Origin of the sequence: Rhodococcus sp. 14-2483-1-1, assembly GCF_002259335.1 — a bacterium.
GTDB lineage: Bacteria > Actinomycetota > Actinomycetes > Mycobacteriales > Mycobacteriaceae > Rhodococcoides.
The window spans coordinates 343009-393045 of the sequence record NZ_NPFX01000002.1 but is presented as its reverse complement, the minus strand read 5'-3'; the positions used below and the strand labels follow the sequence as shown (position 1 = coordinate 393045).

The following is a 50037-nucleotide window of genomic DNA, read 5'->3' as shown; positions in this document are numbered from 1 at the left end:
CCTGCAGGTCGAGCATCCCGTCACCGAGGAAACCTCCGGCATCGACCTGGTGCTGCAACAGTTCCGCATCGCCAACGGCGAAGAACTCTCGATCACCGAAGACCCGGAACCGCGGGGGCATTCGTTCGAGTTCCGCATCAACGGCGAAGACGCCGGCCGTGGGTTCCTCCCCGCACCCGGACCGGTCACCACCTTCACCGCCCCCTCCGGCCCCGGAGTGCGCGTCGACTCCGGTGTCGAATCCGGCTCGGTGATCGGTGGTCAGTTCGATTCGATGCTCGCCAAACTCATCGTCACCGGAGCCACCCGCGAGGAAGCGCTCGCGCGTTCGCGTCGGGCGCTCGCGGAGTTCACCGTCGAAGGCTTGGCGACGGTGATTCCGTTCCATGCCGCGGTGGTCTCCGATCCGGCGTTCATCGGCGACGGGGAGTCGTTCTCGGTGCACACCCGGTGGATCGAAACCGAATGGGACAACCAGGTTCCCCCGTTCACCGCCGGGCAGCCGATCGACGAGGATGAGGTCCTGCCGCGGCAGTCCGTCGTCGTCGAGGTCGGTGGCCGCCGTGTCGAGGTCTCGTTGCCCGGGGAACTGTCCCTCGGCGGCAACGGCGGTGGCGGCAGTGCCGGTGCGGTGCGGCGTAAGCCGAAAGCCCGTACCCGAGGCGGTGCCGGAGCAGGAGCGGCGTCCGGTGACTCCGTGACCGCACCGATGCAGGGCACCGTGGTCAAGGTCGCCGTCACCGAAGGCCAGACCGTCGAAGCAGGGGACCTCATCGCCGTCCTGGAAGCGATGAAGATGGAAAACCCCGTCACCGCCCACAAAGGCGGCACCATCACCGGCCTGAGCGTCACCGCAGGCGACGCCATCACCCAAGGCACCGTCCTCACAGAAATCAAGTAGGGAGTATCCGATGACTGCCCTCGCTGAATCGTTCGACGGTGATACCTCTCCGGCGCATTCGACCGAGCTCGAAATCGTGTCGACGGTGCTGCGCATGGCGTCGGCCGCGCGGGTTCGTCTGGCGGAGGCACTGGACGCACAGGGGCTGAGCTGGGCGAGGTACGAGGTGCTGGAACTGGTGTGCAGGCGAGGGCCGACGTCGTACAGCACATTGTCGCGAGAGCTGGTGCGGCACAGAACAAGTATCACCGCGACCACCGCGAGCCTGGTGGACGCGGGGCTGCTGGTGCGAAGCGTCAATCCGCGGAATCGGCAGCAGTACTTGGTCGAGGCCACCGACTCGGGCCACCGTGCGGTGACGCGCGCCGAGCGTGCGCTCGAGCGCGCCCGGTCGCGGATGGCGGTCGATGCGGACTCTGCCCAGACGCTCGAGGTTCTGCGGGGGATAGAGAAGCAGTGGAACGGTCGGCACTGATCGGCGGCTGACTGCAACGGCGCGCATGGTGTGATTCGAGTACCCCTGGGGTGATACCCCCAGGGGTACTTGCATACCCCCTTGGGTATATGCGATGGTGGGCACGTTCGATCGCTCGGGGTTTCCTCTGCCCCGATCGATACCCCCACCCGTATAGGAGAACCATGTCGCTGCGCGATGCCGAAACTCTTCGTCCACCTGATGACCTGCCCGCGAGCAGGCCAGGCCTACTCGGCCGTGCGGGTGCTTCGATGGTGACCCATCGCCGTTGGGTGTTCGGCGTGTGGCTCATCGCGTTGATCGGCCTCGGTTCGTTTGCGCCTTCGGTGTTCTCGTCTCTCGCCGGGGCGGGATGGCAGGCGAACGGATCCGAATCCGTACTGGTTCGAGAGCTGGCCCAGCAGCACTTCGGCGGCAATTCCTCGGCGGCGGTGCAGGTGGTCGTCCACTCCGACGCGGCACCCGTCACCGATCCCGCCGTCCAGGATGTGATTGCCGACGTGTCCGACGTGTTCGCCGGTGACTCCAGATTCGGGGACGTTGTTGCGCCGCAACCGGGTATGACGATCAGCCCGGACGGCCGCACCGGCATCGTCATCGCCGGTGCGAACGGAACGACCGACGAGATGGTCAAAGCCGTCGACGATGTGAAGGAGCGGTTGACCGCGCTCTCGGGCGACGGAATCGAGGTGTATCCCACTGGCTCCTCGGCCCTGTGGTCGGACTTCAACAAGGCAAACCACGATGCGATGATCCAAGCCGAACTGTTCTCGTGGCCGGTCACATTGGCGATCATGGTGCTTGCCTTCGGATCACTCGTCGCCGCGGGATTGCCGCTGCTGCTCACGGTCGCCGGGCTCGTCGCATCCGCCGGTGGTCTCGTTCTGCTCAACGGTGTCACGCCGATCTCGGTGTGGGCCATGAACTTCGCGATGATGTTCGCCCTTGCTCTCGGAATCGACTACGCGCTGTTCATCGTCGCTCGATTCCGCGATGCGTTGCGAAACGCCGACCCTCGGGCGGCAGTGGCCGAAACCATGGACACCGCGGGCAAAGCCGTCGTGTTGTCCGGTCTGACAGTGTTGGTGAGTCTGTCCGCAGTACTACTGGTCCCCGCGCCCGCGGTGCGCACCATGGCTGTCGGGATCATGCTGGCCGTCGCCTTCGTGTTGCTGGCCACGATGACACTGCTGCCTGCGGCATTGGGGGCGCTCGGACCCAAGGTCAACGCCGCATCGTTGCCGTACGCCAAGCGTCAGGAGCATCGATCCCCGAAGTTCGCAGCATGGGGTGAGTTGCTGCACAAGCACCCGTGGCCGTTCGCCGCTGTCTCCGTGGGAATTCTGATCGCCCTGGCACTCCCGGTGCTCGGTTTGAAGGTCGCGATGCCGTCCATCGCCGTGGTGCCGGAGGATGCACCGGTGCGGCAGGGCTACGAGCTGGTGCAGGCCCAGTTCGGCCCGGGTGCACCGGGTTCGCTGCAGATCGTCGTGCCCGAAGCGGATGCTGTCGGCACCGCTGAGGCGGCAGCTCGAGTCGAGGGGATCTCGATGGTGACTCCACCGCAGGGTGCGACCGATGGATCGGGATTTGCACTGTTGCAGGCAATTCCGTCGGTCGATCCGTCCGACGAGGCGATGGGCTCGATTCTCGACGATCTGCGCGCCGCTCTGCCCGACTCCGCGCTCGTCGGAGGAGCGCCCGCGGAGAACCTCGACTTGCAGCAGGCCTTGAACGACTACCTGCCGATCGTCGTCGGGATCATCCTGGTCCTCGGATTCGTGCTGCTTCTGGTGGCACTGCAGGCCCCGCTGATCGCGCTGCTCGGCACGCTGGTGAGCCTGCTGTCCACTGCCGCAGCCTTCGGCGTCGCCAAGTTGATCTTCCAGGACGGCCACGGCGCATCACTGCTCGGTTTCACCCCGCAAGGATTCCTGGACGGCTGGGGTCCGGTGTTCTTCTTCGCGATGATCTTCGCCATCGCCATGGACTACACCGTTTTTCTGCTGGCCACCGCCAAGGAGCACTACGAGCGCACCGGTGATTCCAAGGTGGCCCAGGTCGACGGCTTGGCTCACTCGGGACGAGTCATCTTTGCCGCCGCAGCGGTGATGGTGGCAGTGTTCTTCACATTCGCACTGTCGGATCCGCTGCCCCCGAAGGAGATGGGCATCATCCTCGGCGTTGCGGTACTGCTCGACGCGTTCCTGGTTCGACTCGTGCTGCTTCCGGTATTGCTACGGCTGACCGGACACGGCGCGTGGTGGTCGCCGGCATGGCTGCGTGCCGTGTTGCCCTCCATCCGCTTTTCTCACTGAATCAACAGCTCCCACCGAACAACAGCTTTCGAGGAGACACCATGAACATCGCACTGTCCACCACGCTGACCGACACCGATTTCGACACCGCGATCGACAGCACGAAAAAGGCGCTGTCGGAACAGGGTTTCGGAGTCCTCACCGAGATCGATATGCAGGCGACTCTCAAAGCGAAGCTCGGCGAGGACATGGAGCGCTACATGATTCTCGGTGCATGCAACCCCGGGCTGGCGCACCGTGCGGTCGGTGTCATGAAGCAGATCGGGTTGCTGCTGCCGTGCAACGTGATCGTGCGTGACGACACGTCGGCACCGGGATCGGTGATCGTCGAGGCGATGAACCCGGCCATCATGGTCGAGTTCACCGGCGAGCCGGAATTGGCCTCGGTCGCCGCGGAAGCGACGACCAGGCTGAAGGCGGCCATCGTTGCTCTGGGCGGGCGTGGATCCAACCCTGCCTGATGCCCCCGGGGGTACCATCGAGTTCGACACCACCACCATCGAGGGGATCGACATGATCGGCGACGAAGACAGCATTGCACTGGTACTCAACCGACTCAAGCGCGCACACGGTCAGCTTGCCGGTGTCATCGGGATGATCGAGAACGGTCGCGATTGCAAGGACGTCGTCACCCAGCTCGCTGCTGTCTCGCGTGCGCTGGACAAAGCTGGATTCAAGATCGTGGCGACAGGTCTGCGTGAGTGCATGACGGGTGAGGGTGCAGACGGTAAGGAGCCGATGTCCGAGGCTGAACTCGAAAAGCTGTTTCTGGCGTTGGCCTGATGAGGTGAACACTTGGGGTTCAGGCCGGCAGATTCGGCCGAATACTTGACTTGGTCCAGAAAACCGGAGGATACTGGCCGCGTGATGCCGATTTCGCCGCATGCGGAGCAGTTGCGCACTGCCGATATGCGCGTGACCCGTCCCCGGGTCGCGGTACTCGAGGTCGTCGAAACCAACCCGCACGCAGACACCGACACCATTCTCGGGCTCGTGCGATCCATGCTGCCCGAGGTGTCGCGGCAGACGGTCTACGACGTCCTCAATGCATTGACGGTTGCGCGCCTGGTTCGGCGGATCGAGCCGGCGGGTTCGCCCGCGCGGTACGAATCGCGCGTCGGCGACAATCACCATCACGCCGTATGCCGCTCGTGCGGCGTCATCGCCGATGTGGATTGCGCAGTAGGCGAGACGCCGTGTCTCACGGCATCGGACTCCGTCGGTTTCACTATCGACGAGGCAGAGGTCATCTACTGGGGCCTCTGCGCACAGTGTTCGGCAGCTCGTGAGCAGCCGTCGGTTCCCGTTCAGTTCCCTCCCCGGTCTCGAACACAGCAGAGTTCGTGACCACCGATCACAGCCCGATCGTCATACCTTGGAAGGAAGCACGTGTCTGAAGATCACGTAACACGCGAAAAAGAGATGAACGAGGATCAGCCGCAGGAAGGTGGCGGTGGCAAGTGTCCGGTCATGCACGACTCGATGCCGAGGCCCGTCGAAGGCGGAAGCAATCGTGAGTGGTGGCCGAAGTCGCTGAATCTGAAGATCCTCAAGAAGAACCCGGCAGTCGGCGACCCCATGGGGCCCGACTACGAATACGCAGCCGAGTTCAACTCTCTCGATCTCGCCGAGGTCAAGCGTGACATCGAGGCCCTGATGACGAATTCGCAGCCGTGGTGGCCTGCCGACTTCGGTCATTACGGCCCCTTCTTCATTCGCATGGCATGGCATGCAGCGGGCACGTACCGCAAGCAGGACGGACGCGGCGGTGCCGGAGCCGGCATGCAGCGCTTCGCGCCGCTGAACAGCTGGCCCGACAACGCGAGCCTGGACAAGGCCCGGCGCCTCATCTGGCCGGTCAAGCAGAAGTACGGCCGCAAGCTGTCCTGGGCCGACCTGATCGTGCTCACCGGCAACGTTGCAATCGAATCCATGGGTCTGCCGACCTACGGCTTCGCCGGCGGACGCGTCGACGCCTGGGAGCCGGACGAGGACGTCTACTGGGGCCCGGAGCAGACCTGGCTGGGCGACGAGCGCTACGACGGTGATCGCACGAGCCTCGAAAACCCGCTTGCCGCAGTGCAGATGGGCCTGATCTACGTCAACCCGGAAGGCCCCAACGGCAACCCGGATCCGGTGCAGTCCGCACTGGACATTCGCGAGACCTTCGGCCGGATGGCCATGAACGACATCGAGACCGCGGCACTCGCCGTCGGCGGACACACGTTCGGTAAGACACACGGCGCAGCGGACCCCGACGAGCACATCGGTGCCGAGCCCGAGGGTGCCCCCATCGAGCAGATGGGCCTCGGCTGGAAGAACAGCTACCAGAGTGGTGTCGGCGCAGACGCGATCACCAGTGGCCTCGAGGTCATCTGGACCCCCACGCCCACCCAGTGGGACAACTCGTTCCTCGAGACCCTGTACGGGTTCGAGTGGGAGCTCTACAAGAGCCCGGCCGGTGCACACCAGTGGCGCCCGAAGAACGGCGAGGGCGCGGATCTCGTTCCCGACCCCGCCGATCCCTCCAAGCGTCGCCACCCGTCGATGCTCACCTCCGACATCGCGATGCGCGTCGACCCGATCTACGAGCAGATCACCCGGCGGTGGCTCGACCATCCCGAGGAGCTCGCAGAGGAATTCCAGAAGGCATGGTTCAAGCTCACCCACCGCGACATGGGCCCGGTCTCGCGTTACCTCGGCCCCGAGGTTCCCGCGGAGCCCCTGCTCTGGCAGGACCCGATCCCGGCCGTCGACCACGAGCTGATCGGTGACGCACAGATCGCCGAACTGAAGCAGGCCATCCTCGGATCCGAACTGACTCAGGAGCAGCTGATCTCGGCTGCATGGGCGGCGGCGTCGTCGTTCCGCGTCAGTGACAAGCGCGGCGGTGCCAACGGTGGCCGTCTGCGTCTGCAGCCGCAGGCCGGCTGGGAGGTCAACGAGCCCGACGAGCTCGCGCAGGTCATCCGCGTCCTCGAAGGAATCCAGCAGTCGTTCTCCGGAACGGTGTCCTTCGCAGACCTCGTGGTGCTCGGTGGCGTCGCAGCCGTCGAGCAGGCCGCCAAGAACGCAGGCGTCGACATCACGGTTCCCTTCACTCCGGGCCGCATGGATGCCACGCAGGAGAAGACGGACGTCGACTCGTTCTCCGATCTGGAGCCCAAGGTCGACGGTTTCCGTAACTTCCTGGGCAAGGGACAGAAGCTGCCGGCCGAGTTCAACCTGGTCGATCGCGCAAACCTGCTCTCGCTCAGTGCACCCGAGATGACCGTGCTCGTCGGTGGTCTGCGCGTGCTCGGCGCGAACTACAAGCAGTCGACACACGGCGTCCTGACCGACAAGGTCGGCACGCTCACCAACGACTTCTTCGTCAACCTCCTCGACATGGGCACCGAGTGGGTTCCCACCGCCGAGGACGGCATCTACGAGGCCAAGGATGCCGCCACCGGTGAGAAGAAGTGGACCGGAACTCGCAACGATCTGGTGTTCGGCTCGAACTCCGAATTGCGCGCTCTCGCAGAGGTGTACGCCTGCGACGACGCCAAGGAGAAGTTCGTCCGGGACTTCGTCGCGGCCTGGGACAAGGTCATGATGCTCGATCGCTTCGAACTGAGCTGAATCGGGTAGTTCACACAACACCCCGCGAACCTGTGGTTCGCGGGGTGTTGTGCTGTGGCAGAAACCTTTTCGATCAGCGCTGCGACATCGCTTTCGCGGCCGCCTTGATGGCCCGTCGAATTCGGGGATAGGTACCGCACCGGCAGACGTTCTCGATGGTGTCGATGTCCTCGTCCGTCGGGTCGGGGATGCGCTTCAGCAGTGCGACGGCAGCCATGATCTGGCCCGGCTGACAGTAACCGCACTGGGAGACGTCCTCGTCGATCCACGCCTGCTGCACCGGATGGAGAACGTCGCCGTCCGCGAGTCCTTCGATGGTCGTGACCTCTTTGTCGGCGGCATCGGAGACCGGTGTGACACAGGGGAGTACCTCCTCCCCGTCGAGATGGCTCGTGCAGGCATGGCACACGCCGATGCCACACCCGTACTTGGGGCCGCGGACACCGAGTTCGTCCCGCAGGGCCCAGAGCAACGGCATGTCGTCGGGTAGGTCGACCGACACCGCGACCCCGTTGACGACGAACTTCTGTTCAGCCATGGATCCTCATTTCGGGAACGGATCGAAGTCGACGTCGAACAGGATCGGGAAGCTGGTGGGGGTGGTATCGGTGGCGCGTGCGTACGCGTTGGCCACTGCGGCCGCCGCAGCGGGCACCCCCAATTCTCCTGCTCCACCAGGGTTCTCGGTGGTGGGCGGCATGATCACCACTGACACATCCGGTGGTGAATCGCGTTGGCGGGCGTAGTGGAACTGCGAGTAACTACCTTCGAGCGGCAGCCCCTGCTCGTAGTGCAGTCCGGCCCTGAGGGTGGTCGAGATGCCGTCCATCAGACAGCCGATCATCTGGGCCTCGAGGCTGCGGGGGTTGACCACGCGGCCGACGTCCACGACTATGACGGCTTTTCTCACGCGGGGCGCTCGCGGGTCCTGCGCGTCGATCTCGACGAGATATCCTGCACTGGAACCGAACTCGGCATGGAACCCGATGCCCTGCGCCCGGCCGGGGCCGAGGTCTGCACCCCAGTTGCCCTCCACGGCCAGCGTGTTCAGTACATCACGGTGGCGGTCGCTCGCCACCGCCCCGATGCGTAGCTCCAGCGGATCGGTATCGAGGGCGTCGGCGATGCGATCCACCATGATCTCGGCCGCGGTACGTACCGTTCCGGAGAACACCGATCGCCAACTGCCGGTGGGCATCTCCACCGGTACCTCGACGAGGGTCCTGATGCTGCTATCGGTGAACGAGTACGGGTCGCGGGTGCTGTGGAACAGCGTCTGGGAAATCAGCGGGGACGGTGCAAGTGCGTCGGTGACGAGGTCACCGAAACCGCCGTCGAAATCGGTGCACACTGCGGCCACGCGCTGCTCCCAGGAGATCACCGCGCCGCGGGCAAGGACCGCGTCGAACTTGGTGTGTACCGCGGGCCGGGCTCGGCCGTGCCGCATGTCGTCCACCCGCGACCACATCAGGCGCACCGGTTTGCCCATTGCTCGGGAGATGACGGCGGCCTCGAGTGGGCCGTCCAAGTAGAGCCTTCGGCCGAACGAGCCGCCGCCGTTCATCACGTGGGTGGTGACCCGATTCAACGGAATGCCCAGTGTCAGAGCAATTTTCTGCCCGGCGTAGTTGGGTAGCTGCATCGATGCCCAGATGTCCGCGCGATCGGCCCGCACGTCGGCGACTGCCGAATTGGTTTCCATCGCGGCATGCGAAACGGGAGCGAAGTCGAAATCGACGTTCAGTTTCGTTTCGCCCGGCAGCTCGGGCCGACCCACTCCGCCGAAACCCGTGAACGCCGGGGTGCTCCGCCGAAGCCTGTCCTGGATGGAATCAGTGGACTCGTCGTCGATCGTTCCGGCGTTCCACGTGACCACCGCGGCGTCCTTCGCGGCGAGCGCGTATCCGAAGGTGCGCGCCATGATGGCGACCCCGGTGGATACGACAGCAACATCGATGACCCCTGGCATCGCTCGTAACGCCGCCTCGTCCACCGAGGCGACGGTTCCGTTGATCGTCGGTGGGCGTCGGACGACGACAGGCATGGCGTCGGGCACGTCGAGATCGAGCGTGTAGGTGAGCCGACCGGTGACGATCGCGCGAGCATCCTGGCGCGTGGTCGGTGTGCCGACGACCGTCAGATCTTCCTCCGACTTCGGGTCCACCGCCTCGAAGCGCAGTTCCGGGGCCGCGGCAGCGGCTGCCAGCTCGCCGAAGTGCGCCGCCCGTCCGTCCGGTGCCATGACGACACCGTCGACGATCCTCAGCGTGCCGACATCGGCACCCCACCGATCGGCGGCAGCGCGCAGCAGCCGCGCTCGTGCCGTCGCAGCGATGGATCGAACGGGCTCCCAGAGAGACTGGATGGAGTTGGAGCCGCCCGTGTAGTGGTTTCCGATCAGTTCCTGCCGGCCACGTGAGAGTGACACGACGGTCTTGTCGAGAGACGTGTCCAGCTCTTCCGCTATCAGCATCGCCACCGAGGTGGTCAGTCCCTGTCCGATCTCGGCACGGGGCAACGCGCAGTGCACGGAGCCGTCCCCGCGCACCTCGAGGATCACCAGGTTCGAGTCGGCGGGAATCGCGGTGAGGACCTGATCGGGGTCACCGTCGGTGCCGGCCGGTTCCGCGGACGCGGTGGTGCGTGTTACCAGCATCAACGTGGAGCCGGCCACTACAGCGGTGAAGAAGGAACGACGCGATACGGTGCGCCGTCCGGGTGTCGCGTGCGTCACATCGTCCTTTCGGTCGGGCCCGACTTTACAGTCGCCGATCCGACCAACGCCGCACGTCGAGGTTCGGCCGTTCGCCAGCCCGAGAATTCCCTCGGCCATTTGTCACTCGTCACGACGGCGCTACCTCGGCCGCCGTTATCGATTCGTTATATTTTGTTGCTCTATCGTGATATTGCCCCCAGATCCGCTGACATGTCCGAACGGCAGCATCGGTGACATGGAATCAGACAACGCGGCGGTCGGACCCGCACAGGACACACGTGACAACACTGCGACGAGTGGCCAGGGCTTCGGATCCTTCCTGGAAATGTTTCAGAGCGCGTCGACGACGAACTCCGAGCGCGAGCGCTGAATCGCGCAATGCGGAAGTGACCTCTGCGCCGAGTTAGCGTGACGGTATGCAGTCACCGATCACCCGCTACCTCGAATCCGTCCTCGACGATTGCCGACACCTCGACGGCGGGGCAATCGCGGAGGGTAACGCCGAACTCGAGCGAGCAGACCCCGAGACCTTCGCGGTGGCCCTTGCGACCGTCGGTGGATCGGTCTATGCCGCAGGTGATTGCGATACCGAATTCTCCATCCAGTCCATCTCCAAGGCCCTGGCGTATGCGTTGGCCGTCGAGGACAACGGACTCGAACGAATGCTGGAGGCCACCGACGTCGAACCCTCCGGCGATTCGTTCAACGAGATCTCGCTCGAACGCGCCACGGGTCGACCGCGCAATCCGCTGATCAATGCAGGAGCACTCGCTGTGCACTCGATGATTCGGGGGAGCTCGGCGCAGGAGCGCGCCGATCGCATCAGGGACTTGCACAGCCGGTGCGCCGGAAGGCAATTGAGCACCAACACGTCGGTCTACGAAGCCGAGATCGAATCGGACGACCGCAACACCGCGATCGCCTACCTTCTGAAATCCGTCGGAATTCTCGCAGCCGATCCGGCCGAGGTGGTCGACGGCTACGCCCGTCAATGTTCGGTGGACGTCAACTGTGTGGATCTGGCCACCATTGCGTCGGTGATGGCCAACGGGGGAGTCGATCCCATCACCGGGGAACGGTTGATCGACGGTGCGGTCAATCGTCACGTGCTGTCGGTGATGTCCACCTGCGGGATGTACGACGGATCGGGGAGTTGGGTTGCGGCGGTGGGTATTCCGGCCAAGAGTGGGGTGGCCGGTGCGATCGTCGGTGTGCTGCCCGGGCAGGTCGGGTTGGCTGTGCTGTCGCCCAAGTTGAACGAACACGGAAACAGTGTGCGGGGAGTCGCCGTGTTGGAGCGCCTCTCTCGGGATCTCGAATTGCACATGATGCATGTGGCACCGAGTGGTACGTCGGCCATTCGTGAGGTGACGGGTGAGGACGCCACGATCGTGCACCTGCAAGGTGACCTACGTTTCGCCGGAGCCGAGTCTGTCCTGGCCACCTTGGCCGAGGGCATCGACGCCCATCACCGAATCACCCTCGATCTGAACCATGTTCGCGCGATGGACGACGTGGCGCGTCGGCTTCTCGAGGACGCAGCCGCCGGTCTGCGCGAAGACGGCCACGACGTCGACATCGATGATCCGCACGGACTGATGGCAGTACTCGAACTCGACTGATCGATGGGCGGTGCCGTCAGAGCCGTCCGCGGAGAATCATGTTCCAGTAGCTCAGTGGCAGGCCGTAACGGTCGAACAGCCAGGCCGATCGTCGCGCTTTCAGCGGATCCAGAAACGACGGTAGCGATGGCGTGAGTGCCCCGGTTCGGTCGAATTCGGCCGCAACGAGACGGTGGGCGTCGATCGTCACCGGTGCCACGGTGTATCCGTCGTACGAGGACATTTCTCGTCCGTCTCTGGCGGCGAGCAGGTTGTCGATCAGAACGGTTATCTGCTTTCTCAGCCCACCACCGGACGAATCGGTGTCGATTCCGGCACCGTCACCGGCGGCCCAGATCTCGCTGTGTTCGCGGTGTCGCAGTGTGCGGGGGTCGATGTCGACGAGACCGTGCTGTCCGTCTCCGGTCAGTTTCGACGACTCGACCCATGGCTGTCCGCGAAACGGGGGCACCAGGTGCAGCATCCGGTAGTCGATGATCTGCTGTGTGCCATGGTGATCGGTGACGGTGATCTGCCGAGTTTCAGGGGATAGGGCGGTCACTGCTGTGCGGTGCAATATCCGGACGCCGAGATCGCGGAGATGATCGAGCAACACCGAATCGAGCCCAGGCACATCGAGTAGACCCTCGCGGTCGATCACCAGGGTGATGTCGATGTCGGCGAGTTGCCCAGTCGCCCGCCAGTGGGCGGCGGCCAGGAACAGTGGTTTGAGCGTGGTGCCGGTGCAGCCCACGGGTGGCTGCGGCACTGTGAACACCGCCGTGGCGCGCTCGGAGGAGTTGCCGACCTCGGGTGACGGGAAGTGGGAGATCAGGTGCCAGGTCTTCTCTGCTAGCCCCAGGTAATTGCTCGTCACCGCGTCCGAGTCGGCGGCCGCGGTGATTCCGGGCAGAGCCTCGTGGTCGGGTACCAGGCCGGTCCCGATGATCAGGTCGCGATACCCGTATCGCCGACCCGACGCGGTCGTGACCACCTTCTCGTGTGGGTCGACGAGGGCTACCGTGTCCTGGATCCAGGTGCTGCCCTTCGGCATCACCGAGCGTTGGGTTCGTTCGGCATCGCGGAGTCGGGCTTGGCCGCCCCCGACATACGACAGCAGCGGCTGATAGGTGTGCACGGACTGGGGTTCGATGACCGCTACATCGCTGTTGCCGAGACGAAGTGCGCGTGCGGCCGCGCTGACGCCCGCGTTGCCGCCGCCGAGAACGAGAACGTCGTGGCGGCCGTCGACGCCGGCCGAGGTCAAGCCGACATCTCTCTGTATGCGAGTGCAGCATCGAGAGTGGTGTGAAATGCGGTGCGGCCGCGTGCGTTTGCGGCCAGCGCCCGGGTCGACTCGATCGATCCGACCACAGCCAGTCGAGTGCCCCACCGGCTCAGGTGCATCGACGTGGCATCGAGAATTGCCGCCGTGCCTGCCGGCACCGCGTCGACCGCGGTCAGATCGAGCACCAACCGAGAACCTTCGACCGATGCATCACCGAGTGTCTCGGCCAGCACGCCGAGATCCTGACGACCGAATTCTCCGGCGACGCGAACGACGGTGGCACCGCCCAGTTCGGTGACGGTGATACCGGCTCCAGCAGTCGGCGCGGGAAACACCTGCCGAAGCGACGGTACGACGACGGCGGGAACAGGGTCGATGGAGGGTAGAACCGACAAGAGAATCTCCTCGATGAAGGACGCGGGCAGCGATGCCGACGCAGACGGTGTGGGCCCGATACGGGCGAACGGCGGCGTTTGCTTCACCGCAGGTTGTAGTCGGACTACCCGATTCGTGCGGTTTCAAGCGGCTTGTTTGCGGCCGGTGCAATCGGGCATACAGTTGCCACCTTCGAGTGGAGTCCACGCTCGGCACACAGCCCGAGAGGGCACGTCTTGCGATGACGATCTCCGAGAGGACACCTCGATGACGACGGCGGAATTCGATACGTTCAGATCCACCCGCGCGGTTCACGCGGATCCTGGAGTCTATGAGCCGCAGGACGATTCATGGCTCCTCTGCGAGATGGCGTCGCGGGCCGGGGTGCTGCGGGGTGCCCGTGTGCTCGACATGTGTACCGGTAGCGGTGCCGTCGCGCTCGCTGCGGCGTCGTTGGGCGCACGCGAAGTGCTGGCGTTCGACATCTCGCCGCTCGCGGTGGCGTGCGCTCGTCGCAACGCAGCCGCCCTCGATGTCGACGTCGACGTCCGCCTCGGGTCGTTCGCGGACGCGTCGGTGCTCGAGCCGTTCGACGTGGTTCTGTGCAATCCGCCGTACGTGCCCTCGGAGGCGGTGCCCGAGGGTGTCGGTCCGCACCGAGCGTGGGACGGCGGCCACGACGGCCGAGTGGTGCTGGATCCGCTGTGCGATGCCGCTCACGACCTGCTCGTTCCCGGCGGGACCCTGATGGTGGTGCAGTCGGAGTACTCCGACCCTGCACGAACCGAGGCGATGCTGCGCCGTGCGGACATGACGGTGTCCGTGGCGGCACGTCGATCGATCTCGTTCGGCCCGGTCATGACGGAGAGGGCTGCCTGGCTTCAGGAGGTCGGACTGCTCGAAGCATCCCGCGACATCGAGGATCTGGTGGTCATTCGTGCCGACCGACGATGAGGGCAGTGCCATCGGGGGCAACGATGGTCCCGTGGCGTCCACCACGAAACGCACCACCGTCCGCATCGTCAGGGGTGGGCCGATCGTCATCGACGGCCCTGTCGAGATCGAGTTGGACGACGGCACACGAGTGTGTTCCGACCGATTCGCGGTGGCGGTCTGCACGTGCCGACGGAGCAAGAACTATCCGTTGTGCGACACCAGCCATCGCGCCAAGAAGCGGCAGGCTCAGTCGAGCGAGGACCGACCGGCGGACCAGCGCGACATCACGTGATCTGCGAGCTCGTTCTCCACGAAATCCAGTGCACGCATTCCGAACACCACATCGGCCTCGAGTTCGGGCTCGTCGCGGAGTAAATTGCCGACGACATCGTGCCGAAGCACCTGCTCGTGCACCGCATCCGCCTCGACGTGCTCGGCGTAGAACGCAATGCATGCCTGGGGCGCCTTCAACCTCTTCAGACCGTGTACGTACCGCTGTGAGCCCGGCGACGACGTGATCTCGGTTGCGGCAAGGTGTCCGACCGTGGCACCACGCAGTCCTCGGTGCAGGGCGAAGAGCGACATCAGGTTCACCCACGCCAGAGTCTGAGCGGGAACACGGTCGACGTATCCGAGGTACGACGCGTCGAGCTCGGCGGCCACCATGGAGTCGGCCCACAGTTTCTGGTGGACGCGATCACCCTTCCCGCCGCCGTACTCGTCGAATTCGACTGCCACATAAGAGGCTTTGGCCTGACCGGTCAACCGGGGGATGGCCCAGGCGTGCGGATCGGCTTCCTTGAGATGGTAGATCGACCGATGCACGAAATACTCGCGCATCTGCTCCCACGAACCCTCGTCGCGCAGAAACCACGACGGGCCGGTTCCCGAGGTCGCCTCGACGGAGAGGGAGTCCATCTCTGCGGCTGCATCGTGCCCGGGTTCGACGTGAGCCCGGACGTACTCGAGAAAAGCGGATTCGAGTGTTGCTCGCAGGCGAAGGAGATCGGGGTCCCACTCCCATGCGTCGGCGACACCGTCGAATCCGCGATAGTGCAATTCGTAGCAGATCAGCAGGGCGAGTTGTACGTCTCGCGACGTGGAGTCGACGTCTGTCGGTGTCGGCAAGATTCCGACCGTTCCCGGCTCACCTGTGGTCAAGCACCGTACGACGGCTTCCGAAATCGGCCCGCACGGAACCGGCAGGACGGGGGAGCGTGCGGCGGTCGGGCGGGCGGACAGAAGCTCGGTCATACCTGAGGCTACCCACCGCGGGGCGGTATCAATCGCAGTCGGCGCAGGTGTTTGTGAGCCGTCACAACCGGCAATCCGTCGTGCACGACATCGAACTTCGGTGTCGAATCCACCGGAAGGACCTCATGCGCGCAGTCACCTGGCAGGGCAAGAGAAAAGTCAGCGTGGACACGGTTCCCGATCCGCGGATAGAGCAGCCGACGGACGCGATCGTCAAAATCACGACCACCAACATCTGCGGCTCGGATCTGCATCTGTACGAAACGCTCGGTGCATTCATGGACGAAGGCGACATCCTCGGCCACGAGCCGATGGGCATCGTCGAGGAAGTCGGCTCGCAGACAGGCGATCTGGCAGTCGGTGACCGCGTCGTCATCCCGTTCCAGATCTCCTGCGGACACTGCTACATGTGCAATTCGAGTCTGTACACCCAGTGCGAGACCACCCAGGTTCGCGAGCAGGGAATGGGCGCAGCATTGTTCGGCTTCTCCAAGCTCTACGGGCAGGTGCCCGGCGGACAGGCCGAGTACCTTCGTGTCCCGCAGGCGCAGTTCACACACATCAAAGTTCCCGAGGGACCGCCGGATTCACGATTCGTCTACTTGTCGGACGTGTTGCCCACCGCGTGGCAGTCCGTCGAATACGCTGCGATCCCCGAGGGCGGATCGGTGACGGTGCTCGGTCTCGGGCCCATCGGAGACATGGCCGCTCGCATCGCGCAGCACAAGGGTGCCCGAGTGATCGCGGTCGACCTCGTTCCCGAACGGCTTGCCCGCGCAGCTGCGCGAGGAATCGAAACGGTGAACCTCGCCGAACACAGCGGCGGCGTCGGCGACGTGATCCGGGAGATGACCCACGGCAGGGGAACCGACTCCGTCATCGACGCCGTGGGCATGGAAGCGCACGGATCTCCGGTCGGCAAGATGGCGCAGCAGATCGTCGGGATGCTCCCGGACGCCGTTGCCGCTCCGATGATGCAGAAAGCCGGTGTGGATCGGCTCGGTGCGTTGTACTCGGCCATCGACATCGTTCGCCGCGGCGGAACCATTTCGATCATCGGCGTGTACGGCGGTATGGCCGATCCGCTACCGCTGATGACCATGTTCGACAAGCAGATTCAGCTGCGAATGGGGCAAGCGAACATCAAGAAGTGGGTCGACCACATCATGCCGTTGCTCGGTGACGACGATCCTCTCGGCGTCGATTCGTTCGCAACGCACGAGTTGTCGCTCGACGATGCCCCGCACGCGTACGAGATCTTTCAGAAGAAGCAGGACGGTGCCATCAAGGTTCTGCTGAAGCCGTAGGGCTTCGAATACAGCGATGCGGCCCGGAAAATCACGGGCCGCATCGGTATTCGCAGAAGGATCAGTCGACTGAGATGACGTCCTTGGCGATTGCTGCCACGCGCGTCTGTCCTGCGGACACGACTCCGTGGCGGTTCTTGTGTGCCTCTTCGTACGTCACGACGGTGCGAACGTCGGTCGGGTTGCTGAGGTCTTTGATGGCGGCGACGGCGTCCGAGACGTTGAGATCGTCGTAGTCCGCGATCGGCAGCTCGTCGGCGTCGAGGGTTCCGCTGGCCGAGCGAGCAGTGTGGATCGCGTCGGCGACAGCATCGACGCCTTCGCTGCGGGTCACGTCCTCGGCAGCCTCTAGTGCTGCGTCGCGGCTCGCGGTGAGTGTCTTGACTGCGACGTCACCGGCATGTGCACCGCGGCCCAGCAGTGCGCTGAGGCGGTCCGGGGTGGCGCGAGCTGCATCCAGTGCGCGGTCGAGGCCTCGTGCCGACCAGGTTGCCGGTGCGTTGACGATCTTGACCGCGGTACCTGCGGCGGCCTGGAACGGGGTGCGGCGCAGTGCTGCGGGTCCGCCTAGAGCGTCCTCGGCAAGTACCGTCTCGAGCCACTCGACCGTGGCGGTGTGAGCGGTGGCCAGCCTGGTGGCCAGTGCAACCACCGACGGCTCGTTCGCAGCCGTTGCCAGTGCCTTGATGTACTTCGCTCGGCCCAGCAGCTGCTGCTCGAGTGCGAGATCGCCCAGCAGTGCTTCGTCGAACGGCTGAGCCTGTTCGGCGACTGCCTTGACGGCAGCGAGTGTGCGTCCCAAGAACGGTGACACGAGATCGGGCAAGCCGCCGAGACCACGAAGGGCTTCCTCGATGGCTGCGGCGCGATCCCGGCCGTTCGCGGCATTCTGGGTCAGTTCTCGACGAACCGCCTCGGTGCGCGCCTGAACGACGCGAGTTTCCGCGATCTGGATTTCCGTGTTCGTCAGCTGCAGCGCGACGCGCAACTGGGCGATCAGCGTGGATGTGCTCATGGTGCTCCCCTTTCGGTTGGTGATCGATTTCCTGTGGCCGATGCCTGCGGGTCGCAGCGTGATGCTCGGCCCTGCACCGGTCATTACCCGTGGGTAGGTTCGGTCAAACAGGAGTCGCGGATGTGTGAACAGGGACACGTGCGGACGGATGCGCGGGATGATCGCGACGTACGCCGGTTTCGATCGCGCACCGAGTGGACATCCGTAATCGATGAACACCGAGCTCTACACAGCAACCGTTTCCGCCACCGCGACCGGAGTCACGTCCGACGACGGTGTCCTGTCACTCGGTGTGCGCGAACCCCAACAACTCGGTGGTCCCGGGGAACGCACCAACCCCGAGCAACTGATGGCCGCGGCCCTGTCGAGTTGCCTGGTCGAATCGTTGCGCATCGCCCTCGGAACAGTGGGCGGCAGTGTCGACGACCTGGCTGTCAAAGGCAAGGTCGTTCTGACCGACTCCGACGCATCCGGGTACGACGCAAAGTTCTCTCTGGCGGTGTCGCTGCCGGGCACGGACAATCCCAAGGCGATCCTGGCGCAGGCGACGTCGATCTGCCCGTTTCTCAAGGTGATCGACGGAGTGGACGTAGTCCTCGAATGACGCCGCGTCGGCATTCTGTGGCACATTTCCAGCCGTGACGACAATTCGTACGCGGGCGACTCGAAGCCTCGGCGCAATCAGAGCAGGGTTCGCCCGTGAGGACACCACTCTGATTGCAGGTGGACTCACGTTCTACGCCGTCATCGCCGTTGTGCCGCTGCTACTGCTCGCGATTCGCGCCACAGCTCTGCTGGTATCGGCGGAGTGGGTACGGTCCGGGTTCGATGCGGTGTCGGCATTGCTGCCCGACGCGCTCGGTGCCCGGGCTGCGGTCGACGGATTGGCTACCGCCGGCATCGAACTCGGTCCGCTCGGGGTCCTGATCTCGATCTTTCCCGCGACGTTCTACGGGGAAGGCCTACGCCGGGCGATCGTGCGGTTCGCTCCGACTCGAGAATCGTTCACCGGTTGGCGTGGTCGACTGGCGATGGTGCCGTTCTTCGCCGCAGCGCCGGTGCTGCTGGCCGGCGTGCTGAGCGTTGCGCGGCTGCTCGAGGCAACGACCGGTGACGGCGGGATCGGTGCTATGACGCTGCGCGTGTTCCTCGGGTTCAATTGTCTGTGGCTGATTCTGTCGGTTCCCCTTGCGTGGACCTACCGAGTGATTGCTCCGCGGGCGGTGGGTTGGCGGGCGCTGGCCGTGGGATCGTTGGTCACCTCGTCCATCGTCACCGGGTTCGTGCACGGTTTCATTCTGTTCCTGGCGATTCCGGTGGATCTCGGCGCGCCGTTCGGCGGCCTCACCGCGATCGGTGGGGGCGTGGCAATCATGCTGTGGATGTTCGTGTTCCACATATTGGCGCTCGCAGGCTGGTTGGTCACCGCGGAGTTCGATCTGCCCGGCGATACAGCCCGAACATCAACTGGGTGAAGCCGAGAACGGCCAGTGCGCACGTCACGGAAATACCGATTGTCGCCGATGTACCGGCACTCGCCGGAGCGGCACCGGCAACGGTGGCCGTGACCGCGGCAGCGATCACTCGGGAAGGACGCTCCCATACCGTCAGAAATCCGACGTCGGGTATACCGGCACCGACTGCCCGGGCCCGGGCCATCTCGTGGAGGAGTGTCGTCACCCCGACCGCGACGACGAGAGGCATCGGGGCTCCCAGCGCCAAGCCGCTCGCAAGCAGCAACAGATCGCTGCAGCGATCTGCGACCGTGTCGAGGAGATAACCCCACTGTGATTGGGATCGACCGATCATCGCGACGCCGCCGTCGATACTGTCGAGCAGGCCCGAGAAAGCAATGAGCACAGCGGCGAGCAGGGGGGCCGAGGTGCCTGGCCGAGACAGAGCGACCGCCGCCCCTGCCACGACGACGGCGGTGCAGGTGACGGCATGGGCGGACACGGAGGCACGAACCAGCGGGGCGCTCAGCGTGTAGACCACTCGGAGCCACCATCTGACCAACACCGACGAAGACGGATCGATGCCGTTGTGCAGCGTCGACCACGTCGACAGGTATTCGTCGCGAGTCGCCGGACGAACCGGGGAATCCCGCTGACTGGACACACTGCGCTGACTGACCATCGACGATCCTTGCTCGGCACCCGATACGAGGGACCCGACGAGCATCCGAACTGGAGGGTGTACGTCGAGACTTCCACCCCGAGTACCCGTCGCCGGCGTTCTCAATCGGTGTCGGAGTTGCTCTCTCGTCTGCGGGCCTTCAACCGAGAAACCTTGACGCCCGCAGCGACGAGCACGATCAGCCATCCCGAAATCAGCACCCCGCCACCGACAAACGCCGCGCGGCGCAACGGGTGGGTGTCGGCATAGACGTACCCGACTGTGCCCCATAGCAATGCAACGAAAGCGATGATCGCCATCATGCAGATCATCGAATACAGCGTTCTGTTCATCTTCATCCGACCTTGCTCTTCACTTCGTCCCGACGAGCCTCGACTCGTACTTTCCATCGACCTTCATTGAATCGTTCGCTCCGACACGGCATTACCTGTCACCAGGCCAGGTTCGGCTGCCGCTCGCCGATCGACAACCCGAATTCGACACCTGTGCGGTGCGTGCGGCCGAACAACGCGTCGGCCACGTCCTCCGGTGTGCGCTCCAGGGCCGCTGCCCACCGCGCCGCACGTGCATTCGAGCGCGAAGTGCTGAATTCGACCACTCCCGTACCCCCGACGTCCACTGTCATCCGATCGGCCCCGGTGGCGAGCAGTCGACGCAGAGCCTGATCGCCGAACAGCACCTGGCCGCGCACCTGCACAACGGCGTGGCTGCGGCCGGTACCGCTCGGTTGCCCCTGCTTCACCCGAGGATCGACGTCCCCCCACGGCCTTCGCAATTCGGCTGCGTCGGTGCCGTGAATCCACACGACGCAATCTCGTTCGCGCAGAACGGATCCGACGGTGTTCAGCAGCGACGCCGAGGTGTGTCCTGCGGAATCCACGACCACGACGATCTCGGGCACGGCGTAGAGCAGACCGTGGGTGCGCGCCGCCGGGTCGGTGATCCGCGAGGCCAACATCATGGCCTCCAGGTTCTTGCGTTCGCGGTCTCCGCCCGTCCGCTCGGCCCATTCCGGCCCGTCGTGCCAGGCGACTGCGCGCGGCAGGTGTACGAGGACGGCACCGGCATCGTAGGCGCGGTGCGCGAAGTCCCAGTCCTCGCCGCCGTATCCGACGATGCTCTCGTCGAATCCGCCGATCTCCGTGAAGAGGTCACGGCTGCACGACATGACGGCGCTGATGATGTACCGGTACGAGCGTCGATCGGCGTCGAGCAAGTCGCGTGAGTGCGCGTATCCGTCTCGGAGCCAGAGCGGTTCCGTCAACTCCGGCGGTCCGGCCGCTCGCCCCCCGAACCACTCCGCTACATCCTGTGCGGCCCAACCTGCCAGATCGGCGTGGCGTCGCCGCCCCACGGCGAGGGCGTCGGGCAGGGCCGCGAGCAGCTGGGCCGATTCCGTGATGTACCCGGGCTCGGGAACGGTGTCCGCGTCGAGAAAACACAGAATCTCACCGTGGGCGGCCGACGCGCCGAGATTGCGAGCCGCTGCCGCACGAAACCCGAGATCGGCCTGTCGTACGACGGTGATATCGAGCGCGGAACGAAAGGCATCGACGTCGGGCGCTACGGGGGACCCGTCGTCGGCCACGATCACCTGGATGCGAGAGGCCGGATACGTCTGTGCGGTGAGCGCGGTCAGAACCAACTCCAACCGGCGTTTTTGCTCGAAGTACGGGATCACCACCGACACCGACGGGTGCCGGTCGACGGGTGGCACCAGGTCCCACCGATTGCCCGGTACCACCCAGCGGTCATCGGGCAGCTCCTGCGCATCCAGCGCGCTCTGTTCGCGAAACAGTGCGGAGTACAGCGTCGCTGCCTGGTGGAGTGTCGGATAGGGAACTACGCCGGGTTGCTGCCAGGTCTTTTCGGGATGATCCAGCGCCTCGATCATGGCGGCAGCGAGGCCGTCGACGGAGTTCTCGTGGATCCAGAGTGTCCCCGGAGAATTGGCCTCGATCTCGTCCACGTACCGACCGTGGGGGACCAGCGGCCTGCGGCCTGCCGCGATCCAGGAGTTGATGGAACCGGATGCCGACAGGTGCCGGTGGAACGCGACGGGTATCGCGATCGACCGAAGGAGTTCGTCGAGGTCGGCGTCGGGAACGAACCCGGTGGAGTCGAACGAACGGCCGAGTCGAGCAGCGGCACAGGTGAGTTCGTCGATCATGGTCTCGTGGCCCGGCGACGCGGATCCGATCGACAGCAAGTCGACAGCAGTGTCGAGAGATCTCATGGCCTGCAGTACTTCCTCGTGCCCCTTGCCCGGGTACACGAACCCCAGTACGCCGACGACGTTGCGCATGGCGTCGCGCGGTCCGGGTTCTGCTGTAGCACTGTGGATCGGTAGCGGAATGACGCGAGTGTCGATTCGGTCGTGCGCTACGTCGTCGAGCAGCAGCTGCTCGTGCATGCTGGAGACGACGACTGCAGACACGCAGTCCATCACCCGCCGATAGCATGTCGTTCGCGCTTCGAACGCGGTTCCATCCGAGGCCTGCGGGATGTCGTGCAGTGTGACGGTGATCGGAGCTCGGTGCCGCTCCACCGTGGAGACGAACACGTCTGCGGCCTCACCCGCGGTTCGGCCGAACAGCCGGTCGGTGAAATGCACGTGTATCGGAATGTCGACGGGCAGATCTTCGAAGCTCGAGATCACCGGACTGGCTGTCGCAGAGGCCAGTTCGCGCGCGCAACGAGTTACTCCGTGCTCAGGAGGGCCGATGACCAGATGGTGCACTGGCTGGGTCACGGCACCAGCTCCAGGATGCGAATCAGTTCCGAGTGCCGCTGCAGCGCCGCATCGACGAATTCTGGATGAGCTGCATACCAACGCAGATGGGCACGGTGCACCGAACTCGATGAATGCGGCGTGCCGTCGACCGTCCACTCGGGCCGGGGATCGCCGTCGAGACCGAGTGCGTCGAGTACTCGTCGCTCGACCGGTGCCCGGACGCCACCGAGCAATTCACGGCCCGGATCCGCGGCGGTGCAGCCGGTGCCGAGCTGGTCCAGAATCCGCTGTGCCAGCGCAATCAACACCACATTGGTCGCATGATTGATCGTGTGGGTGGCAGCGCGCCCGGCATCGGCGAACAAATCGGCCGCGGCGATGTCGGTATCTCGCCTCTCGCGCCGACGCAACTCGTCGAGGCTCGACTCGGCTGCGTGTCGGAGACCGTCGTCCGAGACGGAGCGGTCCCAGTCGTCGTCTTCGCCGAGTCCGCTCTCAACGGCAAGTATCGTGCGCAGGTCGTGGTACGGCACCAGGCTCGGAACGGCGGCAGGATCGCTCGGATGTCGAACGATCACCTGAAAGGGATGCAGCCCTGCATATCTGAGCACCGGCCACCGCACGACGGTGGCGTCGGGCGGCAGGCTCTCGGCAAGATCGGGTACTCCGAGCGGTAGCGAACGATAGCCGGCCCGAACCGGCTGTGTGAGAAGGACCGACGCCTGGCGCACGAGCCGGTCGACATAGGGCAGGTCCGAGGACTCGAGCTCGTGAACGGGTGGTACGCGCACCGTCCGCAGCGGCATGGCCGGATCGGAATCGAGGAGAATACGCAGTGCCTCGGCCTGACAATTTCCCCAGACCAGAAGGAGCGGCCGGTCATCGTGTTCAGGGGCGTCACGGCCCTGTTGTCGTTCGGCTACTTCGTAGAATTCGCCGTAGTGGCGGGTGCGCCCGTCCATGCTTGCCCCGACGTCGTGTGCTCGTTCGTAGTGGACCATTTCCTCGTCAACGTAGCCCCGGAAGACCTGCTGCGCCAACCCCGATTGAACCCGGAAGAAAGTGGGTACTGGACACGTATCGCGTGTCGGGACCAGGCACGATTGCCCTGCCTGTACCCGAAGGATGTCATGATTCGTGTTGCCTCGGTTCCGTCCTCGCACGTCTACGTTCAGCACCTGCAGCCGGTGCTCGGCGACGGTGCGGTATCCACCCTCGAGTCCGTCACGTTGCTACCCGACCCTCCACCCGTCCGCGTGGATGTGCCCGGGCAGTGGTGGCCGCCGCGGCTGCTCGATGCACAGTGGCTCGCTGAGCAGACCGACGTCCAGTTCGACGTTCTGCACGTGCATTTCGGGTTCGAGTCCTTCGGTCCCGAGGAGCTCGCTCGCACCGTCGAACACCTACGTGCCCACCGTCAGGCGTTGGTTCTGACCGTCCACGATCTGCACAATCCCCATGTCGCCGACAACACCGATCATCTGCGGCAACTGGACGTCCTGGTTCGCGGGGCCGATGCGGTGATCACCCTGACCGAGGGCGCGGCCGCCTGGATCCACGACCGGTGGGGGGTGCGCGCGGGCGTGGTGGAGCATCCTCACGTGGTGCCGCTCGAGCGAATGAACCGCGCCCGCCCCCGGTCGGACTCGTTCGTCATCGGTGTCCACGCCAAGAACCTACGATCCAACATGGACCCGCTGGCGGTGATGGACGCGGTGATCGAGGCCGCGAGATCGCTGCCCGACGCGACGGTTCGGTTGGATATCGACCAGGATGTCTTCGAGTCCACGAGCCACTGGTACAGCCCCACGGTCGGCGCAAAGCTGTTGGATTACAACACGTTTCCCGACGTCGATGTGCGGGTGCACCAGCGGTTCGACGACGACGCGCTCTGGGACTATCTCACCGAGATCGACGTGTCGTTGCTGCCGTATCGATTCGGCACCCACTCGGGCTGGCTGGAGGCATGCCGCGATCTCGGGACGACCGTGGTCGCGTCGGACTGTGGCTTCTATGCAGACCAAGCCCCGGTGCACAGCTTCCGGATGGGAATCGACTCATTCGATGCGGCCGGCCTCGTTGCGGCCGTGCAGGCAGCGCACGACGATCGAACGCCCGCACTCGATCGCGACGTCCGAGCGAAGCAGAGACGAACGATCGCAGAAACCCACGCAGCAATCTATTCAGCAGTGACAAAGGAGATGCGTTGAACGAGAACCCACTTCGCATCGCGGTGCTGGCGTCATCGAGTTTTCCGGTGGCCCAGCCTTTCGCGGGCGGTCTGGAGGCGCATGTCTACAACCTGGTGCGTGCGCTCACCGAGCGCGGGCACCGGGTGAGTTTGTTCGCAGCGGACGGCTCGAGCGTCGATCTGGACGCGACGCTGCTACCGGTCCGAACACTGGATCTGACGCCGATATCCATTGCCGACGTCGCGATCACTCCGACCGCGATTCGCGAACACCACGCCTATCTTGCGGTCATGATGGAACTGGCAGGGACGTTGTCCGAGTCATTCGACATCGTGCACAACCACAGCCTGCACTACCTGCCGCTGGCCATGTCCTCGACGTTGTCGGTGCCGATGGTGACGACTCTGCACACACCGCCGTTCGCATGGTTGGAGTCGGCGGTGGCGCTGGCCCCTGCCGGGGCCAACACCTTTGCCGCGGTCAGTGAGTTCGCAGCCTCGCAATGGGCCGATGTCACTACCGGCACTGTCGTCATTCGTAACGGAATTTCGTTGGAGGAGTGGCCCTTCGGCAGTGGTGGCGATTACGTGGTGTGGTCCGGCCGGGTCGTTCCGGAGAAAGGACTGCACCTTGCCATCGCCGCTGCGAAGCAAGCAGGACGCTCGCTGCGCATCGCGGGTCCGCTGAGTAACCTCGACTACTTCCACGACGTCGTCGAACCGTTGCTCGACGAGGACATTCGCTACGTCGGGCACCTCGACCAGCCTGCGTTGGCGGCGTTGGTGGCCGGCGCCGAGGTCGCGTTGGTGTCGCCGGTGTGGTCCGAGCCGTACGGCCTGGTGGTGGCGGAAGCGCTGGCCTGCGGCACTCCCGTCGCAGCGTTCGCACGAGGCGGCATTCCGGAGATCGTCGACGCGTCGTCGGGAGTACTCGTACCGGCCGACGATGTTCGGGGCCTCGCCGCGGCGATCCCTCGGGCAGCTGCTCTGAAGAGAAGCGACGTCAGGGCACGCGCCGAAGCGGTGTGCTCGATGGATCGGATGGTCGACGAGTACGAGGCCCTGTACCGCTCGACGCTCCAGGCGGTCGCAGACCCGGTCGACGATCGGCTCGCGATCGCATGATCGGCTATTACGCGCACCATCACGGGGTCGGTCACGTCACCCGTGCCGACGCCATCGCACGCTCCATGTCGGAACCGATGACCGTTCTGTCCTCGAGGCCTCGACCTCCGGGGCATGCGGCGGCCGAGTGGCTCTCGCTACCCCTCGATGTGGACGAGTCCACAGACGTTGTGGCACAGGATGGTTCGGCGGGCGGAGTGCTGCACTGGGCACCGCACGACGTGGACGGTCTGACCGAGCGGATGGCGATCGTCGCGCAGTGGGTGGCGCGTGAGAAACCGTCGGCGGTAGTGGTGGACGTATCGGTGGAAGTGGCGATGTTCCTGCGTCTCATGGGAGTTCGGGTGATCGTCATGGCAATCCCGGGGGAGCGCACCGATCCGATCCATGGTCTGGCCTACCGGGCAGCGACACACATCCTCGCGCCGTGGTCACGCGAGGTCTACGACCCCGGTTGGCTGCTGCCGTACGCGGACAAGACGACGTTCTCGGGATCGATCAGTAGATTCGCCGGACGCGAGCGAACCTCGCGTTCGGGCGATCCGACGGTTGTGGTGTTGGGTGCGGCAGGCGGTACGTCGCTCACCCGCGATCTGGTGGACTCGTGGTCCGCGGTGGACGACCGGTTCGAGTTTCGCGCCCTCGGCGTCGCAGGCGGCGACTGGATCGACGACGTGTGGCCGGTGCTGTGTTCGGCCGCTCTCGTCGTCACACACGCCGGGCAGAACGCCGTCGCCGACGTCGCCGCGTCGGGTGCGCCCGCCGTCGTCGTGCCGCAGGTCCGGCCCTTCGGCGAGCAGTCGGCCACCGGACGGGCCCTGGCCGACGGATCGATCGCCGAGGTGCTCGACACATGGCCGTCCGTGGCCCGGTGGCAGGCCGCAGCGGATCGCGCCCTCGATCTCGGGGGTGCTCGGTGGTCGGCACTGCGCACCGATGGTGCCCCTGAGAGAGCCGCCTGGGCCATCGAGCAGTCCGTTCCTCTACGGAGTCGGCAGTGAAGATCGCGGTCGTCACCGTGGTGGCCGGGCGACACGAGCACCTGGGCGCTCAGGTGCGCGGTCTGCGACTTTCCACCGCGGAACAGGTCGACCACATCGTCGTGTCCATGGGAGACAACGCAATTGCCGACGTACTCACCCGGACCGGTTCGGCCGCCACATGTATCGAGATTCCCGTGGAGGGCGCGCTACCGCTGGCCCGTGCGCGCAACCTCGGCGCTGCTGCTGCAGTCGACCGCGGCGCGGAGTTGTTGGTGTTCCTCGACGTCGACTGCATCCCGGGGCCAGGATTGTTGGAGCAATACCGTTGTGTGGCAGCCGCTCCGGGTAACGAACGATCCCTGCTGTGCGGTCCGGTGACCTACCTGAAACAACGCGACGTCGGTACCGAGGGCCTGGCTCTGGCGGCACTGACCGCGCCACATCCGGCGCGCCCGAATCCGCCGGCCGGAACCGTCGCACACGGGGACAACTTCGACCTCTTCTGGTCGCTGTCCTTCGCCGTCACCACGCAGACCTGGACCGAACTGGGTGGTTTCTGCGAGGACTACACCGGCTACGGCGGCGAGGATACCGATTTCGCTGCCACCGCGGTGGCGTCGGGGATGGGGTTGCGGTGGGTGGGCGGGGCGCATGCGTATCACCAGTGGCATCCGGTCTCCGATCCTCCGGTGGAGCATCTCGACGACATCGTTGCCAACGCGCGTAGGTTCTTCGATCGATGGGGTCGGTGGCCGATGGTCGGTTGGCTCGACGCGTTCGCGGCCCGCGGTCTCATCGAGTTCGGCGACTCCGGGATTCGGCGCACATCCGGTCACGTCGCCTAGGCTGGTCGAACATTCGGACCGAGGAGTAAGCCAGTGCCCCAGCCTTCTCAGCCGCTGCGCTCGCTCGGCTTCCTCACGATCGGGTTGTTCGACGAAGACGATCCCGCGCGAGGGCACGAATCGACGTTGAGCATCATCGAACTCGGCGAGCGCCTGGGCTTCGACAGTGCGTGGCTTCGCCACCGACATCTGCAGTACGGAATTTCTTCACCGATTGCTGTGATGGCCGCGGCCTCGCAGCGCACCCACCGGGTAGCGCTCGGTACGGCGGTGACCCCGTTGGGCTGGGAGAACCCGCTGCGCTTGGCCGAGGATCTCGCGACGGTCGACGTGCTCTCGGGAGGACGGATCAATCCCGGTGTCAGCGTCGGTCCACCGATGCAGTTCGAGCGCGTCAAGCACTCGCTCTATCCCGACACCGCGAACGACGAGGATTTCGGGTACGGACGGGTATCGAGGTTGCTCGGTTTCGTGGCCGGTGAGCCGGCGTCGACGTGGGCGGGAACAGAAGGAATCGAATCGTATTCCGATCGTGTGCAACCGCATTCGCCCGGTCTGCGTAGTCGGATGTGGTACGGCGGAGCAAGCCTTCGCTCGGCGCAGTGGGCTGGTGAGAACGAGATGAATCTTCTGGTGAGCAGCGTGGTGCGCGCCGAGGAGTCGACCGAGTTCGACGAGATTCAGCTCTCGCACATCCGCACGTTCCGGCAGTTCCACCCGGCAGGGCGCGATGCGAGGGTGTCGCAGGGACTGGTCGTGATTCCGACCGACAACGCCAGTGCCACTCAGGTCGCCAAGTACGAGGAGTATGCGCGGGCCCGATCGGCGCGCACGCACGAGCCGCAGGGCCCGGCGCGGATGATGTTCGCACCCGACCTCGTCGGTACCTCGGATCACATTGCCGAGCAGCTGTATGCCAACAAGTCGTTTCGTGAGGTGGACGAGGTGGCGTTCGCTCTGCCGTTCAGCTTCGACCACGAGGACTACGTACAGATCCTCACCGACATGGCACTCGAGCTGGGTCCGGCCCTGGGGTGGAGGCCGGCACAGCAATGAGGACGATCGACCGTACGGCCGATCGTCCTCATCGGTGAGTGCTGAGCGGGGTGACTATCCGCCGGTGATGGGGGAGTTGTACGCACACGGGATCGACTTCGTGGGGAAGCCCTTCGGATCCAGTGCGTTCTTCACAATTCCGATCGCGCGCTCCGAGACGGAGATCGACAGGTGGTCGGACAGGTCGATTCCGCAGCCGTCCTGCAGGGTGACGTTGTTGACCGTGGCACCGGGGCCTGCGGTGAGGAACGTCGTCTTGTAGGGGGTGACGACCTCGTCGTACTTGGTGCCGATCACGGTGTACTTGATACCGGGGTCGGTGTCACCGCCGACAGCCAGCGCCTTGACCAGCGGAGAGTCGATGACCTGGTCGGAGGCAGCGGGGCCGGCGATCGCACCGACGACGCCGAGCACGTTCAGACCCAGATTGTTGATGGTGCGACCGAGCGTGCCGATTCCGACCAGCGTGGTGCCGTGGTTCGAGCCGGCGACGCTGACGACGGTGTTCACCTTGTTCTTGGTGGGATCGGCCAGGTTGGCACCGCCCTCGAAGCGAAGGTACTGACGGGTGACGAGGCCACCCTGAGAGTGACCGACGATGTCGACCTGAGCGGAGCCGGTAGCGGCCCGAACTGCGTCTATGTAGGTCGCGATTTCCTTGGCGCTCGAAGCGACGGAGTCCGTGCCGCGCAGCGACTTGATGTGACCGATGGCGCTGGAGTCCGTGTCACCGTAGTTCAGGGCGAAGACGCAGTAGCCCTCCTTCTTCAGCGCAGGCGACATCCGAGCGAAGTTGTTGAACGCGTTCTCCCAGGTGCCGTGCAACAGGACAACCGGTCGCGGATGCGCTGCCGAAGGCTTGCAGTTCCAGTCGTTGGCCCCCTGCGGTGCCACGTCGGGATTGACGACGCTGTACAGGAAGCCGGCGAGGAAGTTGGTGAATACCGGTCCGTAGCCCTTCGTCTCGGTCTTCGGATCGTAGGTGCTGGTCGCAGGAAGAGCGGAGTCGAGACTCGGAGGAACGATGCCCTGGTCGGAGGCCTTGGGTGACGCTTCGGTCGGTGCGGGCGGGATGACGTCCTCGCCCTGCACGGTGGCGGGCGGAGCGGGAGCGGCGGGAGCGGCAAGTGCTGCCGAACCGGTACCGAGGGCAAGCGAGCACGCCATTGCCGCGATCATTGCAGCGCGCACAGTGGTGGCTTTCCGTGTTGCGCGGAAAGTGGACCGAGAAGTGGTCATGGAGCCTGACTTTCGACGAGGGTTGTTGGACAAGCCGGAACAGTAGGCGCGGATTTCGGTCGATTACGGCCTCCGGCCTGGCGTTTGGAATCTGCCCGTAACCGCTGCGTCATTTGTGAGATGACGTCACAAGTGACTTGGGCCACCTCGATTCAGGATGCGATGCCGGATATATTGACCAAAACAATCCGTAGGTTTGATTATTGTTCTACGGTTCGTGTGTTCGCTTCTCCGTTCGGTAGTTCAGCGGGTGCAGAAGAGAGCGACGCACGGGGTCGATGCCGCAGCGGGTGGGTGCCGAGCCGATACGACAGACCAACCTGTTACGGGTTTCGAGTGCGAGGGGTGGAGTCGGGTGACCACGACAGAGAGCGTGCGCGTGCCACAGGAGGATTACGTGGGCGGGCGACGTGCATCCGATCGCTTGCGGACGCCGCGAGAGACGGCAGCCCGGATGTTGGATCAGGACATCGGGGAGCCGGAGGACACTCCACCGCCCCGGGACTGTGCTCGCGGTGAGCTCGACGACATGACGACCACCTGTTGCGAACTGGCAACGGGGGTCCTGGAATCAGGCCGTCTACCGATAGCGGGTGCGATGGACATCTTTCGTGATGCCGCAACCAGGTGGGCCCGCGACGGTGTCCCGCTCGGACGGATCCAGCACGCGATCAACGAGGGCTGCGCACTGGGTTTGCGCACTGCCCCACGCTCGGTCGACGAGAACGCCGATGCTCCGATGGTCGACGGCACCGTGTTGATCATGGAGCTCCTCGACGCAGTCACCGAATCCGTCTCCGATGCCTACCTCGCGGAATTTCGCACACTGACGCAGAACGGTCCCCGCCACGACGCGGAACTGCTCGACGCGCTGCTGACCGGCGACGGGACGGCCCGCAAGATCGCCGATCGAATGGGCGCACTGCTCGCCGAGGACTATCACGTGGTGGCTCTGCACTTCCCGGCCCACGCCGACGATGGTGCCCGCCGGAGTGACGCAGGCATGATGGCAGCCCGCAAACTGCGCAGAATCCATGGTGCTCTGGCAACGCTGGACGCGGACTGTGCGCCGATCGCATCCGTCAGCGCTACCGGTGGAACCGTTCTGCTGCCCGATATTCCCGGTGTCGACGTCGACGAACTGGTCGGTCGTTTCGCAGACGGCGGGCAGATGGCCGTTACCGCGACCACTGCGTCGGCAGCGATCGACGACATCGCTGCTACCGCACCTCATCTGTACGAGCTGCTGAGTCTCGTTCGTCGGCTGCGATACTCGCCGGGAACGTATCGGATTGCGGATCTGGTGTTCGAGTATCAGGTGAGCAGGCCGGGTCTGGGCCGCAAGCACCTCGTGACGCTGATCGATCCGCTACGCGATTCGGTCGATCTGTTGCCGACGCTGCAGGCCTTCGTCGAATCGGACTCCAACCGAAAGAAGACGGCCACCTGGCTCACGGTGCACCCCAACACGGTCGACTACCGACTCAAGCGTGTGGAGCAGCTCACCGGACTGGATCCGATGAAGCCGTCAGGATTGCGTCGACTACACGCGGCTCTGATCGCCGACCGCCTCGAGGCACGCCGCGCGCCGGTGGACGAGCGAATATCGTGACCGTGTCGGACGGCGCGGTGCTGGCAGCATCGGCGGCGCTCGATTCGGTCGAGTCGGTGGCTGCGATGTTTCAGCCCGTCGTCGAACTGTCGACCGGGGCGGTCGTCGGCTACGAGGCGCTCGCCAGGTGGCCCTCTCCCAGCCTGGCCGTTCCCGAGGCCGTGTTCGCCCTCGCCCGCGAGCGCGGCATGGTGGGCCGTGTGGACGTCGCATGCCGGGCGGCCGCGTTGCGGGCGGCTCGTGAGCGCGCGTACTCACGCAGAGTGCGATTCTTCCTCAACATCGAGCCGGGCTGCTTCGTCGACGAACGGGATGTCGACATCCACCTCGATGCGATCGGCAACGATCTCGACGTGGTCCTCGAGATCACCGAGCGAGACCTCGATCGAAACGTACCGATGCTGATGGCGCTGGTTCGAGGTGCTCGCGCACGCGGGATGTCGGTGGCGATGGACGACGTGGGTGCGACCCCGGCGACACTCGGTCTGCTGGCGTCGGTCGCGCCGGACATCGTCAAACTCGACGCGTCGATCGTCCGGTCGCCGTACCGATCGCGTACTGCGATGCGGCAGGTGCGAGATTATCTGCACACGAGCGACGCAACTCTGCTGGCGGAAGGAATCGAGACTCGTCGGCATCTGCGTCGTGCCATGGCATTGGGCGCGACCCTGGGGCAGGGCTGGCTGTTCGGCCGGCCGATGCCGCTCCCGAATCCGCCGATCTGACGCCGGTGATGGGGCACAGACCAAGGACCCCGCATCTCGAACAGCTCGAGATGCGGGGTCTTGGTCGACCGAACCGAAAAATCAGTTCGTGAACTTGTCCTTGATGTTGCCTGCAGCGTCGGAGACGTCGTCGCCGACCTGCTTGGTCTTACCCGAAGCCTGATCCTTTGCGCCTTCGGCAGCAAGATCGTCGTTGTCGGTCTTGTGGCCGATCTTTTCCTTGGCTTCGCCCACCAGCTCTTCGGCCTTGTGCTTTGCCTTGTCGATGAAATCAGCCATGTGAACTCCTCGAAATAGATTGTCCTACCTGTTCGCAGAGAGCTATACCCACGATCGGACGCGGTAATCCCCGTTGTGGGTGCGGTTGTACGGATGCGATCCGGGTAACCGTCGACCATGAACTCAGACAGCGACGCCACGCCCGCCCACGAGACACCGTCTCCGGAGCATCGGCGTCCGAGCGGTGTGAACGACGCGACCGTGGCCGCGGTGGGCAAGATGTCCGAGGCGCTCGAGTGCGTCGAGCGGGCCCGCGGGCACCTCTATTCGTTCCATCAACTGATGGGCCACTCCGACCTGCTGCTCGGAGAAGCCGTCGAGGCACTCGCCGAAGCAGATCACGATGCGATCGCCCAGCGAATCGGCGACGACATGATCGGCAGGAACATCGCACCCGGACGCTGGACGTTCCAGCTCGTCGAGGAATTCGACGACGGCTACTGGAGTCCGCTGCGCGAACACGAGCGGGCGGTGCGAGACGAACTGCTCGACGGTCGCCGCCACATCTTCGAGGCAGAGATGAAAGAGCAGCGTCGTACCCATGGCCGCCGCGGGCACGAGGCCAGGCCGTCCGACTGACGGCACTCGGACAAAAAGCACCGACCCCGCCGGTGACGGCGGGGTCGGTGCTGGTGTCGAGAAGGTCTAGCCTGCTTGAATTGCCGCGTCGACCTCGCTGGTTGCGCTCGCGGTGGACAGCTGCCCGCCGGAGTTCTCCAGGTGCGCGCGAACGAACCAGTGGAACAGTTCGAGCTGGGCGCTCTGGCCGATGAGCATGTCCTCGGTGATGGGGTCGATGTCACCGACCTCTTCGATGTTCTTGCGAGTGGTCTCGATGACGCCGGTGTAGACCAGATCGAGAGCTCCGAGGTGCTCGATGGCCGTTGCGCGTCCGATCGAGTAGTCGTCCCAGCTACGTTCGGAGACGATGGTGCCGGGCGTGCCCTTGGCCGAGGAGCCGAGGGTTGCGATGCGCTCGGCGACGTCGTCCGCGAAACCGCGCACTGCCTCGACCTGCGGGTCGAGCATCTCGTGTACCGAGATGAAGTTGGGTCCGACGACATTCCAGTGAATGTGCTTGAGCGTCAGGTGTAGGTCGTTGTACGCGTTCAGTCGATCTTGCAAGATCTCGGCGACGCGCGCGCCCTTTTCCGAGGTGAGTCCGGGAACGGTGTACGAGTTCTTTTCAGCCATGATCAGTGTTTGCCCCAACGCCCCGGAACACAAACATGCCCCGCCGAACTGATCGGCGGGGCATGTGTCGTGCGGTGCTAGGACTTGTCGAGTCTCGGTGAATCCGTACCCGACGTTCCCGTCGACGAGGAGCCGGCGGTGGATGTTCCGTCCGTCGGGTCGACGATCGGGCTGTCGGCCGCGGCCCTGTCGATCGCGTCGGCGCTGTCTTCCTCCGGGGGATTCTTCAGGCTCAGGATGATCGAGCCTGCCAGGACCACGATGATGACCACCAGGCTGACCAGAGACGGGATCTCGGGGATCGACGTGCTGATCACCTTGTGTCCGGCCTGGAGAATCAGCTTGACGCCGATGAAGGCGAGGATGATTGCCAGACCCTTGGACAGGTAGTGGAACTTCTCGAGCAACCCTGCGAGCAAGAAGTACAGGGCACGCAGTCCGAGGATGGCGAACGCGTTCGAGGAGTACACGATGAACGGGTCGTCGGTCACGGCCAGAACAGCGGGAACGCTGTCGACTGCGAACACCAGGTCGGCGGCCTCGATCGCCACTACGACGGCGAGTAGCGGCGTGGCCACCCGCTTGCCTGCTTCCTTGACGAAGAACTTGGTACCGGAGTACTCGTCCTGAACGGGGACGATCTTCTTGAGCAAGCGCACTGCGATGGAGGTGCCGGGGTCGTACGAGTCGTCCTCGTCCTTCATCAACTTGTACGCGCTGTAGAGCAGGATGGCTGCGAAGACGAACAGAACGGCGGCGAACTTGCTGACGATGGCCACACCGGCGGCCAGGAAGATGGCACGGAAGACCAGGGCACCGATGACACCGAAGAACAGCACGCGGTGCTGGTACTCACGGGGAACCTTGAAGTAGCCGAAGATCAGCGCGAAGACGAACAGGTTGTCGACGGACAGACTCTTCTCCAGCAACCACGCCGTGGTGTATTCCACGCCGGCAGTCGTGCCGAGCGTGAAGAACACGACGATGCCGAAGATGATGGCCACGCCGACCCACAGAGCGCTCCACCACGCGGCCTCCTTGAAGCCGATGATGTGAGCACCACGGTGCGCAAGCAGGTCTATTGCCAGCAGGATGAGGACGACGGCACCGAAAGCCGCCCACGCCCACCACGGAACGACGTTCATGAACGACCACCCTTACCGCTGAATTTGCTACCGAGTTGCTTCAACTTCGCCTGATTCTCCGGCTTGGTTGCGTATCTACGTGCCTGGTCGACCATCTTCTTGCCCTGTGGGCTGCGAGCGAATGTGGTCAACTTCTGTACCAATGACGACATCTGTCACATGCTCCTTGCGTTCTCGTTCCTATGATCCCGGTGGCGTTCTGGCCGAGCGTTCTGCTCGACGGGAATCGTGGGTCTTTCCGCGGGGCCCCACGACTGGTGGGTCCGACCGCGACTACTCCAGTGTGACTGTTCAGGTTCATGCAGGCAGGGTCGTTTTGCGGACATGTTTCGTCGGAATTCTTTGCCGGAACCCGGCAAGTTGGTCGACTGTACCTGTCATGACGGCAAGCGACCGCCCGGCCAGTCGAGCAGCATGGCACCGAGTACGGCTGTATGCAGCGCAAATGCCTCGACGGGGTTGCCCACATCTTGACCGGTCAAATCATGTATTCGCGACAATCTGTACGTGACCGCCCTCACCGACAAGTGCATGCGCCGCGCGGTGGACGCAGAGTTCGCGCCGGTGTCGAAGTACACCTGCAACGTTTCCAGCAACGGACCTGCACCACCGCGGGCGACCAGTAACGGCGTCAGCAACGTGTCGACCAGATCTGCGATGGCGGCCCGGTCACTGATGAGAACTCGGTAGACGAGCAGATCTCGGGCATCGACCACCGGGGTATCGAGTCCGAGCGCGGAGGCCAGTTCGAGAGCATCGAGCGCCTCCCGGTAGGACGCGGCCACGCCCCCTGCTCCTCCGCGTGGGCGACCGACCCCGATCTGCGTCCTGCCGTACTCGCCGTCGCGACGGAGGTCGACGGAGTCGGTCGGGGTGTGCGCGGACGTACCGAGGACACGTCCCGCCCTGTCGAGAACATGCTCGACGGCCTCGCGGTCGGGTGCGGGAAAGACCAGAATCAACCGGCCCTGCTTGGTTGCGACGAGCAACTCGGCGTCACCTTTGCTGCCCTGCACGCTGCGCTCGACGAGTCCGATCGCCGAGCTCGCGTCGGTGAACGGCTTGCTCGACGTGACCACCGCAACCGCGTGCGGACTCGACAGGTCAAGTCCGAATGTCTGGGCGCGTCCGAGTACCCCGGCGACGTCGGACGTTCCGGAGAGCAGATCGTCGACGAACTCGCGGCGGGCGAGTACCTCGGCACGAACGAGCGTGCGACGGGCGAGTTGAAACCCTTCGGCGAGTTCGGCCACTGCGTCGTCGACGGCCCGCAGCATCACCTCGCCTGCCGTCACTACGCCGGCCGGATTGTCGGCGGCTGCCGTCACTGCGGGCAGTTCTCGCCACAGTCGCCATGCCGAGGACAGATACATGTCGAGAAGCGCGCGCAATGCGACTCCGGCGCGCGCGGCAGCATCACCCTGTGCCCGGAACGGTCTGAGCTGTTGTCGTCTGAGCGGGACGCCGGCGTTCACCGCGTCGGTGAGGACATCGAGAAAGTTTCCGAGGAACACGACGTCGAGGCCGCCTGCGTCCGACGCAGCCAGCGCTGCGACCGTGTCGAGCCGTGCCCCGCCCTCCTGTGTGGCCATGTGTTCGCTCGTCTCCCATTCGATCGAAGGTCAATGGTAGGCATCACAGTGGCCGTCCCGAAACGAGTCGCTGCTTGAATCGAGAGATTTCGCGGCGTGTTCGATGTGCGGCAGGCACTATCTGGGAGCACAATCAGCCGATCCGCACGTTCGCCTCCACGTTGGGAGAGCCGACCATGACTTCGTCGAACAGACCTGCATCGGGTCTTCGATCACAGCTGCTACGCAAGAAGCCGATCGTGGACCCCGAACAGCACAGCAGCGGGGGGCTCGAACGCACTATCGGCACGTTCCAGCTGACGATGTTCGGCGTCGGTGCCACCATCGGCACCGGTATCTTCTTCGTGCTGTCGCTCGCCGTGCCCGAGGCCGGTCCCGCGGTGATCCTCTCGTTCCTGGCGGCAGGTATCGCGGCCGGTCTCGCCGCTATCTGTTACGCCGAAATGGCATCGGCAGTGCCGGTTTCCGGCTCGACCTACTCGTACGCCTACGTGACGATGGGTGAGGTGGTCGCGATGGGGGTCGCGGCCTGTCTGCTGCTCGAGTACGGGGTGTCGAGTGCCGCCGTCGCCGTGGGGTGGAGCGGGTATCTCAACGAGCTGCTCAACAACCTCTTCGGTTTCACCATCCCGCATGCGTTGTCCGCTGCACCGGGTGACGCCGACCCCGGGGTCATGAACCTGCCCGCGGTGGTGCTGATCGTGTTGTGCGCCGTGCTGCTCATTCGCGGTGCCAGTGAATCCGCTGCAGTCAATGCGGTCATGGTCGTCATCAAACTCGGTGTGCTCGCCCTGTTCGCGGTCGTCGGATTCTCCGCCTTCGATTCAGGGAATTTCTCCGATTTCATGCCGCTGGGTACCGCCGGTGTCACCGCTGCCGCAGGCACCATCTTCTTCTCGTTCATCGGACTCGACGCGGTGTCCACCGCGGGCGACGAGGTGAAGAATCCGCAGAAGACCATGCCGCGGGCCATCATTGCTGCGCTCATCGTCGTCATCGTCTTCTACCTCGTGGTCGCGGTGGCAGCGCTGGGGACTCAGCCGTGGACCGCCTTCGCCGGTCAGGAGGAAGCCGGCTTGGCCGAGATTCTTCGCAATGTCACCGGGCAGGCCTGGCCGGCAACGATTCTGGCTGCCGGCGCGGTCATCTCGATCTTCTCGGTGACCCTGGTGACGATGTACGGGCAGACTCGCATTCTGTTCGCCATGGGCCGAGACGGCATGTTGCCGAAGGCGTTTGCCAAAGTCAGTCCGCGCACGCACACCCCGGTCAACAACACGATCGTGGTCGCGGTGATCATCTCGATACTCGCTGCGTTCATTCCGCTCGACAAGCTGGCCGATCTGGTGTCGATCGGAACGCTCGTCGCGTTCATCGTCGTGGCGATCGGGGTGGTCGTGCTTCGTCGGACGATGCCGGACCTGGAGCGTCCGTTCAAGGTGCCGGGATACCCGGTGACGCCGGTGTTGTCGGTCGCCGCATGCGTGTACATCCTGTCGGGTCTGCGGTGGACCACGTGGTTCTGGTTCGGTCTCTGGCTCGCCGTGGTTCTCGCGTTCTACTTCCTGTGGGGTCGGCATCATTCGGCGCTCCGATCGGTTGGAAAGGACGCGGAATGAGCGTTCTGATCGCCTTCGCGCCGGGAAAAGGCAGTGTCGGTGCCCTCGATCTCGGTGCCCAACTCGCGCGGTCGTCGGGTACCGACATCGACGTTGCGACGGTGGTGCCCAAGCCGTGGTCCACGCCGTCGATGGCACGCGTCGATGCCGAGTTCGCGGATTGGGCGGCGGTGACGGCAGCCGAGTCGGAATCGAAGGCGCGCCACTACCTGGAGGACCGGGCCCCCGACATCGCAGCATCGTTCCATCGTCTGGCACACCGCTCGGTATCGACGGCGTTGACCGAAGCGGCACAGAACCTTTCGGCTTCGGTTCTGGTGCTCGGTTCCTCGGGGGACGGGGCGCTCGGGCAAGTTGTCGTCGGGTCGACCGCGGACAAGCTCCTGCACTCCTCACCGGTGACGGTAGCGCTCGCTCCACGCGGCTATCGCATGCGTGAACGTGCGACGCTGACGCGGATCACCTGCGCTTTCTCCGGTGACAGCGAGGCCTCGCGTGTGGTGGGACCCACCGCAGAGCTGGCCAGGGATGCCGGCATTCCACTGCGATTGGCGTCGTTCGTCGTCCGCGGGGCAACGATGTACCCACCCGAGGTCGGACTGCGAGCCGAGGACGATGTTGCCGCCGAGCTCGCCCGAGGGCTGAGCGAGGCACTCACTGCGGCGGTGGACGACGCTGTTGCGGTGGGACTTCCGGCCGAACAGGTGACCACCGAGTTGGCCACGGCCGGGAGTTGGCGCGAAGCCCTCGACGAACTGCACTGGCAGGACGGCGAAGTACTGACCATCGGATCGTCCGGACCGTTGGGGCCCATCGCTCGGGTGTTCCTCGGTTCGCGGGCAACGAAGATCATTCGTCACTCACCGGTACCGATCCTGGTGCTGCCGCGTCGGTGACGTTCTATCGGTTGAGGGCCAGCACCGAGAGCAGTTCGTAGGCCACGTGAGCCGCGGCGATTCCGGTGATCTCGGCGTGGTCGTACGCAGGCGCGACCTCGACGATGTCGGCACCGACCACGTTCAGTCCGACAAGTCCACGCAGCGTGTTCAACAGCTCGCGAGAGGTCATTCCCCCGGCTTCGGGAGTGCCGGTGCCGGGAGCGTGTGCTGGGTCGAGTACGTCGATGTCCACCGAGACGTAGACCGGGCCACCGTCGAGGCGACGACGCATCCGCTCGACGATGCTGGCCACGCCGTCGACCTCGTAGTCGTCGGAACGGATCACCTGGAAGCCCAGCACCCGGTCGTCCTCGAGGTCCTGCTCACTGTAGAGCGGGCCGCGGATGCCGATGTGCTGTGAGCGTTCGAGGTCGATGAGCCCTTCCTCGCTGGCTCGTCGGAACGGCGTCCCGTGTGTGTAGGGCGCACCGAAATACGTGTCCCACGTGTCGAGGTGAGCATCGAAGTGCAGCACTGCTATCGGCCCGTGGTCGCGCGCGAGCGAACGCAGGATCGGCAGTGCGATGGTGTGGTCACCGCCGAGGGTGAGAACCGACGAGCCGTCGGCGCGCAGGTCCGTCACCGCGTCGTGCACCGTGGTCAGTGCCTCGGTGATGTCGAACGGATTTACCCCGATGTCGCCGAAGTCCGCCACTTGTTGACGGGCGAAGGGCGACACCTTCAGCGCAGGGTTGTACGGCCGCAACAGTTTCGAGGCTGCGCGGATGTGACCCGGGCCGAAACGTGCCCCTGGGCGGTAACTCACGCCGGAATCGAACGGCACACCGAGGATGGTGACGTCGGCGCGAGACACCTCGTCGAGACGGGGCAGCCGCGCGAAGGTGGTCGGCTCGGCGAAGCGGGGGACCTTGGTGGCGTCGACCGGACCGATCGGGGGGTGCTCGGGATTGCTCGGGTTCATCGACAAATCCTTCCGAATTTTCAGGAGTCCGGTCACGTCGGGTCGACCAGTTCGCCCGGCAAGCGTTACTCTGATGCTCGATCTTGTCAACACGAGTTTCCTGAAAGGCGAGAGCAGTGTCCCTTGCTACGTCGGTCGTCAGCGATGCACCGCGTATCGGTGCGCGGCTCAGGGAGGCTCGGCAGAAGAAGCGGTTGACTCTGGACGCGCTCGCCGAGACGTGCGGGGTGACGAAGGGGTACCTGTCCAAGCTCGAGCGCGATCAGGTGAACGCCTCGGTTGCGTCGTTGGTGCGGGTCTGTGCTGCGCTCGACGTACCGGTCGGCTCCCTGTTCGACGATGCCCCGGCGGGTGACGTCGTACGGGCACAGTCGTTGCCGCGCATCGTCTTCGGCGGCGAGGCGATGACGGAGTATTTGTTGACTCCGGTGGGGGAACGGCGCGTCCAGGTGTTGCTGGGGGACATCGAGGAGGGCGGCGGCAGCGGAGCGGAGGCGTACACCCTGCCGTTGGACGTCACGTTCGTGCACGTGTTGTCCGGCGAGGTGCGGGTGACCTTCGAGGCCGACCCCGACGGCGGCTTCGGCGGCGACGACGTCCTGCTCGGGGCGGGCGATGCGTTCACCTTCTCGCCCAGGCGACCGCACAGTTTTCGCAGCGAGGGTAGCGGCGGTGCGCAGGTTCTGTGGGTACTGGCCCCGGCGTTGCCGGAGGAGTTGCCTGCAACGAAACAGGAGTTTTCCTCATGACCGTCACCGTGTCGCTGTTCCAAGGGCCGGAGTTGTCCGGTGATGTCGAGGCGAACCTCGCGGCGATCGACGCCGCCGCGGCGAGCGCGTCCGCGGCAGGGGCGTCCATCCTCGTCACCCCGGAGATGTCGGTCAGTGGCTACGACATCGGAGATCTCGTGCGGGAGCGCGCCGAACCGTTCGACGGTCCGATCTTCGAGCGCATCGCCGCGATCGCGCGATCTCGAGCTGTCGCAATCGTGTACGGGTATCCCGAGAGCAGCGGTGAATCCGTGTTCAATTCGGTCCAGGTGGTCGACGCATCCGGGCTGTCGATCGCGCGCTACCGCAAGACCCACCTGTTCGGTGAACTCGATCGCACGCACTTCGCTTCTGGACCGGAACTGTTGGTGCAGTTCGACTTCGGAGGTCTGCGCTGCGGCCTGCTCACCTGTTACGACGTCGAATTCCCGGAAACAGTGCGTGCGCAGGCCGATGCCGGAGCGCAATGGTTGATCGTCCCCACCGGTTTGATGACGCCGTTCGAGATCATCGCAACTCACGTGGTCCCGACGAGGGCGTACGAGAGTCAACTGTTCATCACCTACGTGAATCGCTGCGGTGCCGAGGCCAGCCTGACGTACTGCGGACTCACCTGCGCCGTCGCGCCGGACGGTACCGACATCGCCCGGGCAGATGCACACGAGGAGTTGCTGACGGTGGACTTGGATCCGGCCGAACTCGCTCGATCCCGCTCCGTCAACACCCATCTGGCCGATCGCCGCCATGATCTGTACCGGACAGTTCTCGACCCGACAGGGTCCTCGCGGCCCGAGCAGGAGACCGACCGATGACCACACCCGTCACCCCGGACAGCTCGATCGAATCCGAGGACGAACAGCCGCTCACCATGTTCGGCCCGGACTTCCCGTTCGCGTACGACGACTACCTCGCGCATCCGGCCGGTCTCGGCAGCATTCCCGACGCGGCCCTCGGTACTCAGGTCGCCGTGATCGGCGGCGGACTCGCGGGCATGGTCGTCGCCCACGAGCTGCTCAAGCTCGGGCTGGAACCGGTTGTGTACGAGTCGGATCGGATCGGCGGACGAATGCGCTCGGTGCCGTTCGACGGACACCCCGGGGTGGTGGCCGAGATGGGTGCAATGCGGTTTCCGCCGTCGTCGACCACGCTGTTCCACTACCTCGACGCCGTCGGGCTCGAGACGACGCCGTTTCCGAATCCGTTGGCAGAGGTGACACCGAGTACGGTGATCGACCTCAAGGGCGAGAGCCATTATGCGCGCAAGCTCGACGATCTTCCGCCGATCTTCGCCGAGGTTGCCGACGCGTGGAACCGCACGCTCGAGGAACACGCCGAGCTGGTTCCGCTGCAGCGCGCCATTCGCAGGCGAGACGTGGCCGAGATCAAGAGGATCTGGAACGAGCTGATCGTGAAGTTCGACGACCAGACCTTCTACGGTTTCCTCGCTGCGTCCGAGCACTTCTCGTCGTTTCGGATGCGAGAGTTGTTCGGCCAGGTGGGTTTCGGAACTGGTGGCTGGGACACCGACTATCCCAACTCGATTCTCGAGATCCTCCGCGTCGTCAGCACGGCAGCGGACGACCACCATCGAGGAATTGTCGGAGGCTCACAGCAACTGCCGATGCGGCTGTGGACCGACTCGCCCGCGAACATGGTGCACTGGCCGGCCGGCACGTCGGTGGCCTCACTGAACGGCGGCACCACGATGTCGCGTGTCACCGAGATCAGGCGCACCGACGGCGGCACCACGATCCACGACGACCGCGGCAACATCCGCACCTATGCGGCCGCCGTCGTGACGGCTCAGAGCTGGATGTTGCTCAGCAACATGAGATGTGACGACGGCCTGTTTCCCATCGATCACTGGACCGCCATCGAACGCACCCACTACATGGGGTCGACCAAGGTGTTCGCACTCGTCGATCGGCCGTTCTGGAAGGACAAGGATCCGGTCACCGGGCGAGACCTGGTCAGCATGACGCTGACCGATCGAATGAGCCGCGGCACCTACCTACTCGATCAAGGCGAGGGTAAGCCGGGGCTGATCTGCCTGTCCTACACCTGGTCCGACGATTCGCTCAAGCTGCTGGCCCTCGACCCGACCGAGCGGATGAACATCATGTTGCGCTCGCTCGAAGAGATCTACCCCGGCGTCGACTTCCGTAGCCACATCATCTCGACCCCGGTGACACTGTCCTGGGAGACCGAACGCGATTTCATGGGGGCATTCAAAGCGAACCTGCCCGGTCACTACAGGTATCAGGAACGACTGTTCACCCACTTCGTGCAGGACGAGCTGGACCCCAGGCACCGAGGGATATTCCTGGCCGGCGACGACATCTCGTGGACTGCGGGCTGGGCGGAAGGTGCGATTCATACGGCACTGAACGCAGTGTGGGGCGTCGTGCATCATCTGGGCGGTTCGTCCGCCGAGGGCAATCCGGGACCGGGCGACGTCTTCGAGGCCATCGCGCCACTTCGATTGGGGGATTAGCCCTTCGGCGGCAGCGAACGCGGTGCGCGCTCGTCGAACACGAACAGCGCCAACGCGATCGTCAACATGAGAGCCACGACCCAGATCGCTCGCAGTCCGAACAGCTCGACCGCAGCTGCGCCCAGCAGCGCGCCGCCGAGGAACCCGGAAATCACCGCACCGAACCGGCGTGCCCGCGTCCCTGCTTCGCGATCGTGGTCGACGACACGGTGAAATGCTGCCATCGCCATGCTGCGCAGATTTCCGGTAGTCATCGTGGTGTTGAAAGGCGAATCCACCAGTACGCGAAAGGTGGTCACCTGCACGCCGGCCACATGCGCGAGGATGACCGAGACGACGGCGTCGGGCACGGTTGCCGGGAGAAATCCGACGACCAGAACCACGAGGATCTCGAAGACGAGTACCGCACGGACCGGCCGCCGCACGACCTTTGCCACCGCGGGCAACGCGATGAACTCCGCTGTCGCGACGCCCAGCACGAACGCCGCCAGCGGCGGTAGAAAGGCCAGCGCGTCGATCCAGCGCCCGCCGGCGATATCGACGCCGAGCAGCACCACGTTGCCGGTCTGGGCACCTGCGAACACTCCGCCGCGAGTGACGTACGTGTAGGCGTCGAGAAAACCGCCGACTGCGGCCAGAAGTACCCCGAGTCGAACCGACTTCGCGGTAGCGACAGCGATGTGGGGTTCAGGACGTGGCGTGGTCATCGAGAAATCTTGACACAGGGCCCTTCCATCACAGCTCGACAGTTGGTTCCATTCACGTCGATGCCAGGAGTGAGAGCAACAATTCCGCGCGCACTCGTGCGGACGTCAGATCCACCGCGAGTAGTTCCTCGCATCGCGTGATCCGGTTTCGCAGCGTGTGCCGATGAACGGACAGTTGTGCAGCAGCGGTTTCCCAGTGCCCGTTGGCCTCGAGGAAAGCCCGAAGTGACGCCACCAGATCGGCGGTATGGATGCGGTCGTACTCGGCCAGCACGGCGATGGTCACCGCTGCCATGGCTCGTAACGACTCCTGCACCGGTTCGGAGGCCAGCAACATCGAACCGGTGAATTCGACGATTCGATCGTGGGATCCGGCAGCCGCGCAGGCGAGCGAGGCTTGTCGAAGCGCCGCGGGGGACTCGGTGATGTGAAGGCGGGCACTGAGGCCGACGCACGTCGATCGGGGTAACGAATCCATCATGCGTGCAACGAAGGTGGCGTCGTCGGAGCCACGGAGCAGAAGCTCGCAGCCGATGTCGGTAGTCCGGGCGAAGGTGGGCCGCCCCCGGAGCCGAGACTCTGCATCGATCGCGTCGACGATGCGCTCGGATTGTCCGCGAACCACCGCAACCCTGATGTGCGAGTCGTCGTCGGCAGCATCGGCGAGATAGCTGGGCACGTGCACATCGTCGTCCGTGGTCAGATGCCCGTCGAGGAGCAGCCCGAGCGCCAAGGTGTTGAGCCTGGACTGTTCGGCGCGCAGGCGCGCCGGTTTCTCGAGTTCGAGGGTCACCAGTGAAACGGCATGCCCGAGCAGGATCTGCTCGACTCCGGTCATCGGTCCAGCGGTGCGGATGGCCAGGAAAGTCGGTGCGCTGCCGGTGATCGGGACTGAATGCAGACTCACGGTGCGACCCGGTTCGCTCACCGAGACCGTGGCAGGTGACGCCGACGGGCGGATGCTGCGAGCGATGTCGCGGGCCTGCTCGACGAGATTCGATGCGTCCGTCGGATGGAACGACTCGGCGCGCCTACCGATCAGTGCCACCGATGTCGACGTGGCAACTGCGAGTTCCCGGACGATCGCGTCGACGCCGCCGTGCAGCGCTGCCCGCGTGATGCGGTTCTGTACCGACGCAGCGCGAACGACCTGCTCGTACTCCTGCTCGGAGATTCGCTTCATGACCGCTCGGATGACAGCAGCGAACGGAGTGTCGTAGGGAACTTCGACGACCGGCAGGCCCACCTCGTCTGCGGCGGCGAGGAGATGCTGGGGAATCGTGCTGTGGGACAAACCGATTCCGAATCCGAGGCACGCAACACCCGCGGCCGCCAGAGTTCGAACGTAGGTCCCGAGCGCGGGACCGTCGGAGTCGAAGCCCAGTCCGGTCGTCAGAATCAACTCGCCGCCCGACAGCCAGGGGCTGGGGTCGGTGAGCTCGGTTGCCTGCGCGAAGGTGATGGACGCAGAACTGCGCTCGGGTCCGCCGCGATGACTCAGTCGAAGGTGTCGCTGCCTCAGCAGCCAGGACATCTGCACGCTCACATGTCGCACTGTAATCCTGGGGTCGACGAAAAGGAGTGTGATCGGCTCGTGGGATGGACGAAATGGCAACTGACCCGGCGATCGAGCAGTCGCATACTTGCTGAAACAGCCCAGACGAAAGGTGCGACCATGGCCTCGATCGAGTACCGACTTCCGCAGGAGCGCAAGATCGTCACCGCGTTCCCCGGACCGAAGTCGTCGGCATTGGCGGAGCGCCGCAAGGCTGTCGTCGGTGCAGGCGTGGCGTCCACCCTGCCGGTCTACGTGGCCGACGCAGACGGCGGCGTCGTCGTCGATGTGGACGGCAACTCGCTGATCGATCTCGGTGCCGGAATTGCCGTGACGACCGTCGGTGCTTCGAATCCGGCCGTTGTTGCCGCCGTGCAGGATCAGGTCGCCCACTTCACCCACACCTGCTTCATGATCGCGCCCTACGAGGGTTACATCGCGGTCGCCGAGAAGTTGGCCGAACTCACCCCAGGAGATCACGACAAGCGCACCGTCCTGTTCAACAGCGGTGCCGAGGCAGTCGAGAACGCAGTGAAGATCGCTCGGCACGCCACCGGACGCTCGGCCGTCGTCGTGTTCGATCACGCCTACCACGGCCGCACCAACCTGACGATGGCACTGACCTCGAAGTCGATGCCGTACAAGAGTGGCTTCGGGCCGTTCGCTCCCGAGGTCTATCGGGCCCCGATGTCCTACCCGTTCCGCGAAGGTCTGAACTCCGACGGTTCCTCGGTTACCGGCGCGCAGGCCGCGGCACGGGCGATCTCCGTCATCGAAAAGCAGGTCGGTGCAGCCAATCTCGCGGCCATCCTCATCGAGCCGATTCAGGGTGAGGGCGGTTTCGTCGTGCCGGCCGACGGCTTCCTGCCGGCACTGGCGAACTGGGCGCGCGAGAACGACGTCGTCTTCATCGCCGACGAGGTGCAATCCGGATTCACCCGGACCGGTGCCTGGTTTGCCAGTGAGCACGAGGGAGTCGTGCCGGACCTGATCACCATGGCGAAGGGCATCGCGGGCGGGATGCCGCTGGCCGCGGTCACCGGTCGCGCCGACCTGATCGACGCCGTGCATCCGGGTGGACTCGGTGGGACGTACGGCGGCAACCCCGTCGCCTGCGCCGCTGCCTTGGCGTCGATCGAGCAGATGGAGACGCTCGACCTCAATGCCCGCGCCCGCGATATCGAACGCATCGTGCTCGACCGGCTGCACGCGTTGACTCCGGACGTCTCCATCATCGGTGACATTCGCGGACGCGGAGCCATGCTGGCCGTCGAACTGGTCGTACCCGGTGGACACGAACCCAATCCCGAGGCCACCAAAGCCGTTGCGGCTGCGGCACTCGAGGCCGGGGTCATCGTGCTGACGTGCGGTACCTACGGCAACGTCATCCGCCTGCTGCCACCCCTCGTGATCTCCGACGAGCTGTTGGACGACGCGCTCACGGTCCTCGAAGGTGCGCTTCGCTCAGTGGCACAGGGGAACTGACATGTCGGCCCACGATCTGATCTCGTCGCTGCCCACCGATCTCTGGCTCGGCGGTACGCAGACACCGTCGGCGTCGGGTTCCCGATTCTCCGTACTGAACCCGGCGACCGGCGAGGAACTGACTACCGTCGCCGACGCCACCGCGGCCGACGGGATCACCGCGCTCGATCTCGCTGTTGCGGCGCAGGAGGCGTGGGCGGCGACGCCTGCTCGCGAGCGGGCAGAGATTCTGCGGCGTGCCTTCGACCTACTGCAGGCGCGCGCGGCCGATTTCTCCCTGTTGATGACTCTCGAAATGGGAAAGTCATTGGCGGAGAGCCGCGGTGAAGTGAACTACGGCGGCGAATTCCTGCGCTGGTTCAGCGAGGAGGCGGTCCGCATCGGCGGCCGGTTCACCCCCGCGCCGGCAGGAAACGGCCGAATCCTGGTGACCAAGATGCCCGTCGGCCCGGTGCTGGCCATCACCCCGTGGAACTTTCCTCTGGCCATGGGAACGCGCAAGATCGGGCCCGCTCTGGCTGCCGGATGCACCGTCATCGTCAAGCCGGCCGAGGACACTCCGCTCACGATGCTCCTTCTGGGGCAGGTATTCGCCGACGCGGGGTTGCCCGATGGGGTGCTCTCGATCCTTCCGACCTCCGACGCCGCGGCGGTCACCGGACCGCTGATGGACGACCCCAGACTGAGGAAGGTCACGTTCACCGGATCGACCGGAGTGGGAAAGCTGTTGGTCCGCAACGCAGCCGACCGCCTGCTACGGACGTCGATGGAGCTCGGTGGCAACGCTCCGTTCATCGTGTTCGACGACGCGGATATCGACGCGGCCGTGGACGGGGCGATGCTCGCCAAGATGCGCAACGGCGGCGAGGCCTGCACGGCGGCCAACCGCTTGTATGTTGCGAACTCGGTGCGTGAGGAATTCACCGTGAAGTTGACGGCGCGAATCGAGGCCTTGACGGTCGGTGCCGGCGATCGGGAAGGCACCGACATCGGGCCGCTCATCAACGACAAACAGCGTAGAACGGTCACCGCACTGGTCGACGATGCCGTCGCGAAGGGTGCTCGGGTGCGCACCGGCGGCACGGCGCCGGATGGACCTGGATTCTTCTATACGCCGACGGTTCTCGACAGTATCCCCGCGGACGCGAATCTGTTGCAGGACGAGATCTTCGGACCTGTCGCGGCGATCATCGGATTCGACACCGAGGCCGAGGCCGTGGCCGCAGCCAACGACACCAGGTACGGGTTGGTGGCGTACTTCTACACAGAAAGCCTCGACCGGGCCCTGCGGGTGTCGGCGGCTCTGGACACCGGCATGGTCGGGGTCAATCGCGGTGCGATCTCCGACGCGGCCGCCCCGTTCGGTGGCGTCAAGGAATCGGGTTTCGGACGCGAGGGTGGTTCGGAAGGCATCGAGGAATACCTCGATACCAAGTACATCGCGCTGCAGTAGCCGGTGCACGTAGCGCTCCACTCCTGGCCGAGGGTGCGGGAATTCCCCGATGCACGGCCAGGAGTGGAGCGTCATGTGCCGAGATCATCGGCCCATTCGTCGGTCCAATTCGTATCTGACCGCGTCGAGGAACTGCTCGGTGGTCAGGTGGTTCTGGTCCTCGCCGATCAATGTCGCGAGGTCCTTCGTCATTCGACCGTTTTCGACGGTTCCCACGACGACGTGTTCGAGTGTGCGGGCGAACCGGCCCACTTCGGGGGTTCCGTCCAACGTGCTGCGGTGTTCGAGGCCGCGAGTCCAGGCGAAGATCGACGCGATCGGGTTGGTCGATGTCGGTTCACCGGCTTCGTGCTCACGGAAGTGGCGTCGCACGGTTCCATGGGCAGCTTCGGTCAGGCATGTCCTGCCGTCCGGTGTCAGCAGGATGGACGTCATCAAACCTGGCGAACCGAATCCCTGTGCAACCGAGTCCGACTGCACGTCACCGTCGTAGTTCTTGCATGCCCACACATACCCCCCTTTCCACTTCATGGCCGACGCGACCATGTCGTCGATGAGGCGGTGTTCGTACGTCAGTCCGGCTGCCTCGAACTCGGTCTTGAACTCGGTCCGATAGATGTGCTCGAAGACGTCCTTGAATCGGCCGTCGTACGCCTTCAGGATGGTGTTCTTCGTCGACAGATAGACCGGATAATTCTGCTGCAAGCCATAGTTCAACGAGGCTCGCGCAAAATCGATGATGGACTGGGTGAAGTTGTATTGGCCCTGCACCACTCCGCCGAGGCTCTCGTCGGTGAACCTCACCAACTCGTGCCGTATCGGTTCGCTTCCGTCGTCGGGAGTGTAGGTGATGGTGACGGTACCCGGCCCAGGCACAGTGAAATCGGTTGCGCGGTACTGGTCGCCGAAGGCGTGACGTCCGATGACGATGGGTTCGGTCCACCCAGGAACGAGTCGGGGAACATTCGAGATGATGATCGGGGCTCGAAAAATTGTTCCCCCGAGTACATTCCGAATCGTGCCGTTGGGTGAGCGCCACATCTGTCTCAGTCCGAATTCCTCCACCCTGTCGGCGTCGGGCGTGATGGTGGCGCACTTGACGCCGACACCGTACTTCTCGATAGCTCGTGCAGCATCGACGGTCACCTGATCGTCGGTGGAGTCACGATTTCGTATTCCCAGGTCGTAGTACTCGAGGTTCACGTCGAGATACGGAAGGATCAGATGATCCCTGGTGTATTGCCAGATGACTCGGGTCATCTCGTCGCCGTCCAGTTCGACGACGGTGCCCTCGACTCGGGTCTTGGACTTCGGCATGAGAGTTGGGTCCCTTCAGTGGACTCTGCACTGCGGCAGAGTCATTCGTTGTATCCGAAAATCGAATTCCACGCGGCCTGATCCTCGGCGGAATGGGTGGTCGATTCCTCCGGG

General features: G+C 64.6%; 50 protein-coding genes (1 of these 50 only partly in view). 29 read left to right on the top strand and 21 right to left on the bottom strand.

The window, feature by feature from the left end; all coding sequences use genetic code 11:
• From CH294_RS01685 to katG, 7 genes are all read left to right on the top strand, one after another.
• Positions 1 to 901 (top strand): biotin/lipoyl-containing protein (locus CH294_RS01685; protein WP_141216430.1); only part of this gene is annotated, 901 nt, incomplete at its 5' end.
• Between the two features lie 10 nt (positions 902 to 911).
• Positions 912 to 1376 (top strand): MarR family transcriptional regulator, encoded by a 465-nt coding sequence (locus CH294_RS01680; RefSeq protein WP_052058307.1) that lies wholly within the window; start codon positions 912 to 914, stop codon positions 1374 to 1376.
• Positions 1377 to 1627: 251 nt separating this feature from the next.
• Entirely contained in the window at positions 1628 to 3694 is a 2067-nt protein-coding gene (locus tag CH294_RS01675) for an MMPL family transporter (protein ID WP_094736823.1), read from the top strand.
• Between the two features lie 41 nt (positions 3695 to 3735).
• Positions 3736 to 4155, top strand: coding sequence for a DUF302 domain-containing protein (locus tag CH294_RS01670; protein ID WP_094736797.1), 420 nt, complete (start codon positions 3736 to 3738; stop codon positions 4153 to 4155).
• 52 nt (positions 4156 to 4207) lie between these two features.
• Positions 4208 to 4477: a metal-sensitive transcriptional regulator gene (locus CH294_RS01665; RefSeq protein WP_032405046.1), complete on the top strand. Its 270-nt coding sequence runs from the start codon at positions 4208 to 4210 to the stop codon at positions 4475 to 4477.
• A gap of 84 nt (positions 4478 to 4561) precedes the next feature.
• Positions 4562 to 5041, top strand: coding sequence for a Fur family transcriptional regulator (locus CH294_RS01660; RefSeq protein ID WP_032378010.1), 480 nt, complete (start codon positions 4562 to 4564; stop codon positions 5039 to 5041).
• 75 nt (positions 5042 to 5116) lie between these two features.
• Positions 5117 to 7315 (top strand): catalase/peroxidase HPI, encoded by a 2199-nt coding sequence (katG, locus tag CH294_RS01655; protein ID WP_249304981.1) that lies wholly within the window; start codon positions 5117 to 5119, stop codon positions 7313 to 7315.
• Between the two features lie 73 nt (positions 7316 to 7388).
• On the opposite strand, the gene CH294_RS01650 is transcribed toward katG, so the two are convergent.
• Together CH294_RS01650 and CH294_RS01645 are read right to left on the bottom strand one after the other, a co-directional pair.
• Positions 7389 to 7853 carry a (2Fe-2S)-binding protein gene (locus tag CH294_RS01650; RefSeq protein ID WP_032404741.1) on the bottom strand — a complete coding sequence of 155 codons (465 nt, stop codon included), beginning with the start codon at positions 7851 to 7853 and terminating at the stop codon, positions 7389 to 7391.
• A 6-nt stretch (positions 7854 to 7859) separates the two neighbouring features.
• Positions 7860 to 10049, bottom strand: coding sequence for a molybdopterin cofactor-binding domain-containing protein (locus CH294_RS01645; protein ID WP_094736822.1), 2190 nt, complete (start codon positions 10047 to 10049; stop codon positions 7860 to 7862).
• Between the two features lie 217 nt (positions 10050 to 10266).
• Here CH294_RS01645 and CH294_RS27965 point away from each other — a divergent pair, with 217 nt between their 5' ends.
• On the top strand, positions 10267 to 10401 hold the full coding sequence (locus CH294_RS27965) for a hypothetical protein (protein WP_255182535.1): 135 nt from the start codon (positions 10267 to 10269) through the stop codon (positions 10399 to 10401).
• Between the two features lie 46 nt (positions 10402 to 10447).
• A complete protein-coding gene (gene glsA, locus CH294_RS01640) occupies positions 10448 to 11653 on the top strand; it encodes a glutaminase A (RefSeq protein ID WP_094736795.1) in 1206 nt (401 codons plus the stop codon).
• A 16-nt stretch (positions 11654 to 11669) separates the two neighbouring features.
• On the opposite strand, the gene CH294_RS01635 is transcribed toward glsA, so the two are convergent.
• A complete protein-coding gene (locus CH294_RS01635) occupies positions 11670 to 12899 on the bottom strand; it encodes an FAD-dependent oxidoreductase (protein ID WP_094736794.1) in 1230 nt (409 codons plus the stop codon).
• Entirely contained in the window at positions 12896 to 13315 is a 420-nt protein-coding gene (locus CH294_RS01630; RefSeq protein ID WP_141216429.1) for a hypothetical protein, read from the bottom strand. Before CH294_RS01630 ends, CH294_RS01635 begins: the two co-directional genes overlap by 4 nt.
• 247 nt (positions 13316 to 13562) lie before the next feature.
• On the opposite strand from CH294_RS01630, the gene CH294_RS01625 reads away from it, so the two are divergent.
• Together CH294_RS01625 and CH294_RS01620 are read left to right on the top strand one after the other, a co-directional pair.
• Entirely contained in the window at positions 13563 to 14249 is a 687-nt protein-coding gene (locus CH294_RS01625; RefSeq protein ID WP_032404745.1) for a HemK2/MTQ2 family protein methyltransferase, read from the top strand.
• On the top strand, positions 14233 to 14523 hold the full coding sequence (locus CH294_RS01620; protein ID WP_037149612.1) for a CDGSH iron-sulfur domain-containing protein: 291 nt from the start codon (positions 14233 to 14235) through the stop codon (positions 14521 to 14523). The genes CH294_RS01625 and CH294_RS01620 overlap by 17 nt, the downstream gene beginning before the upstream one ends.
• Here the strand turns inward: CH294_RS01620 and CH294_RS01615 are convergent.
• Positions 14478 to 15485: an iron-containing redox enzyme family protein gene (locus CH294_RS01615; RefSeq protein ID WP_170944548.1), complete on the bottom strand. Its 1008-nt coding sequence runs from the start codon at positions 15483 to 15485 to the stop codon at positions 14478 to 14480. The genes CH294_RS01620 and CH294_RS01615 overlap by 46 nt on opposite strands.
• A 125-nt stretch (positions 15486 to 15610) precedes the next feature.
• On the opposite strand from CH294_RS01615, the gene CH294_RS01610 reads away from it, so the two are divergent.
• A complete protein-coding gene (locus CH294_RS01610; protein WP_094736792.1) occupies positions 15611 to 16792 on the top strand; it encodes a zinc-dependent alcohol dehydrogenase in 1182 nt (393 codons plus the stop codon).
• Between the two features lie 61 nt (positions 16793 to 16853).
• Here CH294_RS01610 and CH294_RS01605 read toward each other — a convergent pair whose 3' ends face one another.
• Positions 16854 to 17807, bottom strand: a complete 954-nt coding sequence (locus CH294_RS01605) for a hypothetical protein (RefSeq protein ID WP_032405049.1) — start codon at positions 17805 to 17807, stop codon at positions 16854 to 16856.
• A 211-nt stretch (positions 17808 to 18018) separates the two neighbouring features.
• On the opposite strand from CH294_RS01605, the gene CH294_RS01600 reads away from it, so the two are divergent.
• Complete coding sequence (locus CH294_RS01600; protein WP_094736791.1) at positions 18019 to 18411, top strand: OsmC family protein; 393 nt, start codon at positions 18019 to 18021, stop codon at positions 18409 to 18411.
• 34 nt (positions 18412 to 18445) lie between these two features.
• On the top strand, positions 18446 to 19282 hold the full coding sequence (locus tag CH294_RS01595) for a YihY/virulence factor BrkB family protein (RefSeq protein ID WP_094736790.1): 837 nt from the start codon (positions 18446 to 18448) through the stop codon (positions 19280 to 19282).
• On the opposite strand, the gene CH294_RS01590 is transcribed toward CH294_RS01595, so the two are convergent.
• The 4 genes from CH294_RS01590 to CH294_RS01575 all read right to left on the bottom strand — a co-directional run bounded on the left by CH294_RS01590 (position 19230) and on the right by CH294_RS01575 (position 23678).
• Positions 19230 to 19943, bottom strand: coding sequence for a CDP-alcohol phosphatidyltransferase family protein (locus tag CH294_RS01590; protein WP_141216428.1), 714 nt, complete (start codon positions 19941 to 19943; stop codon positions 19230 to 19232). The genes CH294_RS01595 and CH294_RS01590 overlap by 53 nt on opposite strands.
• 101 nt (positions 19944 to 20044) lie before the next feature.
• Entirely contained in the window at positions 20045 to 20275 is a 231-nt protein-coding gene (locus CH294_RS01585) for a hypothetical protein (RefSeq protein WP_141215767.1), read from the bottom strand.
• Between the two features lie 98 nt (positions 20276 to 20373).
• Positions 20374 to 22695: a glycosyltransferase gene (locus CH294_RS27720; RefSeq protein ID WP_249304978.1), complete on the bottom strand. Its 2322-nt coding sequence runs from the start codon at positions 22693 to 22695 to the stop codon at positions 20374 to 20376.
• Complete coding sequence (locus CH294_RS01575) at positions 22692 to 23678, bottom strand: WcbI family polysaccharide biosynthesis putative acetyltransferase (RefSeq protein WP_094736819.1); 987 nt, start codon at positions 23676 to 23678, stop codon at positions 22692 to 22694. The genes CH294_RS27720 and CH294_RS01575 overlap by 4 nt, the downstream gene beginning before the upstream one ends.
• A 129-nt stretch (positions 23679 to 23807) precedes the next feature.
• On the opposite strand from CH294_RS01575, the gene CH294_RS01570 reads away from it, so the two are divergent.
• From CH294_RS01570 to CH294_RS01550, 5 genes are read left to right on the top strand one after another with little or no spacing between them, the layout of a single operon-like run.
• Positions 23808 to 24887 carry a glycosyltransferase gene (locus CH294_RS01570; protein ID WP_094736788.1) on the top strand — a complete coding sequence of 360 codons (1080 nt, stop codon included), beginning with the start codon at positions 23808 to 23810 and terminating at the stop codon, positions 24885 to 24887.
• Complete coding sequence (locus CH294_RS01565; protein WP_094736787.1) at positions 24884 to 25993, top strand: glycosyltransferase; 1110 nt, start codon at positions 24884 to 24886, stop codon at positions 25991 to 25993. The genes CH294_RS01570 and CH294_RS01565 overlap by 4 nt, the downstream gene beginning before the upstream one ends.
• Positions 25990 to 26994 carry a glycosyltransferase gene (locus CH294_RS01560; RefSeq protein WP_094736786.1) on the top strand — a complete coding sequence of 335 codons (1005 nt, stop codon included), beginning with the start codon at positions 25990 to 25992 and terminating at the stop codon, positions 26992 to 26994. Before CH294_RS01565 ends, CH294_RS01560 begins: the two co-directional genes overlap by 4 nt.
• On the top strand, positions 26991 to 27821 hold the full coding sequence (locus tag CH294_RS01555) for a galactosyltransferase-related protein (protein ID WP_094736785.1): 831 nt from the start codon (positions 26991 to 26993) through the stop codon (positions 27819 to 27821). The genes CH294_RS01560 and CH294_RS01555 overlap by 4 nt, the downstream gene beginning before the upstream one ends.
• A gap of 33 nt (positions 27822 to 27854) precedes the next feature.
• Positions 27855 to 28877 (top strand): LLM class flavin-dependent oxidoreductase, encoded by a 1023-nt coding sequence (locus tag CH294_RS01550; protein ID WP_094736784.1) that lies wholly within the window; start codon positions 27855 to 27857, stop codon positions 28875 to 28877.
• A gap of 54 nt (positions 28878 to 28931) precedes the next feature.
• Here CH294_RS01550 and CH294_RS01545 read toward each other — a convergent pair whose 3' ends face one another.
• Positions 28932 to 30116 carry an alpha/beta fold hydrolase gene (locus CH294_RS01545; RefSeq protein ID WP_032404755.1) on the bottom strand — a complete coding sequence of 395 codons (1185 nt, stop codon included), beginning with the start codon at positions 30114 to 30116 and terminating at the stop codon, positions 28932 to 28934.
• A gap of 355 nt (positions 30117 to 30471) precedes the next feature.
• Between CH294_RS01545 and CH294_RS01540 the strand changes: the two genes are divergently transcribed.
• Complete coding sequence (locus CH294_RS01540) at positions 30472 to 31728, top strand: helix-turn-helix domain-containing protein (protein WP_094736783.1); 1257 nt, start codon at positions 30472 to 30474, stop codon at positions 31726 to 31728.
• Positions 31725 to 32453: an EAL domain-containing protein gene (locus CH294_RS01535; protein ID WP_249304976.1), complete on the top strand. Its 729-nt coding sequence runs from the start codon at positions 31725 to 31727 to the stop codon at positions 32451 to 32453. Before CH294_RS01540 ends, CH294_RS01535 begins: the two co-directional genes overlap by 4 nt.
• Positions 32454 to 32534: 81 nt before the next feature.
• On the opposite strand, the gene CH294_RS01530 is transcribed toward CH294_RS01535, so the two are convergent.
• Positions 32535 to 32732: a CsbD family protein gene (locus CH294_RS01530; protein ID WP_027496220.1), complete on the bottom strand. Its 198-nt coding sequence runs from the start codon at positions 32730 to 32732 to the stop codon at positions 32535 to 32537.
• 117 nt (positions 32733 to 32849) lie between these two features.
• On the opposite strand from CH294_RS01530, the gene CH294_RS01525 reads away from it, so the two are divergent.
• Positions 32850 to 33311: a hypothetical protein gene (locus CH294_RS01525; protein WP_094736782.1), complete on the top strand. Its 462-nt coding sequence runs from the start codon at positions 32850 to 32852 to the stop codon at positions 33309 to 33311.
• 66 nt (positions 33312 to 33377) lie between these two features.
• Here the strand turns inward: CH294_RS01525 and CH294_RS01520 are convergent, their stop codons facing one another.
• The 4 genes from CH294_RS01520 to CH294_RS01510 all read right to left on the bottom strand — a co-directional run bounded on the left by CH294_RS01520 (position 33378) and on the right by CH294_RS01510 (position 36663).
• Complete coding sequence (locus tag CH294_RS01520) at positions 33378 to 33926, bottom strand: DNA starvation/stationary phase protection protein (protein ID WP_037149645.1); 549 nt, start codon at positions 33924 to 33926, stop codon at positions 33378 to 33380.
• Between the two features lie 77 nt (positions 33927 to 34003).
• Entirely contained in the window at positions 34004 to 35071 is a 1068-nt protein-coding gene (locus CH294_RS01515; protein WP_032404759.1) for a TerC family protein, read from the bottom strand.
• Entirely contained in the window at positions 35068 to 35223 is a 156-nt protein-coding gene (locus CH294_RS27340) for a hypothetical protein (protein WP_165430199.1), read from the bottom strand. Before CH294_RS27340 ends, CH294_RS01515 begins: the two co-directional genes overlap by 4 nt.
• A 225-nt stretch (positions 35224 to 35448) precedes the next feature.
• Entirely contained in the window at positions 35449 to 36663 is a 1215-nt protein-coding gene (locus tag CH294_RS01510) for a helix-turn-helix domain-containing protein (protein WP_032376564.1), read from the bottom strand.
• Positions 36664 to 36839: 176 nt separating this feature from the next.
• Between CH294_RS01510 and CH294_RS01505 the strand changes: the two genes are divergently transcribed.
• Entirely contained in the window at positions 36840 to 38282 is a 1443-nt protein-coding gene (locus CH294_RS01505) for an amino acid permease (protein WP_032405056.1), read from the top strand.
• Positions 38279 to 39178, top strand: a complete 900-nt coding sequence (locus CH294_RS01500) for a universal stress protein (protein WP_032376565.1) — start codon at positions 38279 to 38281, stop codon at positions 39176 to 39178. Before CH294_RS01505 ends, CH294_RS01500 begins: the two co-directional genes overlap by 4 nt.
• Positions 39179 to 39182: 4 nt before the next feature.
• Here the strand turns inward: CH294_RS01500 and speB are convergent, their stop codons facing one another.
• A complete protein-coding gene (gene speB, locus CH294_RS01495; RefSeq protein WP_032405057.1) occupies positions 39183 to 40142 on the bottom strand; it encodes an agmatinase in 960 nt (319 codons plus the stop codon).
• A 116-nt stretch (positions 40143 to 40258) separates the two neighbouring features.
• Between speB and CH294_RS01490 the strand changes: the two genes are divergently transcribed.
• From CH294_RS01490 to CH294_RS01480, 3 genes are read left to right on the top strand one after another with little or no spacing between them, the layout of a single operon-like run.
• On the top strand, positions 40259 to 40891 hold the full coding sequence (locus tag CH294_RS01490) for an XRE family transcriptional regulator (RefSeq protein ID WP_094736781.1): 633 nt from the start codon (positions 40259 to 40261) through the stop codon (positions 40889 to 40891).
• On the top strand, positions 40888 to 41724 hold the full coding sequence (locus tag CH294_RS01485; protein WP_094736780.1) for a carbon-nitrogen hydrolase family protein: 837 nt from the start codon (positions 40888 to 40890) through the stop codon (positions 41722 to 41724). Before CH294_RS01490 ends, CH294_RS01485 begins: the two co-directional genes overlap by 4 nt.
• Complete coding sequence (locus CH294_RS01480) at positions 41721 to 43406, top strand: NAD(P)/FAD-dependent oxidoreductase (RefSeq protein ID WP_094736779.1); 1686 nt, start codon at positions 41721 to 41723, stop codon at positions 43404 to 43406. The genes CH294_RS01485 and CH294_RS01480 overlap by 4 nt, the downstream gene beginning before the upstream one ends.
• Here CH294_RS01480 and CH294_RS01475 read toward each other — a convergent pair.
• Together CH294_RS01475 and CH294_RS01470 are read right to left on the bottom strand one after the other, a co-directional pair.
• The gene (locus CH294_RS01475; RefSeq protein WP_094736778.1) at positions 43403 to 44113 is read right to left on the bottom strand and encodes a YoaK family protein; all 711 of its coding nucleotides are present in this window, start codon (positions 44111 to 44113) and stop codon (positions 43403 to 43405) included. The two genes, CH294_RS01480 and CH294_RS01475, sit on opposite strands and share 4 nt — an antisense overlap.
• Positions 44114 to 44165: 52 nt before the next feature.
• Positions 44166 to 45659: a PucR family transcriptional regulator gene (locus tag CH294_RS01470; RefSeq protein ID WP_094736777.1), complete on the bottom strand. Its 1494-nt coding sequence runs from the start codon at positions 45657 to 45659 to the stop codon at positions 44166 to 44168.
• Positions 45660 to 45788: 129 nt separating this feature from the next.
• Between CH294_RS01470 and gabT the strand changes: the two genes are divergently transcribed.
• Positions 45789 to 47153: a 4-aminobutyrate--2-oxoglutarate transaminase gene (gabT, locus tag CH294_RS01465; RefSeq protein WP_037149642.1), complete on the top strand. Its 1365-nt coding sequence runs from the start codon at positions 45789 to 45791 to the stop codon at positions 47151 to 47153.
• Position 47154: 1 nt separating this feature from the next.
• Complete coding sequence (locus CH294_RS01460; RefSeq protein WP_094736776.1) at positions 47155 to 48606, top strand: NAD-dependent succinate-semialdehyde dehydrogenase; 1452 nt, start codon at positions 47155 to 47157, stop codon at positions 48604 to 48606.
• An 84-nt stretch (positions 48607 to 48690) separates the two neighbouring features.
• On the opposite strand, the gene CH294_RS01455 is transcribed toward CH294_RS01460, so the two are convergent.
• Together CH294_RS01455 and CH294_RS01450 are read right to left on the bottom strand one after the other, a co-directional pair.
• A complete protein-coding gene (locus CH294_RS01455) occupies positions 48691 to 49923 on the bottom strand; it encodes an NADP-dependent isocitrate dehydrogenase (protein WP_094736775.1) in 1233 nt (410 codons plus the stop codon).
• 41 nt (positions 49924 to 49964) lie between these two features.
• On the bottom strand, positions 49965 to 50037 hold the final stretch of the coding sequence (locus CH294_RS01450) for an extracellular solute-binding protein (protein WP_094736774.1). The gene runs 1049 nt beyond the window's last position; only the last 73 of its 1122 coding nucleotides appear in the window; its start codon lies beyond the right edge, outside the window; its stop codon occupies positions 49965 to 49967.

Excerpts from the sequence above, each read along its gene's own strand:
- CH294_RS01680 (WP_052058307.1), top strand. The coding sequence starts at position 912 with ATGACTGCCCTCGCTGAATCGTTCGACGGTGATACCTCTCCGGCGCAT.
- CH294_RS01675 (WP_094736823.1), top strand. The coding sequence starts at position 1,628 with ATGGTGACCCATCGCCGTTGGGTGTTCGGCGTGTGGCTCATCGCGTTG.
- CH294_RS01670 (WP_094736797.1), top strand. The coding sequence starts at position 3,736 with ATGAACATCGCACTGTCCACCACGCTGACCGACACCGATTTCGACACC.
- CH294_RS01665 (WP_032405046.1), top strand. The coding sequence starts at position 4,208 with ATGATCGGCGACGAAGACAGCATTGCACTGGTACTCAACCGACTCAAG.
- CH294_RS01660 (WP_032378010.1), top strand. The coding sequence starts at position 4,562 with ATGCCGATTTCGCCGCATGCGGAGCAGTTGCGCACTGCCGATATGCGC.
- katG (WP_249304981.1), top strand. The coding sequence starts at position 5,117 with ATGAACGAGGATCAGCCGCAGGAAGGTGGCGGTGGCAAGTGTCCGGTC.
- CH294_RS01650 (WP_032404741.1), bottom strand. The coding sequence starts at position 7,853 with ATGGCTGAACAGAAGTTCGTCGTCAACGGGGTCGCGGTGTCGGTCGAC.
- CH294_RS27965 (WP_255182535.1), top strand. The coding sequence starts at position 10,267 with ATGGAATCAGACAACGCGGCGGTCGGACCCGCACAGGACACACGTGAC.
- glsA (WP_094736795.1), top strand. The coding sequence starts at position 10,448 with ATGCAGTCACCGATCACCCGCTACCTCGAATCCGTCCTCGACGATTGC.
- CH294_RS01625 (WP_032404745.1), top strand. The coding sequence starts at position 13,563 with ATGACGACGGCGGAATTCGATACGTTCAGATCCACCCGCGCGGTTCAC.
- CH294_RS01615 (WP_170944548.1), bottom strand. The coding sequence starts at position 15,485 with ATGACCGAGCTTCTGTCCGCCCGCCCGACCGCCGCACGCTCCCCCGTC.
- CH294_RS01610 (WP_094736792.1), top strand. The coding sequence starts at position 15,611 with ATGCGCGCAGTCACCTGGCAGGGCAAGAGAAAAGTCAGCGTGGACACG.
- CH294_RS01605 (WP_032405049.1), bottom strand. The coding sequence starts at position 17,807 with ATGAGCACATCCACGCTGATCGCCCAGTTGCGCGTCGCGCTGCAGCTG.
- CH294_RS01600 (WP_094736791.1), top strand. The coding sequence starts at position 18,019 with ATGAACACCGAGCTCTACACAGCAACCGTTTCCGCCACCGCGACCGGA.
- CH294_RS01590 (WP_141216428.1), bottom strand. The coding sequence starts at position 19,943 with ATGGTCAGTCAGCGCAGTGTGTCCAGTCAGCGGGATTCCCCGGTTCGT.
- CH294_RS01585 (WP_141215767.1), bottom strand. The coding sequence starts at position 20,275 with ATGAACAGAACGCTGTATTCGATGATCTGCATGATGGCGATCATCGCT.
- CH294_RS01575 (WP_094736819.1), bottom strand. The coding sequence starts at position 23,678 with ATGGTCCACTACGAACGAGCACACGACGTCGGGGCAAGCATGGACGGG.
- CH294_RS01570 (WP_094736788.1), top strand. The coding sequence starts at position 23,808 with ATGATTCGTGTTGCCTCGGTTCCGTCCTCGCACGTCTACGTTCAGCAC.
- CH294_RS01560 (WP_094736786.1), top strand. The coding sequence starts at position 25,990 with ATGATCGGCTATTACGCGCACCATCACGGGGTCGGTCACGTCACCCGT.
- CH294_RS01545 (WP_032404755.1), bottom strand. The coding sequence starts at position 30,116 with ATGACCACTTCTCGGTCCACTTTCCGCGCAACACGGAAAGCCACCACT.
- CH294_RS01530 (WP_027496220.1), bottom strand. The coding sequence starts at position 32,732 with ATGGCTGATTTCATCGACAAGGCAAAGCACAAGGCCGAAGAGCTGGTG.
- CH294_RS01525 (WP_094736782.1), top strand. The coding sequence starts at position 32,850 with ATGAACTCAGACAGCGACGCCACGCCCGCCCACGAGACACCGTCTCCG.
- CH294_RS01520 (WP_037149645.1), bottom strand. The coding sequence starts at position 33,926 with ATGGCTGAAAAGAACTCGTACACCGTTCCCGGACTCACCTCGGAAAAG.
- CH294_RS01515 (WP_032404759.1), bottom strand. The coding sequence starts at position 35,071 with ATGAACGTCGTTCCGTGGTGGGCGTGGGCGGCTTTCGGTGCCGTCGTC.
- CH294_RS27340 (WP_165430199.1), bottom strand. The coding sequence starts at position 35,223 with ATGTCGTCATTGGTACAGAAGTTGACCACATTCGCTCGCAGCCCACAG.
- CH294_RS01510 (WP_032376564.1), bottom strand. The coding sequence starts at position 36,663 with ATGGCCACACAGGAGGGCGGGGCACGGCTCGACACGGTCGCAGCGCTG.
- CH294_RS01505 (WP_032405056.1), top strand. The coding sequence starts at position 36,840 with ATGACTTCGTCGAACAGACCTGCATCGGGTCTTCGATCACAGCTGCTA.
- CH294_RS01500 (WP_032376565.1), top strand. The coding sequence starts at position 38,279 with ATGAGCGTTCTGATCGCCTTCGCGCCGGGAAAAGGCAGTGTCGGTGCC.
- speB (WP_032405057.1), bottom strand. The coding sequence starts at position 40,142 with ATGAACCCGAGCAATCCCGAGCACCCCCCGATCGGTCCGGTCGACGCC.
- CH294_RS01485 (WP_094736780.1), top strand. The coding sequence starts at position 40,888 with ATGACCGTCACCGTGTCGCTGTTCCAAGGGCCGGAGTTGTCCGGTGAT.
- CH294_RS01480 (WP_094736779.1), top strand. The coding sequence starts at position 41,721 with ATGACCACACCCGTCACCCCGGACAGCTCGATCGAATCCGAGGACGAA.
- CH294_RS01475 (WP_094736778.1), bottom strand. The coding sequence starts at position 44,113 with ATGACCACGCCACGTCCTGAACCCCACATCGCTGTCGCTACCGCGAAG.
- gabT (WP_037149642.1), top strand. The coding sequence starts at position 45,789 with ATGGCCTCGATCGAGTACCGACTTCCGCAGGAGCGCAAGATCGTCACC.
- CH294_RS01460 (WP_094736776.1), top strand. The coding sequence starts at position 47,155 with ATGTCGGCCCACGATCTGATCTCGTCGCTGCCCACCGATCTCTGGCTC.
- CH294_RS01455 (WP_094736775.1), bottom strand. The coding sequence starts at position 49,923 with ATGCCGAAGTCCAAGACCCGAGTCGAGGGCACCGTCGTCGAACTGGAC.